At 32.8% G+C, this 53,941-nt stretch carries 35 protein-coding genes, 4 tRNA genes, 3 rRNA genes and 2 pseudogenes; 22 read left to right on the plus strand and 22 right to left on the minus strand.

Annotated features, from left to right (window positions below):
- Positions 1–108: 108 nt before the first annotated feature.
- The 8 genes from rrf to AJ887_RS02490 all read right to left on the minus strand — a co-directional run bounded on the left by rrf (position 109) and on the right by AJ887_RS02490 (position 11,134).
- Positions 109–225 (minus strand): 5S ribosomal RNA (rrf, locus tag AJ887_RS02455).
- 294 nt (positions 226–519) lie between these two features.
- Positions 520–3,577: ribosomal RNA gene (locus tag AJ887_RS02460) — 23S ribosomal RNA — on the minus strand.
- 726 nt (positions 3,578–4,303) lie between these two features.
- Positions 4,304–4,380: transfer RNA gene (locus AJ887_RS02465), tRNA-Ile, on the minus strand.
- Between the two features lie 8 nt (positions 4,381–4,388).
- Positions 4,389–4,464 (minus strand) — tRNA-Ala (locus tag AJ887_RS02470).
- A gap of 102 nt (positions 4,465–4,566) precedes the next feature.
- A 16S ribosomal RNA gene (locus AJ887_RS02475) occupies positions 4,567–6,079 on the minus strand.
- The 16S, 23S and 5S rRNA genes sit together here with 2 tRNA genes alongside, the layout of an rRNA operon.
- A gap of 733 nt (positions 6,080–6,812) precedes the next feature.
- Complete coding sequence (locus AJ887_RS02480) at positions 6,813–7,859, minus strand: type II asparaginase (protein ID WP_079860885.1); 1,047 nt, start codon at positions 7,857–7,859, stop codon at positions 6,813–6,815.
- Between the two features lie 85 nt (positions 7,860–7,944).
- Positions 7,945–9,516, minus strand: a complete 1,572-nt coding sequence (gene recJ, locus AJ887_RS02485; RefSeq protein ID WP_044778554.1) for a single-stranded-DNA-specific exonuclease RecJ — start codon at positions 9,514–9,516, stop codon at positions 7,945–7,947.
- Positions 9,503–11,134 carry a CTP synthase gene (locus tag AJ887_RS02490; RefSeq protein WP_044778556.1) on the minus strand — a complete coding sequence of 544 codons (1,632 nt, stop codon included), beginning with the start codon at positions 11,132–11,134 and terminating at the stop codon, positions 9,503–9,505. Before AJ887_RS02490 ends, recJ begins: the two co-directional genes overlap by 14 nt.
- A 119-nt stretch (positions 11,135–11,253) precedes the next feature.
- Between AJ887_RS02490 and thyX the strand changes: the two genes are divergently transcribed.
- Together thyX and AJ887_RS02500 are read left to right on the plus strand one after the other, a co-directional pair.
- Positions 11,254–11,877 carry an FAD-dependent thymidylate synthase gene (gene thyX, locus AJ887_RS02495; protein ID WP_044778558.1) on the plus strand — a complete coding sequence of 208 codons (624 nt, stop codon included), beginning with the start codon at positions 11,254–11,256 and terminating at the stop codon, positions 11,875–11,877.
- Positions 11,878–11,996: 119 nt separating this feature from the next.
- Complete coding sequence (locus AJ887_RS02500; protein ID WP_044778560.1) at positions 11,997–13,382, plus strand: cation:dicarboxylate symporter family transporter; 1,386 nt, start codon at positions 11,997–11,999, stop codon at positions 13,380–13,382.
- 38 nt (positions 13,383–13,420) lie between these two features.
- Here AJ887_RS02500 and AJ887_RS02505 read toward each other — a convergent pair whose 3' ends face one another.
- Complete coding sequence (locus AJ887_RS02505) at positions 13,421–15,790, minus strand: ribonucleoside-diphosphate reductase subunit alpha (RefSeq protein WP_002860869.1); 2,370 nt, start codon at positions 15,788–15,790, stop codon at positions 13,421–13,423.
- Between the two features lie 15 nt (positions 15,791–15,805).
- Positions 15,806–17,134 carry an adenylosuccinate lyase gene (gene purB, locus AJ887_RS02510; RefSeq protein ID WP_044778562.1) on the minus strand — a complete coding sequence of 443 codons (1,329 nt, stop codon included), beginning with the start codon at positions 17,132–17,134 and terminating at the stop codon, positions 15,806–15,808.
- A gap of 77 nt (positions 17,135–17,211) precedes the next feature.
- Between purB and AJ887_RS02515 the strand changes: the two genes are divergently transcribed.
- The 6 genes from AJ887_RS02515 to dsbI all read left to right on the plus strand — a co-directional run bounded on the left by AJ887_RS02515 (position 17,212) and on the right by dsbI (position 23,680).
- Positions 17,212–18,114, plus strand: coding sequence for an RluA family pseudouridine synthase (locus AJ887_RS02515; RefSeq protein WP_044778563.1), 903 nt, complete (start codon positions 17,212–17,214; stop codon positions 18,112–18,114).
- Positions 18,115–18,225: 111 nt separating this feature from the next.
- Positions 18,226–19,098: a fumarylacetoacetate hydrolase family protein gene (locus tag AJ887_RS02520; RefSeq protein ID WP_002860866.1), complete on the plus strand. Its 873-nt coding sequence runs from the start codon at positions 18,226–18,228 to the stop codon at positions 19,096–19,098.
- 87 nt (positions 19,099–19,185) lie between these two features.
- Positions 19,186–20,100 carry a cytochrome-c peroxidase gene (locus AJ887_RS02525; RefSeq protein ID WP_044778565.1) on the plus strand — a complete coding sequence of 305 codons (915 nt, stop codon included), beginning with the start codon at positions 19,186–19,188 and terminating at the stop codon, positions 20,098–20,100.
- On the plus strand, positions 20,090–21,868 hold the full coding sequence (locus tag AJ887_RS02530; RefSeq protein ID WP_002860864.1) for a methyl-accepting chemotaxis protein: 1,779 nt from the start codon (positions 20,090–20,092) through the stop codon (positions 21,866–21,868). Before AJ887_RS02525 ends, AJ887_RS02530 begins: the two co-directional genes overlap by 11 nt.
- Positions 21,869–21,974: 106 nt before the next feature.
- On the plus strand, positions 21,975–22,142 hold the full coding sequence (gene dba / locus AJ887_RS02535; RefSeq protein ID WP_002779270.1) for a disulfide bond formation protein Dba: 168 nt from the start codon (positions 21,975–21,977) through the stop codon (positions 22,140–22,142).
- Positions 22,143–22,153: 11 nt separating this feature from the next.
- Complete coding sequence (gene dsbI, locus AJ887_RS02540; protein WP_002860863.1) at positions 22,154–23,680, plus strand: disulfide bond formation protein DsbI; 1,527 nt, start codon at positions 22,154–22,156, stop codon at positions 23,678–23,680.
- Between the two features lie 20 nt (positions 23,681–23,700).
- On the opposite strand, the gene queC is transcribed toward dsbI, so the two are convergent.
- Positions 23,701–24,375: a 7-cyano-7-deazaguanine synthase QueC gene (gene queC, locus AJ887_RS02545; protein WP_070240277.1), complete on the minus strand. Its 675-nt coding sequence runs from the start codon at positions 24,373–24,375 to the stop codon at positions 23,701–23,703.
- Between the two features lie 76 nt (positions 24,376–24,451).
- Here queC and AJ887_RS02550 point away from each other — a divergent pair, with 76 nt between their 5' ends.
- On the plus strand, positions 24,452–25,678 hold the full coding sequence (locus tag AJ887_RS02550) for an HD domain-containing protein (protein ID WP_044779735.1): 1,227 nt from the start codon (positions 24,452–24,454) through the stop codon (positions 25,676–25,678).
- Between the two features lie 91 nt (positions 25,679–25,769).
- The gene (locus AJ887_RS02555) at positions 25,770–26,294 is read left to right on the plus strand and encodes a YagU family protein (RefSeq protein ID WP_002860860.1); all 525 of its coding nucleotides are present in this window, start codon (positions 25,770–25,772) and stop codon (positions 26,292–26,294) included.
- A gap of 11 nt (positions 26,295–26,305) precedes the next feature.
- On the opposite strand, the gene ilvD is transcribed toward AJ887_RS02555, so the two are convergent.
- Entirely contained in the window at positions 26,306–27,982 is a 1,677-nt protein-coding gene (gene ilvD, locus AJ887_RS02560; RefSeq protein WP_052949447.1) for a dihydroxy-acid dehydratase, read from the minus strand.
- Between the two features lie 158 nt (positions 27,983–28,140).
- On the opposite strand from ilvD, the gene AJ887_RS02565 reads away from it, so the two are divergent.
- From AJ887_RS02565 to AJ887_RS02575, 3 genes are all read left to right on the plus strand, one after another.
- A complete protein-coding gene (locus tag AJ887_RS02565; RefSeq protein ID WP_002855562.1) occupies positions 28,141–28,788 on the plus strand; it encodes a ferritin family protein in 648 nt (215 codons plus the stop codon).
- A gap of 64 nt (positions 28,789–28,852) precedes the next feature.
- Positions 28,853–29,092, plus strand: coding sequence for a ComEA family DNA-binding protein (locus tag AJ887_RS02570; protein WP_044778569.1), 240 nt, complete (start codon positions 28,853–28,855; stop codon positions 29,090–29,092).
- Positions 29,093–29,124: 32 nt separating this feature from the next.
- Positions 29,125–29,700, plus strand: coding sequence for a ribonuclease HII (locus tag AJ887_RS02575; protein WP_044778570.1), 576 nt, complete (start codon positions 29,125–29,127; stop codon positions 29,698–29,700).
- On the opposite strand, the gene AJ887_RS02580 is transcribed toward AJ887_RS02575, so the two are convergent.
- The 3 genes from AJ887_RS02580 to AJ887_RS02590 form a co-directional block, all read right to left on the minus strand.
- A complete protein-coding gene (locus AJ887_RS02580) occupies positions 29,701–31,146 on the minus strand; it encodes a glutamate synthase subunit beta (RefSeq protein WP_044778572.1) in 1,446 nt (481 codons plus the stop codon).
- A 9-nt stretch (positions 31,147–31,155) separates the two neighbouring features.
- On the minus strand, positions 31,156–35,646 hold the full coding sequence (gltB, locus tag AJ887_RS02585; RefSeq protein ID WP_044778574.1) for a glutamate synthase large subunit: 4,491 nt from the start codon (positions 35,644–35,646) through the stop codon (positions 31,156–31,158).
- Between the two features lie 134 nt (positions 35,647–35,780).
- Positions 35,781–37,088: a Na+/H+ antiporter family protein gene (locus tag AJ887_RS02590; RefSeq protein WP_044778575.1), complete on the minus strand. Its 1,308-nt coding sequence runs from the start codon at positions 37,086–37,088 to the stop codon at positions 35,781–35,783.
- Positions 37,089–37,292: 204 nt separating this feature from the next.
- Here AJ887_RS02590 and AJ887_RS02595 point away from each other — a divergent pair, with 204 nt between their 5' ends.
- Positions 37,293–38,531, plus strand: coding sequence for a sulfite oxidase (locus AJ887_RS02595; RefSeq protein ID WP_044778576.1), 1,239 nt, complete (start codon positions 37,293–37,295; stop codon positions 38,529–38,531).
- 5 nt (positions 38,532–38,536) lie between these two features.
- The gene (locus AJ887_RS02600; protein ID WP_002857673.1) at positions 38,537–38,878 is read left to right on the plus strand and encodes a monoheme cytochrome C; all 342 of its coding nucleotides are present in this window, start codon (positions 38,537–38,539) and stop codon (positions 38,876–38,878) included.
- A 25-nt stretch (positions 38,879–38,903) separates the two neighbouring features.
- Here AJ887_RS02600 and gyrB read toward each other — a convergent pair whose 3' ends face one another.
- The 3 genes from gyrB to dnaA form a co-directional block, all read right to left on the minus strand.
- Entirely contained in the window at positions 38,904–41,213 is a 2,310-nt protein-coding gene (gyrB, locus tag AJ887_RS02605) for a DNA topoisomerase (ATP-hydrolyzing) subunit B (RefSeq protein WP_070284772.1), read from the minus strand.
- Between the two features lie 29 nt (positions 41,214–41,242).
- Positions 41,243–42,310 (minus strand): DNA polymerase III subunit beta, encoded by a 1,068-nt coding sequence (gene dnaN / locus AJ887_RS02610; protein WP_070240265.1) that lies wholly within the window; start codon positions 42,308–42,310, stop codon positions 41,243–41,245.
- Between the two features lie 158 nt (positions 42,311–42,468).
- Complete coding sequence (gene dnaA, locus AJ887_RS02615) at positions 42,469–43,791, minus strand: chromosomal replication initiator protein DnaA (protein WP_070284774.1); 1,323 nt, start codon at positions 43,789–43,791, stop codon at positions 42,469–42,471.
- A 94-nt stretch (positions 43,792–43,885) separates the two neighbouring features.
- Between dnaA and ruvC the strand changes: the two genes are divergently transcribed.
- The 4 genes from ruvC to AJ887_RS02640 all read left to right on the plus strand — a co-directional run bounded on the left by ruvC (position 43,886) and on the right by AJ887_RS02640 (position 48,518).
- Positions 43,886–44,368 (plus strand): crossover junction endodeoxyribonuclease RuvC, encoded by a 483-nt coding sequence (gene ruvC / locus AJ887_RS02620; RefSeq protein ID WP_072223911.1) that lies wholly within the window; start codon positions 43,886–43,888, stop codon positions 44,366–44,368.
- A gap of 203 nt (positions 44,369–44,571) precedes the next feature.
- Positions 44,572–47,106 carry a flagellar hook protein FlgE gene (flgE, locus tag AJ887_RS02625; protein WP_070284776.1) on the plus strand — a complete coding sequence of 845 codons (2,535 nt, stop codon included), beginning with the start codon at positions 44,572–44,574 and terminating at the stop codon, positions 47,104–47,106.
- 245 nt (positions 47,107–47,351) lie between these two features.
- Positions 47,352–47,735, plus strand: a complete 384-nt coding sequence (gene queF / locus AJ887_RS02635) for a preQ(1) synthase (RefSeq protein ID WP_070284777.1) — start codon at positions 47,352–47,354, stop codon at positions 47,733–47,735.
- 138 nt (positions 47,736–47,873) lie between these two features.
- Positions 47,874–48,518 carry an outer membrane beta-barrel protein gene (locus AJ887_RS02640; RefSeq protein WP_002860844.1) on the plus strand — a complete coding sequence of 215 codons (645 nt, stop codon included), beginning with the start codon at positions 47,874–47,876 and terminating at the stop codon, positions 48,516–48,518.
- Between the two features lie 35 nt (positions 48,519–48,553).
- On the opposite strand, the gene AJ887_RS02645 is transcribed toward AJ887_RS02640, so the two are convergent.
- On the minus strand, positions 48,554–49,183 hold the full coding sequence (locus AJ887_RS02645) for a hypothetical protein (protein ID WP_070240260.1): 630 nt from the start codon (positions 49,181–49,183) through the stop codon (positions 48,554–48,556).
- Between the two features lie 463 nt (positions 49,184–49,646).
- Between AJ887_RS02645 and leuD the strand changes: the two are divergent.
- A pseudogene (gene leuD / locus AJ887_RS02650) lies at positions 49,647–50,033 on the plus strand (3-isopropylmalate dehydratase small subunit); the annotation flags it as partial.
- Here the strand turns inward: leuD and AJ887_RS02655 are convergent.
- The 3 genes from AJ887_RS02655 to AJ887_RS02665 all read right to left on the minus strand — a co-directional run bounded on the left by AJ887_RS02655 (position 50,013) and on the right by AJ887_RS02665 (position 50,725).
- A complete protein-coding gene (locus AJ887_RS02655) occupies positions 50,013–50,543 on the minus strand; it encodes a GNAT family N-acetyltransferase (RefSeq protein WP_070240258.1) in 531 nt (176 codons plus the stop codon). The pseudogene leuD and the gene AJ887_RS02655 sit on opposite strands and share 21 nt — an antisense overlap.
- A gap of 27 nt (positions 50,544–50,570) precedes the next feature.
- Positions 50,571–50,646, minus strand: a tRNA-Val gene (locus AJ887_RS02660).
- 3 nt (positions 50,647–50,649) lie between these two features.
- Positions 50,650–50,725 (minus strand) — tRNA-Ala (locus tag AJ887_RS02665).
- Positions 50,726–50,840: 115 nt separating this feature from the next.
- Here AJ887_RS02665 and AJ887_RS02670 point away from each other — a divergent pair.
- Together AJ887_RS02670 and AJ887_RS02675 are read left to right on the plus strand one after the other, a co-directional pair.
- A pseudogene (locus tag AJ887_RS02670) lies at positions 50,841–51,581 on the plus strand (DNA topoisomerase); the annotation flags it as partial.
- Complete coding sequence (locus AJ887_RS02675; RefSeq protein ID WP_070273933.1) at positions 51,578–53,929, plus strand: hypothetical protein; 2,352 nt, start codon at positions 51,578–51,580, stop codon at positions 53,927–53,929. The pseudogene AJ887_RS02670 and the gene AJ887_RS02675, both read left to right, overlap by 4 nt.
- Positions 53,930–53,941: the final 12 nt, after the last annotated feature.

A 53,941-nucleotide genomic window follows, 5' to 3' on the forward strand; every position in this document is an offset into this window, starting at 1 on the left:
TAACCAGCAACAAACTCTTTTTTAAACACAATTCTAAGCATCATCTAAAACAACAATAAAAATAAACATAGGATTTATATATAAAGTAAGTAATGAAGATATTTAACAAGTCCGCAATGAGCTACTTTCCCCCTGCCAGTAAGGCGTAGTATCATCACCCACGATGTGCTTAGCTTCTTGGTTCGGGATGGAGCAAGGCGTTTCCACATCTGTATAATCACGGACATTGTTATTTAAATATTCTTTGAAAGATTGAATTTAAAAAATAAAGCTTAATCTTTCATTTCTTTACTTTTTTCTTTATTCTCTTTCTTCTTTTGTTTTTCTTTCTTCTTTACTTATCTTTTATCTTTGATAAGTTTTTATATAGAATACTTAAAAAACAATGTTAAGAGCAAGTTCTAATACAAACTCTACTTGAAAGATTTTATTAGCTTAAAAACATAATGTTTATATAAATATTTCATATAAAACATTCAAAGCTTTATAAAAACCTTAACAAGGAAGTGATGCTTTATTAAAGATAAGCCAAACGCTCTATTAGTACTGGTCAGCTAAAGGACTTTCATCCATTACACACCCAGCCTATCAAACTAGTAGTCTTCTAGAGAGCTTAGAGAAGATTCATCTTAGAGTTGGCTTCACGCTTAGATGCTTTCAGCGTTTATCCTTTCCAAACTTAGCTACGCTGCGATGCTCTTGGCAGAACAACAGCTACACCAGTGGTTTGTTCAACCCGGTCCTCTCGTACTAGGGTCAAATCTCTTCAATCTTCTTACGCCCACGGCAGATAGGGACCGAACTGTCTCACGACGTTCTGAACCCAGCTCGCGTACCGCTTTAAATGGCGAACAGCCATACCCTTGGGACCTGCTCCAGCCCCAGGATGCGATGAGCCGACATCGAGGTGCCAAACCTCCCCGTCGATGTGAGCTCTTGGGGGAGATCAGCCTGTTATCCCCGGGGTACCTTTTATCCTTTGAGCGATGGCCCTTCCACACAGAACCACCGGATCACTAAGACCGACTTTCGTCTCTGCTTGACTTGTATGTCTTGCAGTTAAGCTGGCTTATACCTTTATACTCTACGAACGATTTCCAACCGTTCTGAGCCAACCTTTGTAAGCCTCCGTTATTATTTGGGAGGCGACCGCCCCAGTCAAACTACCCACCAGACATTGTCCCACTTGAGGATAACTCAAGCTGGTTAGCTACCCAAATAAGAAAGAGTGGTATCTCAACAATGGCTCATATACAACTGGCGTCATATACTCAAAGCCTCCCACCTATCCTGCACATTCTTATCCAAGTAGCAGTGTCAAGCTGTAGTAAAGGTCCACGGGGTCTTTCCGTCTTGCCGCGGGTAGGAGGAATTTTCACCTCCACTACAATTTCACTGGATCCCTCTTTGAGACAGCTCCCATCTCGTTACGCCATTCATGCAGGTCGGTATTTAACCGACAAGGAATTTCGCTACCTTAGGACCGTTATAGTTACGGCCGCCGTTTACTCGGGCTTCGATCAAGAGCTTCGCTAATGCTAACCCCATCAATTAACCTTCGAGCACCGGGCAGGCGTCACACCCTATACATCCTCTTACGAGTTAGCAGAGTGCTGTGTTTTTGGTAAACAGTCGGGAGGGACTCTTTGTTGTAAGTTTCCTTGCTTTCGGAGTAAATCCTAATACAAAGCTAACCACACCTTATACCGAAGATACGGTGCTATTTTGCAGAGTTCCTTAAAGAGAGTTCTTCCACGCGCCTTAGAATACTCATCCCACCCACCTGTGTCGGTTTACGGTACGGGCAACATTAGCTAAACTTAGAAACTTTTCTTGGCTCGACGGCATCAGGGGTTCTTCTATCCATCCGAAGACTTCAAAAAGCCTTTCAGTTCTCGGAGTGTTCTTATACGGATTTGCCTGTATAAGCTCCTACAACCTTAGACTAGCACTTCCATCCGCTAGCCCCCTTAGCCCTAAGCGTCCTTCCATCGCACACTAATGTTGGTATTGGAATATTAACCAATTTGCCATCGTCTACCCCTTTCGGACTCGACTTAGGACCCGACTAACCCTACGATGACGAGCATCGCGTAGGAAACCTTGGGTTTACGGCGTTAATGATTCTCACATTAATTATCGCTACTCATGCCTGCATGCTCACTTCTATTCGCTCCAGCACTCCTTACCGGTATACCTTCGACGCAAATAGAACGCTCTCCTACCACTTGCACACAACTTAAACTACTTAACTTTAGCCTAAGAATATTTTTATTGATTTTACTAAGTTTTATTTCTATCTTTACTCTATAAAAATCAGTAAAAATATAACTTAAAACATATAACTTAGTTTTTTATATTCTCAACTTAAATAATCTAAGTTGTGTGCAAGTCTACAGCTTCGGTACTTACTTTAGCCCCGTTATATTTTCCGCGCAAAATCACTAGACCAGTGAGCTATTACGCTTTCTTTAAAGGATGGCTGCTTCTAAGCCAACCTCCTGGTTGTTTAAGTAACTTCACATCGTTTTCCACTTAAGTAAGATTTAGGGACCTTAGCTGGTAGTCTGGGTTGTTTCCCTCTTGACGACGGATTTTATCACTCGCCGCCTGACTGCTGTGATTACATATAAGGTATTCGGAGTTTGATAGGGTTTGGTACATTGGTGTATGCCCTAGCCCATTCAGTGCTCTACCCCCTTATATTACGACACAACGCTATACCTAAATATATTTCGGAGAGAACCAGCTATCACGAAGTTTGATTGGCCTTTCACCCCTATCCACAAGTCATCCCGGGGCTTTTCAACGCCTATGGGTTCAGTCCTCCACTAGTTCTTACACTAGCTTCAACTTGCTCATGGATAGATCACTTCGTTTCGGGTCTGCAGCATCTGACTAAGCGCCCTATTCAGACTCGCTTTCGCTACGGCTTCGCGTTTGCTTAACCTTGCCAGACACCACAACTCGCAGGCTCATTATGCAAAAGGCAGTCCATCACACTGTATTGCTACATAGTGCTCTGAATGATTGTAAGCAAATGGTTTCAGGTTCTATTTCACTCTGATCACCTCAGTTCTTTTCACCTTTCCCTCACGGTACTTGTGCACTATCGATCTGGTATTAGTATTTAGGGTTGGATCGTGGTCGACCCAGATTCAGACAGGATTCCTCGTGTCCCGCCCTACTCAGGATACTGCTAGCTAAGCTTTGTTTTTCGCATACGGGACTATCACCCTCTATGGCTATACTTTCCAGAATGTTCTGCTAAACTCAGCTCTTGCACATTGCAGTCCTACAACCCCCAGTGCAAGCACTGGGTTTGCCCTCTTGCGCTTTCGCTCGCCGCTACTGACGCAATCTCTATTGATTTCTTTTCCTGAGGGTACTAAGATGTTTCAATTCCCCTCGTTCGCTCCTATATAGGTAATGTATATCTCTATACATTGGGTTGCCCCATTCGGAAATCTACGGATCAAAGCTTCTTGACAGCTCCCCGTAGCTTATCGCAGTCTAGTACGTCCTTCATCGCCTTTACCAGTCAAGGCATCCACCATTCGCTCTTAGTAGCTTACCTTTTGATGTTCTTTTAGCAGATGAGCAAAGCTCATCTTAAAGAACCAAAGCTAAAGGCCTACCCCGCCAACCTAAAAGATATTAGGCTTAAAACGAAATAAACTAAACATTCATTAAAAAATTAATGTAGATAAAGCTTCAATTCTTAATCACTAAAAAAACAATTTGCATAAAAGTTAGATATAACCTAACTTCTACCTTTTTTATTGATTCTAAAACGCATCACTTCCTTGTTAAAGTTTTTATGATAAGACTTCTTTATCTTAAGACGGAAAGCATTCAAACCTTAATATAGAAACTAAATGATTTAGTCTTAACTAAGCTGTGAGTTTGAAACTTGTCTTTAATTTATAAATCTTAAATCTAATATTCTCTTTATTTTAAAGATAAAGATAATTAAAAGATATAAGTTAAACCAAAGAAAAGATAAATAGGTTTTATCCTTTAACAAGTCCTGTAAAATTGTTTTTATTAAAACTTGCTTGTGACTCTTAACAATGATAATTAAAAAGAACATTTAGGTTTAAAACCTAAAGGAAGTATATATATTAATATAATCATTATAAATATAAATACATAATGTATATGCTATTTATATCTATTAAAGTATATTCTTTTATAGTTAAAGATAAAAAAATAAATCTAAGTATAGAGTTTATATTTTATATTTAATCTACTTTATATACTTGCTTTAGATTTTAAAGCTTTTTTATTCAAATCTTTTTTATGGTGGGCCTAACAAGACTTGAACTTGTGACCTCACCCTTATCAGGGGTGCACTCTAACCAGCTGAGCTATAGGCCCTTAATAAATGGTGGAGAATAGCGGGATCGAACCGCTGACCTCCTGCGTGCAAAGCAGGCGCTCTCCCAGCTGAGCTAATTCCCCATAAACAATTAGCTTTATCATCAATCTTTGAAATCTAAACAAGAATCAATTGAGTTTATATATTGAAGTAATAGTGGTGAGACTTATTACTTTGTACTCTAGAAAGGAGGTGATCCAACCGCAGGTTCTCCTACGGTTACCTTGTTACGACTTCACCCCAGTCGCTGATTCCACTGTGGACGGTAACTAGTTTAGTATTCCGGCTTCGAGTGAAATCAACTCCCATGGTGTGACGGGCGGTGAGTACAAGACCCGGGAACGTATTCACCGTAGCATGGCTGATCTACGATTACTAGCGATTCCGGCTTCATGCTCTCGAGTTGCAGAGAACAATCCGAACTGGGACATATTTTATAGATTTGCTCCACCTCGCGGTATTGCGTCTCATTGTATATGCCATTGTAGCACGTGTGTCGCCCTGGGCATAAGGGCCATGATGACTTGACGTCGTCCACACCTTCCTCCTCCTTACGAAGGCAGTCTATTTAGAGTGCTCGGCCGAACCGTTAGCAACTAAATACGTGGGTTGCGCTCGTTGCGGGACTTAACCCAACATCTCACGACACGAGCTGACGACAGCCGTGCAGCACCTGTCTCTAAGTTCTAGCAAGCTAGCACCCTCATATCTCTATAAGGTTCTTAGGATATCAAGCCCAGGTAAGGTTCTTCGCGTATCTTCGAATTAAACCACATGCTCCACCGCTTGTGCGGGTCCCCGTCTATTCCTTTGAGTTTTAATCTTGCGACCGTACTCCCCAGGCGGTACACTTAATGCGTTAGCTGCATTACTGAGATGACTAGCATCCCAACAACTAGTGTACATCGTTTAGGGCGTGGACTACCAGGGTATCTAATCCTGTTTGCTCCCCACGCTTTCGCGCCTTAGCGTCAGTTGAGTTCCAGCAGATCGCCTTCGCAATGGGTATTCTTGGTGATATCTACGGATTTTACCCCTACACCACCAATTCCATCTGCCTCTCCCTCACTCTAGACTATCAGTTTCCCAAGCAGTTTAATGGTTAAGCCATTAGATTTCACAAGAGACTTGATAATCCGCCTACGCGCCCTTTACGCCCAGTGATTCCGAGTAACGCTTGCACCCTCCGTATTACCGCGGCTGCTGGCACGGAGTTAGCCGGTGCTTATTCCTTAGGTACCGTCAGAATTCTTCCCTAAGAAAAGGAGTTTACGCTCCGAAAAGTGTCATCCTCCACGCGGCGTTGCTGCGTCAGGGTTTCCCCCATTGCGCAATATTCCCTACTGCTGCCTCCCGTAGGAGTCTGGACCGTGTCTCAGTTCCAGTGTGACTGATCATCCTCTCAGACCAGTTAAGCGTCATAGCCTTGGTAAGCCATTACCTTACCAACTAGCTGATACTATATAGTCTCATCCTACACCGAAAAACTTTCCCTACTCAACTTGTGTTAAGCAGGAGTATAGAGTATTAGCAGTCGTTTCCAACTGTTGTCCTCTTGTGTAGGGCAGATTAACTATACCTTACTCACCCGTGCGCCACTAATCCACTTCTAGCAAGCTAAAAGCTTCATCGTTCGACTTGCATGTATTAGGCACGCCGCCAGCGTTCACTCTGAGCCAGGATCAAACTCTCCATAATAAACCTTCTTTAGCATCAAGGCAAAGCCTTGACTAAGAAGCAAGCTAAAGGCCTACCCCGCCAACCTAATATAGATAAACTACTTAGATTACATTAAAGAGATAAACCTTATTACTTTTATAGATAGTTTAATCTTTTTCTTCAAAGAAAAAGCTATAAAAGATTAAAAGAAAAGCTTTTAATCTTTTTAAATTAGATTGAATAGATTTTACATAATTACTTATGCCTAAATCTTTCTGGCTCAATCGATCACTTATTTAGATTTCAAAGATTGACTAATAAGATTTGAATAACAATACTAAGTTAAAAGAACAAAACAAAAAATCATTTTTAAATGAAAAGTTTTTAAATTAAAAAACAAGATTTATAAAAAAGCTTTTAGTTTTAAATTAAAAAATTAAGAAAGTTAAAAACTTAAATAATTTAAAAACTTAAAAAATCTAAAATAAAGTTAATTTATAAAATCTACTCAGTTAGTGAAACTTTATAATTTAAAAGATTTTAAGTCCTTTTTTCAAAAAAAGGAAATGAAAGTATAACCAATTAAACTTAAAAGGGGATTAAATAATATAAATATTTGTGTAAGTATTTATATAAGTATTTGGTGGGTTAAAAAATGGGGGCTATATTTTAATGATAATAAAAAATGCAAGATATAATATACTATTATTAGGATTAAAAGGCTTGACTTAGGGAAGATAAATTCCCTAAGTTTAGAAATATTTAAAAAATTTTAATATTTTAAAAAATACTCTTGAATTTTTTTAGGATCACTTGTTTTTGTAAGCGCTAACATAAGCAAAACTCTTGCTTTTTGAGGATTCAAATCTTCAGCACTAATAAAACCTAATTTTTCATCTGAATCACTCACAGCAACACGACCTGCTACAACCCTTGAACTTACAACAACATCAAGTCCTTTTTTTATAAGCTCTTTTAAAACATTTTTTTGATCTTCATGTATACTTCCTGCACCACTTCCTGCAACAACTATGCCCTTAGTTCCATGTTCAAATAGAGCTTTTGCAGCGACACCGCTACCATCATTTGAATAGCTATAAAGAATATCTACTTTTGGCAAACTTGTGAGTTTGCTTACATCAAAAGGAGCGTTTTTTGCATGAGCTTTAGTAACATTATTATAGAAAAAGACTTTACCATCTACTATATAACCCAAATCCCCAAAATCAGGAGAAGAGAAAGCATCAACATTTAAACTATGGGTTTTTACTACACCTCTGGCACTTAAAATTTTATCATTCATAGCTACCATAACACCCTTGCCCTTAGACTCTTTATCAGCAGCTAATGCTACAGCATTGTAAAGATTTTTTGGCCCATCTGCACTTATAGCAGTTGATGGACGCATAGCGCCAACTAAAACTACAGGCTTATCACTTTTAATGGTTAAATTTAGAAAATAAGCAGTTTCTTCCATGGTATCAGTACCATGAGTTATAACCACACCATCCACCCCTTCAGCAAAAAGCTTATTGATTTCTTTAGCAAGCTTTAGCCAAATTTCATCACGCATATTTGAACTATCAATATTTGCTATTTGTTCCCCACTAATATTAGCTAAATCTTGAATTTGTGGAACCGCTTTGATTAAAACATCTATACCAACAACCCCAGCTGTATAACCTGTTGTAGCAACAGCACTATCAATAGAACCTGCTATAGTTCCACCTGTTGCTAAAATAGCAATCTTTGGTTTAGCTTCTGCCATACATGCTCCTATAGATAAAAATACTAATACACATAATAGTAACTTTTTCACATTTCTCCCCTTATTTTGTTAAAATTCGTTTCATTAATGAAACTTATATAATATTAATAAATAATAAATAAAAATTTTATAAAATTTATAAAATTTCTTTAATAACAAACTGTGGAGTTACCATTCCCCTAAATTCATTCTTAGAAATACTTCCAAGCAAAGAAATATTTTGATTCAATTCTGGCTCTTTATCAAAATTAAAAAATAAAGCTTCTATGGTTTTATTTTCCTTGGTTAAAATAAGCTTTAAGTGTTTTTCATCTTTACCTAGAAGTTTTTTATTTTTTACACAAAGATTTTCTAAAACAAAAAAAGGTCGTGGATTTTTATGTCCAAAAGGTTCAAAAGATTCTAAAATTTCAAGCATTTCAAAATCAATTTCGCTAGGTTCTAAGATTCCTAAAATTTCATCCGTATCCAAAAATTCACTTTCAGAAATTTGCGAACATTCTTTTTTGATTTTATTTTTAAATTGTTCAAAATTTTCAGAGTTTAAACTGATTCCAGCAGCACCTTTATGACCACCATAATTGCTTAATATAGAATTTGTCTTAGAAATTAAAGCCAAAATATCAATCTTGCCAACACTTCTTGCACTACCTTTTAAGTGTTCTTCACTTTGAGAAAATACAAAAGCAGGTTTATTAAAATGTTTAGCTAAACGACTTGCCACAATCCCTAAAACACCTTCATGCCAATTTAAACCCGATACCACAATACAAGAATCGTTTTCATCGATTTGATTTAAACTATCTTCAAAAAGCTGTTTTTCCTCATCTTTACGACTTTCATTAAAACTAACAATTTGCTCTAGATATTCTAAAGCTTTATTAAAATCTTTAGTGTGTAAAAATTCATAAGAAATACTTGCATCATCCATTCTTCCAGCACTATTTATAAGCGGAGCAATTAAAAATCCTATATTATCAAGAGCAAATTTATCCTTTTGATAATAATGCTTAATAGCCCTAAAAGCAGCCCTTTTAGATTTGTTAATATGATCTATGCCACGCCTTACTAAAGCACGATTTAAATCTCTAAGTTCCATCATATCTGCAACAATTGCAATCGCCAAAAGTTCTAAAAATTTACACATGTCATATTTAAGCTTGCACACCTCTTTTAAAGCCGCTATCAAATACCATGCGACTTGAGCTCCACAAATTTCAATTTCTGGAAAATCACAATCTTTTTGCTTTGGATTGATAATGGCAAAAGCATCAGGTAAAACATCTTGAGGCATATGATGATCAGTGATAATCAAATCTATATTTTTTTCTTTACAGAGTTTGGCTGCTTCAAGAGCAGCTATTCCATTATCTACTGTTATTATTAAATTTACATCAAGTTCGTTGATGATCTCAGCATTTAATCCATATCCATCTTTAAAACGATTTGGAATTCTTACTATATAATCAAAACCTATATCATCGAAAAATTCTGCCATAATAACACAAGAAATGATTCCATCAACATCATAATCTCCTACTATGGCGACTTTCTCATTTTTTTCTACAGCTTCTTTGATGCGATTAGCTGCTTTATATGCATCCTTTAAACAGCATGGCAAAGGCAGATCACAAAGTTTGGTATGCAAATCTTTTTCAAAGCGTGAAGCCAAAATTTTTTTAATTTCATTTTTATTAATTATCTTCATAGTTTATAGCTGCCTTGATAAAACTGCAAATCACAGGATTAACATGCTCAAGTCTTGATGTAAATTCTGGATGAAACTGCACAGCCAAGAAAAAAGGATGACAGTTAAGCTCAACTGCTTCAATCAATCCTTTGCTTTCACCACTTACAATCAAACCGTGTTTTTCAAAATCTGCTCTATATTTTGGATTTGCTTCATAGCGATGACGATGGCGTTCTTTTACACTCTTTACTTCATTATAAACCTTAGCCAAAAGGGATTTTTCCTTGATATCACATTTATAAGCCCCTAAACGCATAGTTCCACCTAAAGGAGTTTTTGCAGTACGAATTTGTTTTTCTCCATTTGTATCCATAAATTCATCAATCAAATAAACCACAGGATTTTGGCATTTTTCATTAAATTCACTTGAATTTGCATCTTTAAGTTTTAATACATTTCTAGCAACTTCCACCAAAGCAAGCTGCATACCTAAACAAATTCCTAAAAAAGGAATTTTATTTTCTCTTGCGTATTGAATGGCTTTTATCTTACCTTCTACACCACGATATCCAAATCCCCCAGCAACCAAAATTCCACTCACATCTTTAAATACTTCAGAACTTTCCATATTTTCAAGTTTTTCACTATCTACCCATTTTAACTCCACTTTAGTATCTAGGGCTGCACCTGCGTGTATAATAGCTTCAGTAAGGCTTTTATAACTTTCTTTTAAATCCACATATTTGCCTACAAAAGCGATTTTAACTTCATTGCTTGGAGCTATAACTCTTTTTACCAAAGAGTCCCAATTTTCCATGTTAGGTTTTAAATTTTTCAAATCCAAAATTTCAGCAATAGGGCTTAAAATATCTTGCTTTAAAAAATTAAGTGGAATTTGATAAATACTAGCCGCATCAACACTTTCTATCACGCAATTTTTTTCCACCCCACAAGAAATAGCAATTTTATCTTTTAAATCTCTATCAAGAGCTTTTTCACTACGACAAATAATCATATCAGGACTAATGCCTATGCGTCTTAACTCGCCTACACTATGTTGAGTTGGCTTTGTTTTTAATTCTCCTGTAGCCTTGATAAACGGTACTAGAGTAAGATGAATATTCATAGCATTATTTTTACCCACTTCCAAACGCAAAGCACGAATAGCTTCTAAAAAAGGCAAGCCTTCTATATCCCCAACAGTTCCGCCTATTTCAACGATGAGTATATCTTTGCCTTCTCCTGCTTTTTTAATGCGATCTTTGATTTCTCCTACTATATGAGGGATAACTTGAATGGTTTTGCCAAGATATTCTCCACGCCTTTCTTTTTCAATCACACTTTGATAAACGCGTCCTGTAGTAAAGTTATTATCTTGAGATAAACTCTCATCCAAAAAACGCTCATAATGTCCCAAATCAAGATCCGTTTCTGCTCCATCATCAGTTACAAAAACTTCCCCATGCTCAAAAGGACTCATGGTGCCTGGATCGACATTGATATAAGGATCAGCTTTTAAAATACTCACTTTAAGCCCTGAATTTTTTAAAAGTGTTGCGATAGAAGCAGCAGCTATCCCTTTACCCAAAGAACTTAAAACTCCGCCTGTTACAAAAATATATTTTGTTTGTTTCATTGATAATAAGCCTTATTTTTTTATCTAATTATAGCTTGATAAAACTTTTTATTTCATTAGAATTTTAAGTAAAAAATGCAAGAATTATAAAAAATATTTTTATCAAAAAAGGAATAAGCATGCAAATCACTTTACTTTTTCACACTCCATTATCTATTTGTTCTCATGCAACAAGAACTTGTTGGCAAAGCTTTGAAAAAGGCGATTGCGGTGGCGAAAAAGATAAAGAACTTATCGATCGCGTGGGTAATAAATTCAAACACGCTTCAACCTTAGAACATCTAAACTATACTTTTTATATACAAGGAATTTCAAGAGCTTGTTTGCAAGAAGTTGCAAGACACCGTCACACTAGTCCTAGTGTAAAAAGCACGCGTTATACCTTAAAAGAACTTCGCAATGAAGCTGAATTTAAAACAGGAGATTTTGAAAATGCAAGCCGTTATCTTGTGCTTTGTGGCAATGAAGAGGTTGATAACGCAAGTATTAAAGCCTTAGAAAATTTACGCACTATTTTACAAAAAAGCATTAGTCTAGATATAGCCAAATACTGCTTACCAGAAAGTTATAAAACCGAACTTACACTAACGATTAATGCAAGAAGTTTGCAAAATTTCATATCTTTGCGTAGTTCAAAATCAGCTCTTTGGGAGATTAGAAATTTAGCAAATGCTTTATTTGAAGCCTTACCACAAGAACACAAATTTATATTTGAACATTGCCTACATAAAGATATAGAATAAATCATACTAATTTTATCTTATTTAAAATATTTTTATGCTACCATTTATAAAATCAAGCTTTATGCAAGTATATTTTCATATACCTTGTGCTTGATTATAGTTTCTTATAAGGACTTTTTATGGATAAACAATTTTTTCAAGATTTTCTAATGATTTCACAAGCTCATACTATAACTACTCTTGCTATGCTTTGCGTTGTTTTTTACGCATTAAAAAAAATGCGGGATATAAAAATCAATTTTTCTCTTCGCATGCTATTTGCGCTTTTAATGGGTTTGGGGTTTGGTTTTGCTTTGCAATATTTGGCAAATTTTCCAGATGCTAAAGAAGCAAGTAATATTCTTTGGTATAGTGAAACAAAACATTGGTTTGCATTTGTAAGTTCTGTTTTTGTAGCTTTTATAAAAATGCTAGTTGTTCCTCTTGTAAGCATTTGCATTATAAAAGTAATTATAGAAATTGATAAAAATATCAAAATATCCTCCTTGCTTGGAATAAGTCTTTTTTGGATACTCTTTAGCACAGCCATAGCTGCAACCTTGGGTATATTTTTAGGTTATAGTTTTGATTTAGGAAGTAATTTTGCTATACATGAAGGAGATAAACAAATTCGCGAAATTCAAACTTTTTCAAATATTATACTAGGGCTAATACCTAGCAACATCATTACAGCTATTAATAAAGAAAATATTATAGCTATTGTCATTTTTTCTTTTTTTATAGGAATTAGTGCTAAAAAAATTTCTAAAAAAGAAGAGTATGAACAAGCCTTTAAAAGTTTTCATAATTTTATCCTAACCTTTTATAATATTATGATAAACATGACTGCTACAGTTATTAGATTTATGCCTTATGCTGTAGTTTGTATGATGGCTAATGTGCTTTTAAGCAATGGTTTTGAAGCTATCAAAACAGCTGGACTTTTTATAATACTTATTTATATAGCTATGTTTATAATGTTCGGCGTGCATTTTTTACTTCTTGCTTCACAAGGGCTAAACCCTATAAAATATGCAAAAAAAGCCTTTCCTGTATGGTTATTTGCATTTAGCTCAAGATCCTCTTTAGGCGCTTTGCCTATGACCACTTCAACTTTGCAAAATAAATTTGGAGTTAATTCAGCTATAGCTAATTTTGTAGCATCTATAGGTACAACAACAGGACTTAATGGTTGTGCAGGATATTTTCCAGCTTTAGCGGCAGTTTTTGTAGCTTTTGCTACACATACACATATTGATTTTACATTTGCTTTAATGATAGTTTTGGTAGCTGTTATTGGATCCTTGGGTATAGCTGGGGTGCCTGGAAGCGCAACTATGGCAGCTTCTATTATGCTAGCAGGGATTGGATTTGGTAATAATTTTGTCATGCTAAGTTTGATTTTAGCCATAGATCCTATTATAGATATGGCAAGAACAGCAAGCAATGTCTCAGGAGCTATGACTTCGGCACTTTGTACTGCAAAAAATCTAAAAGCTCTAGATAAAGAAATTTACAATTCTTAATCTTTTAAAACCCAATGCTTTTCATTGGGTTTTAGTATTTATTGGCAACCTTCACATTCTATGCTACGATCTGCAACATTGACTTTTTCACTATCAGGGCTTTCACTTCTTAAATAATAAGTAGATTTTACTCCAAGCTCCCAAGCGAGTTGATAAATTTCATTTAAATATCCCCCACTTGCTTTATCGAGCGACAAAAAGATATTTAAACTCTGCCCTTGATCGATCCACTTACCACGCACAGCAGCAGCCTTTACAAGAATTTTTTGATCAAGTTCGTAGGCTGGAGTATAGTATTGCCAAGTATCAAGACTTAAATTTGGCACAACAACAGGTATCATACCACTTAAATTTTGTTCAAACCACTTTCTTTTATAAACAGGTTCTATAGTCTGCGTAGTGCCTACCAAGATAGAAATAGAAGAAGTAGGTGCAATGGCCATCAAATAACCATTTCTCATACCATCTTTTTTAACTTTTTCTCTAAGTTTAACCCAATCGCATTCACTTTGATCAAATAAACCTTCTCTTAAAGTTAAAGCTTTAGCCTTAGGACTTGCTACATCAATAGGAAAAATCCCCTTGCTCCAGTTTGATCCTTCAAAATCTTCATAAGAACCTTTTTCAAGAGCTAAATTTGAACTCGCATTAATAGCCTCAAAGCTAATTTGCTCCATAATTTCATCGATTTTATTTAAATGTTCATCACTTCCCCAATGAATCTTAGCCTCAGCAAGCATTTGTGCCTCACCCATGACTCCAAGGCCTATGGCGCGAGATTTTAAATTTGTATCTTTTACTTTTCTATGAGGATAAAAATTTAAATCAATTACATTATCAAGCATACGAATAGCCGTTGGCACAACACGCTCTATATCTTCTTTGGTATATACTTTGCTAAGATTTATACTTGCTAGATTACAAACGGCTGTTTTTCCATCATTTTTATATTTTTCTACTATATAAACTTTATTACCATCAATACTATCTAAAGTTGAGATTTTTTTAGCTGGTTTTTCATATCCCCCATCGATTACGACCTTTTGTTCTTCATCAAAATGAAGCTCATCTCCATTTTCAAAAACTACTTTAATTTGATAATAATTTGGCTCGGTATTTTGAAAAATTTCAGTACATAAATTTGAACTTCTAATAATTCCTACATGAGCATTTGGATTTGCTCTATTAGCACTATCTTTAAAACATAAAAATGGCAAGCCTGTTTCAAAATAATTTAGCAAAATTTTCTTCCAAAGCTCTTTAGCTTCTACGATTTCTTTGGTAATGCTTTCATCTTTTTCATATTCTTCATAGCGTTTTTCAAAAGCCTCGCCATATAAATCACACAAATCCGCTGTATCTGCAGGATCAAAAAGAGTCCATTTATCATTAGCTCTTACTCTCTTCATAAAAAGATCATTGATCCATAAAGCAGGGAAAAGTTCATGAGCACGGCGTCTTTCTTCACCTGAATTTTTACGCAAATCAATAAAATCACTTATATCCATGTGCCAAGGTTCTATATAAACGGCTATAGCTCCTTTTCTGGTTCCTAGTTGATCTACTGCCACGGCAATATCATTAGTAATTTTCAAGAAAGGTATAATCCCTCCTGCAGCGTTTTTATGTCCATCTATGCTTCCACCCATAGCACGCACTTTAGACCAATCCCAACCTATACCGCCACCAAATTTGGAAAGCAAAGCCATTTCTTGGTAAGAATCAAAAATACCTTCAATATTATCAGGAGTTGAACCTATATAACAAGAACTAAGCTGATGGCGCGTTGTTCTTGCATTAGATAAAGTCGGAGTTGCAAGCATGAGTTCAAATTTAGAAATTAAATCATAAAATTTCTTCGCCCATTCTTGAGGATTAAATTCATTCTGCGCTAAAAACATCGCAATGGCCATAAACATTTGTTGAGGAAGTTCTATAGGCATACCTTTACTATCTTTAATCAAATATCTATCATATAAAGTTTTAATACCAAGATAAGTAAATTGCATATCGCGTTCAGGTTTAATATAAGCATTTAAATCATCTAAATCGTATTTTTCTTTAAGACCAAGTAAAATTCTTCCTTCTTTTTCGCCCTTTTCAAAATACTCACGCAAATGATTATAGCGATTCATACCATTAACTTTTTTATATAAATCAAATAAAAAAAGTCTAGCTGCAACAAAGGTCCAATTTGGACAATCAATATCTATTTTATCTACTGCAGTTTTAATTAAAGTTTTTTGAATTTCTTCAGTTGAAATTCCATCACGAAATTGAATCTTTGCATCGAGTTCAAGTTCGCTTAAATTCACACCTTCTAAATCTTTTACAGCATCAGAGGTGCATTTTTTGATCTTAGAAATATCCAATTCTTCTGTGCGACCATTTCTTTTAATAACTTTCATTGCCTTCCTTGCTTTTTATTTAAATGTTCTTTTAAAAATTGCATCAACATTTTTTGTATAGTAGTTATAATCGAAACATTTTCTTACATCCTCTTCGCTCAAACTTTTTCTTAAATCCTCATCCTCTAAAAGTGCCAACAAAAACAAACTTTCATTTTTTTCATTGATAGCAGCCTTGCCATTTTGCAAATCCGCCCAAACTTTCATAGCATTTCTTTGAACTATTTTATAAGCTTCTTCACGACTAATGCCTTTAAATGGAAGCTCTAAAAGCACCCTCCCTGAAAATACAAGCCCGCCTGTAAGATTTAAATTTTTCATCATATTTTCAGGATAAACCAAAAGCTTATCAATCATATTTGTAAGACGCATAAGCATAAAATCAGCCGTGATAAAAGCATCAGGCAAAATAAATCTTTCGACACTAGAATGAGATATATCTCTTTCATGCCAAAGTGCAACATTTTCTAAAGCTGGAGTTACAAAAGATCTAAGCACACGACAAAGCCCTGTGATATTTTCACTTAAAACGGGATTTCTTTTATGTGGCATAGCTGAACTTCCCTTTTGTCCTACACTAAAATACTCTTCAGCCTCATAAACTTCAGTTCTTTGAAAATGTCTTATGGCTACAGCGATTTGCTCACAACTTGAAGCTAAAATCGCAATAGCAGAAATAACTTGAGCGTAACGATCTCTTTGAATCACCTGATTTGAAACAGGAGCAGCTTTAAGACCTAAATTTTTACAAACTTCTTCTTCAAATTCCAGAGGTGCATGAGCAAAATTTCCCATTGCACCGCTGATTTTTCCATAGCTTATCACTTCTTTTGCATGTTCTAAAAGCTCTTTTGCATGCAAAATTTCATCATACCAAATAGCTAACACCAAACCAAAAGTGATAGGCTCTCCATGAATTCCATGACTTCTTCCTACCATTAAGGTGTTTTTATGCTCCAAAGCACGCTTTTTGATCACTTCTAAAAGCAAAGAAACATCTTCTAAAATAAGCTCCAAACTCTCTTTTATCTGTAAAGCAACAGCTGTATCTATACAATCAGAACTTGTCATTGCATAATGCACAAAACGACTCTCTTCTCCCAAACTTTCACTTACACTTGTAAGAAAAGCGATAACATCGTGTTTTGTGGTTTTTTCTATTTCGTCTATTCTTGCAATATCAAATTTTGCATTTTTAAGAATTTTTTCGCAGTCTGTGTCATTAATGAGACCGAGTTTATTCCAAGCTTTTACAGCAGCTAATTCTACTTTTAACCACGCATCATATTTTGCTTGCATGTCCCATTTTTTAGCCATGATTTCTCTGCTATATCTTTCAACCATCTTTGAAACCTTTTTAGCTATAATTTTATATTTTAAAAAACGGAAATTATATCAAATTATCCTAAGAAAGTTATTAAATGGCCTACATAAAAATAAAACTCTCAAACAATGGAAAAAAGGCGTTTCAAGTCCTTATGGAAAATTTAAAAATTAGCATAAATGAAGCACAAAAACTCATAGACAAAAAAAGACTTTTTTGTGATGGAATTTTAGTAGAAGAAAAGAATAAAATTTTAAATGGTTTAGTAGAGCTTATAGTCTATGAAAACAACCCCAAAGGAGTAGAAATTGTCTTTGAAAATGAAGACTTTGCCATACTTGAAAAAGAAAGTGGGATCTTAAGCCATCCAAATGGTAGACATTGCAAATACAGTCTTAGTGATGAAATTTGGCATCTTTGGGGAAAAGAAGCTTGCGTAGCACACAGGCTCGATAAAGAAACGAGCGGACTTATACTTATAGCTAAAAATAAAAAAGCACAAATTGATCTTAAAAGCTTGTTTGAAAAAAAACTAGTTCAAAAAGAATACCTTGCTCTAGCTCATGGAAAAATAGAAGAAAATTTTATAGTTGATAAAGCTATAAATTTAACTAAAAACTACGATGATATAAAAACAAGAATGCAAATTTGCAAAGAAGGAAAACAAGCTATCACTGAATTTGAAATTTTAGAATACTTTCCTAAAATCAACGCTACTCTTTTACTTTGCAAACCCTTAACAGGCAGGCAACACCAAATAAGAGTGCATTTGCACTATAAAAACCATACCATTTTAGGAGATCCGCTTTATGGGCTTAGCAAAGAACAAATCGAAAGCATTTTAGATGAAAAATTAAATCCTAAAGAACGCTTAAAACTTACAGGTGCCTTGCGTTTGTGTTTGCATTCTTATCGTTTGAAATTTCAATATAAAAATCAAAATTTTGATATCAACTCAAAAATAAACATAAAAGAAATTTTCAACAATTCCATAAAATAAAATGATGTTTCACTACGCTACAATCAATCACTTTTTTACCAAATTTTAAAACAAAAAAATAATTCTTGCTAAAACTTTAAGTATAATTAAATAAAAAAGCGAGATTTTTTAATGAAATTTGTTAATTTTATACAGGATCAAAAACCCAATCTAGGAGTACTAAATTCTAGTGGAAAAATTGTAAGTTTTGCTGATCTTGGCATTGAAACTAACGATATGAATGAATTTATTATCTATTTTGATAAATTTAAACACAAGCTTACAGACTTGGATTCTAAAATAGCCTATGAAATTCCAAAAGAAGATTATCTAGCCCCTATTATAGAACCTCGTCAAGATATTATATGTCTTGGGATTAATTTTTTAGATCATGCCAAAGAATCTGCCAAATTTAAGGGTGAAAAATTTGAAGAAAGAGAATATCCTGTATATTTTGGAAAACGCTGCAATCAAGCTACGCCACCTTTTGGTGATATACCTTTACATGCAGATGTAACTTCTCAGCTTGATTATGAATGTGAGCTTGCATTTATTTTAAGTAAAGATGCTTATAAAATCAAAGCTAAAGATGCAAAAAATTATATCTTTGGCTATACTATTATCAATGAAATTTCAGCTCGCGAACTTCAAAAACGCCACAAACAATTCTACCGAGCAAAAAGTCTTGAAGGTAGCACTATAATGGGACCTTATATCACAAGCGTAGATGAAATTTCTTATCCTCCTAAACTCCAACTTCAAAGCTATGTCAATGATGAACTACGCCAAAACTCTAACACCCAATTGTTTATTTTTGATATTGCTTATGTCTTAGAAGAACTTAGCGCGGGCATGCTTTTAAAAGCTGGAAGTATTATATCTATGGGAACTCCTAGTGGAGTGGGCATGGGGTTAAATCCACCTACTTTTTTAAAATCAGGAGATAAAGTACGTTGTGTCATAGAAAATTTAGGAGAACTTTGCAATAAAATAAAAAAACTTTAAATAAAAAATATCAATATATTAAACAATTTACCAAAATTAAAGTATAATGACATTCTGAGAAATTTAAACTTAAGGTAGAAATTTATTATGAAAAAAATAATAATAATTTTATGTTTATCTTATGCAAATATAGTCTTTGCAGTAGATATGATAACCCCTATTCCAAATTCCATCCCTTATGATAAAGAAAAAGCTAAGCTTGGAAAAAGTCTTTATATGGATAAAAGCTTATCCAAAGATGGAAAAGTTTCATGTAATACCTGCCATAGGCTTGATCAACACGGCGTTGATGGACTTGAATTTTCAATAGGAGTTGATAATCAACTTGATAAACCTTTTAACACTCCTACAACCTTTAATTCTGTGTTTAATTTTGTGCAATTTTGGAATGGCAGAGCCAAAGATTTAGCAGAACAAGCAAAAGTGCCTTTTTTTAATCCAAAAGAAATGGGACTAAGTCCTGAACTTCTTTTACAAAAAGTTAATTCTAATGAAGATTATGTAAAAACTTTTAAAAAACTTTATGGAGAAGTTACGGTAGAAAACATAGCTCTTGCAGTTGCAGAATTTGAAAAAACCTTAATCACTCCAAATTCTCCTTTTGATCGCTATCTTAGCGGAGATCAAAATGCTATTTCAGCTCAAGCTAAAAAAGGTTATGAAGATTTTAAAGCTAATGGCTGCATTTCTTGTCATCAAGGTCAAAATATAGGTGGAAATATGTTTCAAAAAATCGGTATTTTTGAAGAATACCCAAATCAAGAAGATTTAGGACGCTATGAAATCACAAAAAGAGAAGCTGATAAAATGATATTTAAGGTTCCTAGTTTAAGAAATATAGCCAAAACCGCGCCTTATTTTCATGATGGTTCTATACCTACTTTAGATGCTTGTGTTCAGTTTATGGCTTACTATCAACTAGGAAAATTTTTAGATCAAAAAACAGTTGATAATATAGTTGCATTCCTAGAAAGCTTGACAGGAGAATATCATGACAAATAAAAAAAGTTCATTTTTGATAAAATTTATTATTTTATCTACGCTAGTTTTAGCTTTTATTCTTGTTTTGCTAGGTATTATTTTTAACAACTACTCCTCATCTAAAGATAATAAAGACTTAATAAACATAGTTCAACAGCTACAAATTTCAGATGAAAAAATCAATTCCGTTTTTCAAAATAGTTTTAATTTTATTAACTATGATCCAAGTGTTCAAGCAATAAAAAAAATGCAAGAAAACTTTAAAAAACTTAAAACTTTTGGGATTGATATAAGCAAAGCGGAAGAAATTTTTAATGCCAAACTAATCCAGCTTAATTATTTCAAATCCGCAAATTCCATAGCGGTAAATTCAAAACTTTATTTGTTTGAATTAGCTAAAAATTATTTTGAAGAATTAGAACAAAACCATGAAACAAATAAAAACAACTATAGAACAATGAGTTCTATGTTAAGCGTTCTTTCAACTGAAAGTATTTTGCAAAAAACAACACTCAATCAACTCAACAGCCTTATGAAAGAAATCAAAAACGATACAAAAAGTGAAAATTTACAACTTTTTCTAAAACACTATAAAATGATTGTAAAACAGATTTCTATTATGCAAGATAATTCTTCTATTTATGAGAATAATTCTCTTATGAAAGAGTTAAAACAACTTAACGCTTTCACTCAAAATGCTGTAGAACAATCTAATTTATTTAAATTTTATATCGCTTTAACAGTATTTGGAATCACTCTTGTATTATTTGTATTTTTTATTTTATTAACACTAAAAAAAGTCATCATGCCAATTCATACTTTAGAAAAACTAAGCGCTAATTTAGCTAGTAAAGAAGCCAATCTACACTCTCGTTTAAATATAGATCCAAAAAGTGAACTTGGACAAAGTGCTCAATATATTAATTCATTTATATCCACCGTTCAAAACTCAATCATAGAAGCCATAGAAAATGCTAAATCAAGTCATCAAAATTCACAAAAGCTCAAAAACAACTCTATGATGCTTGAAAACAGTTCTAATTCACAACATGAACAAATTCAAGGCGTTAAAGAAATCACCTATGTCTTAGATGATCATATCAATCTTGCGGGAAATTTAGCACAAGAAAGCATAGAAAATATGCAAGATATGCACATACTGATGGATAAGGTAGAACTTACTCTATCTGAACTTGTAAATTTAATAAATGAAAATAATGAAAAAGAGCAAAATATAGTAGCCAATATGGATAATCTAACTCAAAGTGCAGATAATATTATAGAAATTACGAGTTCTATTAGAGATATAGCCGATCAAACCAATCTACTTGCCTTGAATGCAGCTATTGAAGCTGCAAGAGCGGGCGAACATGGACGGGGTTTTGCAGTTGTTGCTGATGAAGTAGGTCAACTTGCCGATAAAACAAGTAAATCTCTTTTAAATATAAATGCTACTGTTAATGCTATAGTCCAACAAATCAATGACAACAAAGCCTTGATGGATCTTATCCATGATTCTATGAAAGAAACCTCTTTAAAAACCAATGATTTACAACAAGAACTTGTAAATTCTATGCATAAACTAGAAAGCTCTATAGAATCAACCCAAACCATGAAAGATAAAAGCATGGAAGTAAAAGATAAAATGCTTATCCTAGGAACAAGCATAGACAAGGTTAATGAACTTGCAAATTCTGTTAAAGATTTATCATCCGAAATCAATAATATCTCTCAAAATGTTCTAAATGGTGCGTCTAAACTCTCTGAAAAATTAAGTAGCTTTCAGTAACTTTTTTCGTGTTAATTTAAATTAACACGAAATTTTAATAAAAAATTTATCTTTAATTTATGTTTTTAAAGTAAAATTAACGGTTTTTATTTCATAAGGAGATACTATGGAGTTTCTTGAACTTTTATTAGTTTTAATCGCCTTGATACTGATTATCAAAAAACCAGAAAAAGAAAATTTGGCTTTTGGTTTAGTAATGGTAGCTTGGCTTTTAATGGTTTTTTTCTATGTTGGCCACAAAACAGGCGCACTATTAACAATAATGAATCTGTAAGGGAGGGCTAAATGAACGAAATCAATAAAACAAAAAATTTCTACACACTAATGTGTTTAGCAGGCTTTTTGATCATACTCTTACCTGTAGGTATTGCAAATTTTGTATTTGGTTATATGTTGGGTGATAGTCCCTGCACACTTTGCTGGGGACAAAGAGAAGCAATGATCTTTATCGGCGTGATGGCGCTTTTCATTGTTCGTTATGGTATGAAAGGTAAATACCTTGCTGCTCTTTTAATCATGACAGCAGTAGGCCTTTATCAATCTTTTGCTCACTATGGCAATCACGCTCATAGAGATTTAGATCAAGGTTTTGGTTTAGCAGTTTTTGGTATCCATACTTATTTTTGGGCTGAAGTGGTATTTTGGGCTGTTGTATTGCTTTTAGGTGTGATTTTTGCTTTTGCTCCTAAATTTAATGCTTTTGAAGCAGAATTAAATGGAGAAAAATTTAGAAAATATACGAAATTTTCTCTCGCAGCTGTAGTTATCAGTGCGATTGTAGTAGCTTCAAATGTTTTCCAAGCTTTTGTAAGCACAGGAATTCCTCCTTATGTGGGACAAGGCGATCCTGTAAGATTTAGCTTAAATCCAAAATACATCATTTGGAGTAAAGAAGGTTGGAATGGTTTATGGCAAAATATTTCTTTCTTAGGAAAGCGCGATGTTAAAGCTCCTGATTATGCTTTTGCACCTGCAAGTGAAAAACTTGGCATAAAATTTGATAATGATATCAACAATGCTCCATTTGCAAAAATCAATGATGAGCTTAAAATCACAAATGAACAAACTATAAATTTTGACAAAGCCATCAATACTCTTGATTATATCAACAATGAATTTGTAGCAAGCTCTAAATGGGATGTGGCTTTCTTAGATAATAATTTTAGCGTTAAAGAAGGTTTTGAGCTTGATCCTTATTTTTCAGCTACTATCGATCCAATTATTGGCATCATACCTTATATGAACGATAAATTCATTCTTATGGGCTCAAACAAATCTTTCTTAAGATTTGCAAAAAATCCTAATGCAAGTGAAGAAGATATCGCTAAACAATACGCTGATTTTGTAAAAGGTAATGATAAATTTAAAGGCCAAGGCGAAGGTTTAGGTCGTGGAAGACTTGATACTGTAAGAGCAAAATTTAACCATGTAGCAAGCATGACTACAGATGGAAATTATCTTTATCTTGCAACTGTTCCAAACAACAAAGACGCTAAAACTTTTGTAATCTCTAAAATTTCTTTAAAAGATCGTGTTCTTTCAGGAGAATTTACTCCAAAAGCAAATCTTAAAGAAGGTAAAACTTTGGGCGATCTTTATGTAACTTCTATGACTTTTAAAGATGGAGAAATTTATGCACTAAGCAAAAATCACAATGTGATTGCCGTAATTGATCCAGTTAAGGAAGAAGTAGTAAAAACTATCGCTTTCCCAAGCTCTATCACTAATGCTAGAAGCATTTTCTTTAAAGATGGAAAAATCAACATTCTTTCTTATCAAGATGGAGCAAACAAGCTTTATACTCTAAACTAAGCTTTAAGTCCTAGTGAAAACTAGGACTTATATTTGATCTTATCTTTAAACCCTGCTTTTTCAAAACCTCTTAAACGAAGCAAACAACTATCGCACTCCCCACATGCTTCATCTTCACTCTCATAACAAGACCAAGTAAGTTCTAAAGGTACATTTTCTTTTAAGGCTAGTTCTACAATTTTAGCTTTGTTCAGTCTAACAAGCGGAGTTTTTATACAAACTTTGAAATTCTTACTCGTACCTTCATTGATAAATTCTTGTGCCTTTTGTATAAACTCATCAGTACAGTCAGGATAACCACTGCCATCTTCTTCTACCACCCCTATAAAAATACTCTCACAATTTTCCTTTTCAGCCAAAGATCCTGCTATGCTTAAGAAAATTCCATTGCGAAAAGGCACATAGGTGATAGGTGGGGTATCGCTTATGCAAAGCTCATTTTTAGGAATGTCTATACTTTTATCGGTTAAGGCATTACCCCCTATATCTTTGATAAAACTCACATCTAAAATATAAGATTTTTCTACTTTTAAAGCCTTGCAAATTTGCTTAAAACATTCTCTTTCTTTCTCTTGAGTGCATTGTTCATAATCAAAATGCAAAGCGATGATTTCATAACCTTCTTTTTTGGCTAGATAAGCACACAAAGTACTATCCATACCGCCACTTATGATACAAAGTGCTTTTTTACTCATTTTTATCCTTAAATTTGCTATAATTTCGCAATTTTAACGAAAATTTTTAAATTTAAATTGCAAAAAAGGCAAAAGCATGATAAACATAAAACTCATAGAACACATTTTTAAAGCCGCTTCTATCAGTCGTTGGAATGATTATCCAAGAATGGCAAATTTGGTTGAGCTTGACAAACAAGCTCATAAATTCATCATCGCATATTTTATCGCTAAAATGGAAAAAGATGTGGATATGAGAGTGATTATAGAAGGGGGAATTTTTGAGTTTTTAAGTCGTGTGGTAGTAACCGATATACGCCCTGATGTGTATCATGAAATCGTGCGTCAAAAAAAAGCTGAAGTTAATGCTTGGGTTTTAAGCAAAATCGAACCTATGATAGAAGATATAGAAGAAGGAGAGTTTTTAAAGCGTTTTGAAGCGTATTTAAACGGCAATGCTTACGCTAAAGAAAGGCTTATCTTAAAAGCAGCTTCGTATTTTGCTACAAGATGGGAATTTAACATAGTTTATCAAACCTCAGCTTTTTTAAATGATATTGATGAGATAAAAAATAAAGTTGAAGAAGAATTAGAAGATTACTATGAGCTTATAGGAGCTAGAAAAATCGCTTTAAATCAAAAAATTGCAAAAATTATTGATCTTAGCGGAAGACTTCGCTTTCAAAAGCGTTGGGCTCAAACTCCACGCATACCAGAAACTGCGGTTTTAGGACATATGCTTGTGGTGGCGATTTTAGGATATTTTTACTCACTAAAAATCAAATCTTGTGATAAAAGACTTGAGAATAATTTTTATTGTGCTTTGTTTCATGATTTGCCAGAGTCTTTAACGCGTGATATTATAAGCCCTGTAAAATATGGCATTGATGGGCTTCATGATATTATAAATGATTATGAAATGAAACTTATTAATGAAAGAATTTTACCCTTCGTTCCTGAGGGTTTAAGGGCTGAGTTTTCTTATATTTTAGGCATTAGAGAAGGTAGAAATGATGAGTCAAATTTTGTAAAAAATGAGTTTGAAAATCGCACTTATAAAAATGCTAAAATAGAACTTTGTAGCGGAAGTTTAAGCTCTTTTAATGAAAATGAATTTGGTGCTATAGATGGTAAGGCGCTTAAATACTGTGATAAAATCGCTGCTTTTATAGAAGCAGGACTTAGTATAAGCTATGGTGTAAAGTCTAAAGAACTTGAAAGTGGTTTTTTAGGAATGCATGAGTTTTTTAAAGAAAATCCTACTATAGATGGGGTAAATTTTTTTGAAATTTGTGAAAGTTTAAGAGAGTATTTTAAAATTTAAATAAGATTTTTATGCTCCTATTTTCAATATATTTTAAACAAAAATATTATAAATTCAAATTTTATTTTGTATAAAATATAAAGGAGTTATTATGAAAAAATACTTTCAAAAGCGCTATACTTTAGCCTTTTTTATAGGTATATTAGCGGGTATTTTCGGAGCTATTGTTAAATGGGGTTGGGAAGTACCTTTTCCTCCAAGAAATCCCAATGTTTTTTGGCCAGCAGATGCTTTAGAACGTGTTACTCCACCTAAAATTTTTCTAGAACAACTAGGCTTACCTACTGATTGGACTTATATGTTTTCAGGTATGCAAATGCCTTTATCAATTTTTATAGTGCATGTTGGTTTTTCTATTGTTTTTGGAGTGGCTTATTGTATGATAGCGGAAAAATGGCACCGTATTACTATGTGGCAAGGTGCAGTTTTTGGATTTTTTGTTTATCTTTTTGCCCATGTTATTGTAATGCCTTTAATTGCAGAAGTTCCACCACTTTCTGAAATTCCTTTTGATGAACACCTGTCTGAAATTTTTGGACATATTGTTTGGCTGTGGGGCATGGAAATAGTTCGTAGAGATATAAGAAATCGTATAACTAAAGAAATAGAAGAATGAAAGGTTTCCTTTCATTCCATATCCAAAACCGCACCTTTACTAGCATTGCTAACAAGTTTTTGATACATTCTAAGCCATCTTGAAGGCACTTCTTTTTGAGGTAATACAAATTCTTTTTTGCGTTTAGCGATTTCTTCTTCGCTTAAATTTGCATGGATGGTATAAGCATCTACATCAATTTCTATTTCATCTCCATCTTTTAAAAGTCCTATAAGACCACCTTCAGCTGCTTCAGGGGAAATATGACCCACGCTTAAACCCCTTGTAGCCCCGCTAAAACGACCATCGGTGATTAAAGCTACATCAGCGCCCAAACCCATACCCATTAAAAGTGAAGTAGGACTTAACATTTCTTGCATACCAGGGCCACCTTTTGGACCTTCATAGCGTATCACACAAACATTTCCTTTTTGCACCTTGCCTTTGATAATGCCTTTTATAGCTTCATCTTGAGAGTTAAAACAAACAGCTTTGCCTTTAAATTTTCTTTTTCCAACTATTCCTGCGGTTTTTATAACACAACCTTGCTCAGCTAAATTTCCAAACAAAATAGCAAGTCCACCTACTTTTGAGTAAGCATTATCTACTCTACGAATGATATTTTCATCTTTGATTTTGGCATTTTTTAAGCGTTCTTTGAGACTTTCTCCTGTGATAGTCAGTGCATCAAGTTCTAAAATATGTCCTTGTCTGCTTGAAATTTCAGCCATAACTGCACTCACACCTCCTGCTTTGTGGATATCATCCATATAAACACTATTTAGCGATGGGGCTATTTTTGCTATGTGTGCAACTTTGCTTGAGATGAAATTTAAATCTTTAATATCTAGTGCTACCCCTGCTTCACGTGAAATGGCAAGCATGTGTAAAACAGTATTGCTACTTCCACCCATTGCCATATCTACTACCATAGCATTACGCACGGCTTTTTGAGTGATGATATTGCGAATTTTAAAACGCTCATCTAAGGCGATTTCACAAATACGACGCGCTGCTTTTCTTAAAAGCTCTTCTCTTTCTTTGCTTAAAGCTAAAATGGTTCCATTACCTTCTAGTGCTATACCCATAGCTTCGCATAAGGTATTCATGGAATTTGCCGTAAACATTCCCGAGCAAGATCCACCACTTGGACAGGCTGAACATTCTATGTCTTTAAATTCTTCTTCGCTAATTTTTTTGGCTTCATAAGCCCCTACAGCTTCAAAAACAGAGCTAAGACTGATCTTTTCTCCTTTTTTGGTTACTCCTGAAGCCATAGGCCCACCACTTACAAAAATGGTTGGAACATTAACCCTTAAAGCTCCCATTAACATACCAGGAGTGATTTTATCGCAGTTTGGGATACAGATTAAAGCATCAAGTTGATGAGCATTCATCACTGTTTCAATGGAATTTGCGATAATTTCACGACTTGGTAAAGAATAAAGCATACCTTCATGCCCCATAGCTATACCATCATCTACACCTATGGTATTAAACTCAAAAGGCACACAACCATTTTTGCGTATCTCATCTTTAATGATTTTAGCATAATCATTTAAAAAATAATGCCCTGGGATTATGTCTATATAGCTATTTGCTACACCTATAAAAGGTTTGTCAAAATCTTCATCTTTCAAACCACAAGCACGAAGTAAAGAACGATTAGGTGCTTTTAAATGTCCTTTTTTTATCGCATCGCTTCTCATTGTAACTCCTGATAATAATTTTTTAAAATTATATTTAGCAAAGCTTAATTTTTGTGAAATTTATTTTGATATACATTTTCATAAATGATAAAAATTATTAATTGACAAAAATATTTTTTTATAATACAATGCTTTTTGATAATCAAAAAGGAGTCAAAATGAGACAATATGAAACCTATAAATGCCAAAAATGTGGCAATGAAGTAGAAGTTCAAAATGTAGGCGGTGGTAAACTTAGTTGTTGTGGTGAAGAAATGAAATGTATCACTACAGATTTAACTGCAGTAAATTTGATGAAAGCTTTTGCAGGCGAATCTATGGCAAGAAACAAATACGATTTGTTTGCTGATGTAGCTGAAGAAGAAGGTTGGCACGCGGTTGCTAGACATTTTAGAGAAGCAGCTGAAAATGAAAAATGGCATGCAAGAGCAGAATTTAAAGCTTATCATGAAATCGTTGATGGCAAACCTTTAGAGGTAACTACAAAAAATCTAGTAAGTGCTGCAGAAGGTGAAAACTATGAGCACACAACTATGTATCCAAATTTTGCAAAAATTGCTGAAGATGAAGGCAAAAAGGCTATAGCGAGATTATTTACAGCTATTGGCAAAGTAGAAATCGAACACGAAAGAGAATATCTAGCGCTTAAAAAAATGCTTGAAGAAGAAGAATTTTTTAATAGCGAAGTAGAAGAATTATGGGTTTGTGAAGTATGCGGACATATACATCGTGGTAAAAAAGCTCCAGCAGCCTGTCCTTTATGTAAAGCACCAAAAGAGTATTTTAAACGCGAATTTTTGGGTTAAGTTAAGAAATTCTTATCCTTTTTAAGATAATATTACAATTATTTTTTAATAAAAGGATAATAAAATGAAAAAATTACTATTTTTATTTTTTGCTTTAACGGCTTTTCTCTTTGGTGCTGTAAATATCAACACTGCAACGCTAAAAGAATTAAAAAGTTTAAATGGTATTGGCGAAGCTAAGGCTAAAGCAATTTTAGAATACCGCAAAGAAGCAAATTTTACAAGTATTGATGATCTTAAAAAAGTTAAAGGCATAGGTGATAAGCTTTTTGAAAAAATCAAAAATGATATCATAGTAGAATAAAAGGGCATTTTTGCCCTTCTTTTTAGAAAAATTTGAAAACTTTATTTGACACAAAAGAACTTTTAAACGAATTTGACATAAATTTAATTGGTATTGATGAAGCAGGACGCGGTGCTTTGGCAGGTCCTATGATGATGGCAGCTTGCAAACTGAACAAAAAACTTCATGGGTTGTGTGATTCTAAAAAACTAAGCGAAAAAAAACGCGAAGAACTTTATGAAATCATCATCAAAAATTCAAACTATCTCATACTTGCTTTTTCTTCAGAGCAAATCGACGCACTAGGCTTAAGCACTTGTTTAAAAACAGGCTTAAAGCTTATAAAAAAGCATTTTAAAACAGAAAATAACTTCTTATATGATGGAAAGACCAACCTAGGTATAAATGGGATAAAAACACAAATCAAAGCCGATACTAGCATTTTGCAAGTAAGTGCAGCTAGCATACTTGCAAAAGTTAGTAAAGATAGGGTGATGAATTTCTTAGCTAAAGACTTTCCTTGTTATGAATTTGAAAAAAACAAAGCCTATGGCACAAAAGCTCATAAAGAACTTATAGCTAAATTTGGAATTTGCAAACTCCACCGAAAAAGTTTTAAACTTTTATGATTATTTTGCTAAATTTTGATGCAAACTCAAAGCACATTCTATACCATCTTTTATAGCCCAAACAACTAAAGATTGTCCTTTTCTAGCATCTCCACAAGCAAAGATTTTTTTATGAGTGGTTTGGAAATTTTCTGTGCTTATGTTGTTTTTCTCATCTAATTTCACTCCAAAATTTTTAGAGATAGCTTCTTCGCACCCGCTAAAACCCATAGCTAAAAGCACTAAATCCGCTTTATAAGTTTTTTTAGAATTTGAAAATTCGACATTTATAGCTTTGCCTTCTTTAAACTCGCGTTTTAAATCATTTGCTTCAACGCCTTCTACATGAGTTTTTCCTAAAAATTTCTTTGTCATTTTTTGATATTCCCTAGGATCTTTGCCATATACAGCAATGGCTTCTTCTAAACCATAATCAGTAGTAAAAATGTCAGCTTTTAAAGGCCAAGGATTGTTTTGGCTTCTTTGCAAAGGTCTTTTTGGACTTCTTTCAAAACGCACTATAGATTTAGCCCCTTGTCTTGTCGCTACAGCGATACAATCCACACTTGTATCCCCACTTCCTATAACCAAGACATTTTTACCTTTGGCCGTATCTGCACCCTTGCCTGTTTTTAACAAAGTTTTGGTATTTTGCGTTAAAAAATCAAGGGCAAATTCAACCCCTTTTAGCTTTCTACCTTCTATATCAAGATCTATAGGCTTACTTGCTCCTGTACAAAGCACCAAAGCATCAAATTCTTTTAGAAGTTTTGAAACCTTATCTTTGCTGTCTATATTTTCATTCACTTTAAATTCAATCCCGCTTTTTTTAAGCAAATCCACCCGTCTTTGAACTATACTTTTATCAAGCTTCATATCAGGGATGCCATACATCAAAAGTCCGCCTATTTTATCGCTTCTTTCAAAAACACTTACTTTATAACCTAGTGAATTTAAAGTATTAGCACAAGCAAGTCCAGCGGGTCCACTTCCTATGATAGCGATTTTTTTGCCATTGTATTGCTTAGGTTTATTTACTCTTACTAAATTTTCTTTAAAAGCATTTTCTATAATGGATAATTCATTATTTTTGATACTCACACTTGTACCATTTATCGCACACACACAAGAATCCTCACAAGGAGCAGGGCAAACACGACCGGTAAATTCAGGAAAAGGATTAGTAAGTTCAAGTCTTTCATAAGCTTCTTTCCATAAAGAATGATAAATAAGATCGTTCCATTCAGGAATGAGATTGTTTAAAGGACAGCCTATATCTTTTCCTTCGCTCATCACGCCCGTATGACAAAAGGCCACACCACAATCCATACATCGTCCGCCTTGAATTTCTTGTTCTTTCTTGTCTAAAAGCGTTGTAAATTCTTTGTAATTTAAAACCCTTTCCTTAGGGGCAATTTTTTTAAAATCCATTCTTTTAAAGTCTAAAAAACCTCTTGCATTTCCCATTTTTACTCCTTATTTTTGCGTGATTTTCAAAAATGCTGCTAAATTTGGATCTTTTTCATTTTTACAAAGATCAAGCATTTTTAACATCTTTTCATAATCTCTTGGCATGACTTTAAAAAAGTCTTTTTTATCGAATTTTTCTAAAATATCTTTAGCCTTTTTAGAATCTGTATAAGCGATATGTTTTTCTATCACAGCTTTTAATTCTTTTTCATCCTTAGCATTAAGATCTTTAATATCCACAAGCTCGGTATTTACATGAGCTTCATTGTGTCTTCCAAAAATATAAACAACGCCCCCACTCATACCAGCAGCGAAATTCGCACCCACATCTCCAAGAACTACAACTTGCCCACCTGTCATATATTCACAACCATGCACGCCTGTTCCTAAAACCACAGCCAAAGCTCCTGAATTTCTTACACAAAATCTTTCCCCTGCTATACCATCTAAATACACTTCACCCTCAGTTGCTCCATATAAACAAGCATTTCCTGCAATGATATTTTCTTCAGGCGAAAAAGTAGCTTCATTTGAAATTTTTGCTATGATTTTGCCACCACTTAAACCCTTGCCTAAATAATCATTGCTATCGCCTATAATCTCAAGTTTAATGCCCTTTAACAAAAACGCTCCAAAGCTATTACCTGCATTGCCTATAGCTTTGATATGGATACTATCTTCATCTAAAGCATCTTTTCCATAAGTTTTTAAAATTTCACTTGAAAGCATAGTTGCAAAAGTACGACTTTGATTTCCTACTTCTAAAGAAAGTTTGATAGGCTCTTTTTTCTCCACAGCATTTTTACAAAGTGGTAATAAAATTCTATAATCAATCGTTTTTTCAAGTTTATTGTCTTTATAATCTTTAAAATGCACAGCAGTTCTATTATAAGTAGGCAAGGATTTTAAAATTTTATCTAAATTTAGCTTTCCTGCTTTACCTTGCACACTTTTTTGGCGGAGTTTATCCACACGACCTATCATATCATCTAGGCGTTCAAAACCAAGCCTTGCCATGTATTCTCTAAGTTCCTCGGCTATAAAATACATGAAATTAATCACATCATCCACTTTGCCTTTGAAACGATCTCTAAGTTCTATATCTTGAGTAGCTATACCAAAAGGACAGGTATTTAGATGACAAACTCTCATCATCGTACAACCTAAAACAATCAAAGGCGCGGTTGCAAAACCAAATTCTTCAGCTCCTAAAAGTGCCGCTATGGCTAAATCACGCCCATTCATAAGCTTTCCATCAGTTTCTAATCTTACCCTATCTCTAAGCTTATTTAAAATCAAAGTTTGATGTGTTTCAGCCAAACCTAACTCCCAAGGAATTCCTGCATGCGGTATAGAAGTTCTAGGACTTGCACCTGTACCTCCATCATAACCTGAAACAAGGATTAAATTCGCTCCTGCCTTAGCCACACCTGCAGCAACCGTTCCTATGCCATTTTCGCTTACAAGTTTTACTGAAATTTTAGCGTCTTTGTTAGCATTTTTTAGGTCATAAATAAGTTGAGCTAAATCTTCTATAGAATAAATATCATGATGAGGAGGTGGGGAAATAAGCGTCACACCTGCAGTAGAATGTCTAGCCTTAGCTATCCAAGGATAGACTTTAAAGCCCATTAATTGTCCGCCTTCACCTGGTTTTGCGCCTTGAGCGACTTTGATTTGAATTTCTTTTGCATGACTTAAGTAGTTTAAATCCACGCCAAAACGCCCACTTGCTACTTGCTTAATGGCTGAGTTTTTATCCACACCCTCTTTGATTTCATAGCGTTCTTCATCCTCGCCACCTTCACCTGAATTTGATTTAGCACCTATTTTATTCATAGCCTGTGCTAAACACTCGTGTGCTTCTTTAGAAATAGAACCATAACTCATCGCTCCTGTTCTAAAGCGTTTAACTATACTTTCTACGCTTTCAACCTTATCTATACTGATAGCTTCACTAAAATCAAATTCCATCAAAGAACGCAAATTAACTTGTTTTTCATCTACTAAAGCCGAGTATTTTTTAAAGCTTTTATAGTCTTTGTTGCGACAGGCTTGCTGAAGATTAAAAATCACAAGCGGATCGATTAAATGTTCTTCTTTAGCACTTCTAAAACCATGAATTCCTTTAGAATCTAAAGCCTTATGTGTATCGTTAAAAGCATATTTGTGTAAAGCAATGAGCTCTTTTTCAAAATCTTCTAAATCCATACCTTCAATGCGTGAAGTTGTAGAAGTGAAGTATTTATCAATCACCTTAGAGCTTAAGCCCAGACATTCAAAAAGTGCAGAGCCATTATAACTTTGCAAGGTAGAAACTCCCATTTTAGAAGCAATTTTGACTATGCCACTTGAACTTGCCTTGATGAAATTTTCTACCGCCTTTTCATAACTTAAATTTAAATCTTTATTGGCAATGAGTTTTTGTATGCTCTCATAAACCAAATAAGGATTAATAACAGTCGCACCATAGCCTAAAAGACATGCAAAATGATGAATTTCTCTAGGTTCACCACTTTCGATGATAAGACTTGTGTGTGTTCTTAAATTTTTTCTTACTAGATGATTATGCACTCCAGAAACAGCAAGCAAAGCGGGGATATAAGCGTTTTTTTCATCCACTCCTTTATCGCTTAAAATGATAATAGAAACACCTTTTTTAACCTCATCTTCTATCTTAACACAAAGTTCATCTAAAGCCTTTTCTAAAGTTTTTTTAGAATAATCATAAAGTATAGAAAATTCTTTAACTTGAAATTTATTTAAAGCCTTAACTTCAAAAAGTTCTTCATTACTTATCACAGGCAAGGCTATTTTTACGCGTTTTGCATTGTTTTCATCGGGTTTTAATAAATTGCCTTCGCTTCCTAGATAAATCCTTGTAGAAGTAACGATCTCTTCTCTTATGGCATCAAGGGGAGGATTAGTTACTTGTGCAAAAAGTTGTTTAAAATAATTATACAAAGGTTGATAAGTTTTAGAAAGTATAGCCAAAGGAGTATCTACACCCATAGCTGCTATAGCTTCTTTACCATTTTGAGCCATAGCAGCCACACTCATTTTAAGCTCATCATAACTCCAACCAAAAGCTTTTTGGAGTTTTAAAACCTCATCTTCTTTTAAAAACTGATGTTTATAAACTCCGCTTTTTTGTTTTTCAAGTTCAACTAAATTTTTAAGCCATTTTTTATAAGGCTTAGCATTAGCATAATGCTCTTTGATTTCATTATCAGCTATAACCCTACCTCTTGCTGTATCAACGAGTAAAAGTTTTCCAGGTTCTAAGCGTTTTTTAGCTTTGATATTTTTTTCATCAAGTTTTAAAGCCCCTGTTTCACTTGAAAGTATGAGCATATCATCTTTTGTAAGATAATACCTTGAAGGACGAAAACCATTTCTATCCAAACTCGCCCCCATAATCACTCCATCAGTAAAAACTATAGCAGCAGGTCCATCCCAAGGCTCCATCAATAAAGAATGATACTCATAAAAAGCACGCTTTTTGCTTTCCATATTTTCATTTTTATGCCAAGGTTCTGGCACCATCATCATAAAAGCTTCTTCTAAAGTGCGACCATTTAGAGCTAAAAATTCTAAAGTATTATCAAACATTGCAGAATCACTGCTAGGCTTAGCTATGATGGGAAAAATTTCATCTAAATTTTCAAAATACTCACTTTGCATCAAACCTTCTCTAGCTCTTATACTATCAACATTTCCGCGTATGGTATTAATCTCTCCATTATGCACCATATAGCGGTTTGGATGTGCTCTTTCCCAACTTGGAAAGGTATTAGTCGAAAAGCGAGAATGCACCAAAGCGATGGCTGATTTCATATTGACATCTTTAAAATCAAGATAAAAATCGCTCAATTGAGTTGAAAGAAGCATTCCTTTATAAACTATGGTACGTGAAGAAAAACTTGAAAAATAAAATTTTGGCACATTAATAGCTCTTTTTTCTATAAGGCGACGCGTACTATAAAGCACTCTTTCAAACTCAAGTCCTGCACTTATTTTACTTGGTTTTTTCACAAAGGCTTGTAAAAAATAAGGCATAGCTTTTAAAGCACTTGCACCTATATCACTAGGATTAAAAGGCACTTCTCTAAAACCTAAAAATTCAAGTTTTTTATCCTTTAAACCTTGTAAAAATATTTCTTTTGCTTCTTCTTTTGCATCAGTATTGGGTGATAAAAACATCTGTGCTACGGCATAATCACCCTTTTTAGGAAGTTCAAAACCCAATTCTTGAGTTTTAAAAAAATCATGTGGAATTTGGATCAAAATCCCCGCCCCATCACCTGAATTTTCTTCAGCTCCTGCACCACCTCGGTGCTCAAGATTCATCAAAATTTCTAAAGCATCACAAATAACCTTATAAGAGGCAATACCGCGTATATTAGCAATTGCAGCGATACCACAGGCATCATGTTCGTTCTTTGGGTGATATAAACCTATGCTTTGATTATTTTCTAGGATATTTTCTAAATCCATTTTGCTCTCCTTATAAGACTGATTTAAATTTTGTTAGCTTTATAAAGGATTATAGCATACATTTTTTTAAAATCGATATAATTTTTATCTTAAAAATAAATAAATTAAAAAATATTTTGATAGATTTGTAAAAATTATAAAAACATGGCGATAATACTACCTAAAATCAATAATGGGCCATTATAAAAAATAAAAGTTGGTATACAAGTATCTTTAATGTGATCGTGTTGTTTATCAGCATTTAATCCTACAGTGGTTCCCATGGTTGTTTCACTGGCTGGACTTCCTGCATCTCCTAAAGCTCCTGCTACTCCTAAGATAAATATAATAAGTGCTGTACTAAAACCAAGTTCCAAACAAATAGGACAAAAAAGCGTAGCTATGATAGGTATAGTTCCAAAAGAAGTACCTATACCCATAGTGATGATAAGTCCTATTAAAAGCATAAAAAATACTGCTAAAAATTTACTTTGTTCCATCCAAGGAACGACTGAATTTACAAGCTCTACTACTGATCCACTTTCTTTTAAAACTTCTCCATATCCTGCAGCAACAAGGATAACAAAAGCTATAAAACCCATCATTTTAAGCCCATCATCAAAAACTTCATTGACTTTTGAAAATTCAACTCCACCCAAAATAACCATTAAAACAAAACCCAAAAGCCCTGATAAAGGTAAATTCATAGTCAAAATTTGCAAAATTAAAGTTAAAACAAGCCCAGCTAAAACGCCCCATTCCTTACGAGTCATTTCAAGATTTTCTAAATTCACTTTAGCAATTTCTACTTCTTGATACTCTCTTGGCTTACGATAAAACACAAAAAGCGCTAGAAAAAGTCCTGTTATCATACAAATAGCAGCAAAATACATAGTATTTGTAACATCATTTAAAGATACACTTACATTATTTGCATTTAAATTATCTTTTAAAAGATCTTGAAAAGTAAGTCCAAAGCCTACTGGCAAAACCATATAAGGCGTAGTAAGTCCAAAAGTTAAAGCACAAGCAACCGCTCTACGATCGATTTTAAGTTTATTAAAAAGACTTAAAAGAGGTGGAATTAACAAAGGTATAAAAGCTACATGAATAGGAATTAAATTTTGAGAAAAACAAGAAATCAAAGCTATAGACAAAAGCAATAAATATTTTTTATGAGATATAAAATGGCTTACTATCTTAATTAAATATGCAGTTAAATTTGTCTTTGAAATCGCTGCGGCAATGGCCCCTAAGAGTATATAGCTAAGAGCTGTTTTTAAATTTTCTTTCATTCCGCTTATAAGTATATTCATAGTATCTACGAGTTCAAGATGAGAAAATACACCTGCAACAAGAGCCGAGATCAAAAGACTCAAAAGTACATTAAAACGAAACAAACAAAGTAAAGTCATCAAAACAACACTGATAATGATAGGATTAGTAAGTAAAGTCAAAATCATTCCTTAAATAATTTTAAAAAATTAATTGTAGAAAAAACTTAGTTAAAATGTAATAAAACTCGAACATATGATGATTTTATTTTAATATGCAAAATTAAAAAAATAATTAATTTTTTTAATTTAAATAATTAATATAATTAATTATTTAAATTTTTAAAATTTATAATAAAATAAAAGATTATATAAATATTTAAGGATATTTCAATGAAACAGAACGATCAAAAAGAAAATCGTAGAGACTTTCTAAAAAATATAGGACTTGGTTTATTTGGCATTAGTGTATTGTCAAATTTTTCTTTTGAGAATTTTTTAGGAAGTAAGGCTTTGGCAAAAGAATTACCTGATTTTAAAATAGAAGGTAAAAAAGATCTTATCTATCATGGTGAAAAACCATTAACAGCAGAAACTGAAATTTATGCTCTTGATTCTGATTTTACAAAACCTGAAAATTTCTTTGTTAGAAATAATGGCTTACCACCAAGCCTAGAAACGATAAAAGAAAGACTTCATAAAGGTTGGACTTTAGAAATCGATGGAGAAAGCATTATCAATAAAAAATCTTACACCATAGAAGATTTAAAAAAGAAATTTAAAACCTATACTTATGCCTTAACAGTTGAATGCGGTGGAAATGGTAGATCCGAAGTTATACCTAGCACAAAAGGAACTCAATGGGGTTATGGTGCAGTAGCTTGTGGTAGATGGACAGGAGTGCGTTTAAAAGATATTTTAAAAGATTGTGGCATCAAAAATGATGCGGTGTATATTGGATATTATGGTATAGATACAAAATTAAACGGTGAAGAAACTTCACCTATTAGTAGAGGAGTTCCTATTTCTAAAGCTTTACAAGATGAAACTCTAATAGCTTGGGCTTATGAAGGCAAAGATATTCCTTTAGTTAATGGCTATCCACTTAGACTTGTTTGTGGTGGTTACCCTGCAAGTACAAGCGGTAAATGGCTTTATAAAATTTCAGTAAGAAATAAAATTCATGATGGTGAAAAAATGGAAGGTTCTTATAAAGTTCCTGTAAATCCAGTAAAACCAGGAGATTTTAACTATAAAGGCGAGATGAAAATCATAGAATCAATGCCTGTAAGATCTGTAATCACTAATATCAAAAATGGTTCTGAAATAAAAGCAAATAAAAAATTTGAAGTTAGAGGTAAAGCTTGGGCTGGCGAACTTGAAGTTAGTGAAGTTTATGTAAGCAATGATTATGGCGTAACATGGACCAAAGCAAAAGTAGAAAAACCATTAAATAGATTAGCATGGCAAAAATGGAGTGCTCAAATATCAATACCGACAAAAGGATATTATGAAATTTGGGCAAGAGCTATCGATAGTCAAGGTAACAGTCAACCTATGGTTTTAGCACAGTGGAATCCAGGAGGATATATCAATAATGCATGCCATAGAGTTAATGTTTATGGAGTTTAAGAATGGTGAAAAAAATTATATTGATCTTAGCATTGTTTTTAAGTGCAAGTTGGGCTCAAAATCTTGAAATTAACCCTGATACAGGATTGATTATCGATCCTGATTCACCTTTAGTGGAAGCAAATTGTTTAGCTTGTCATGGATCCAATCTCATTACCAATATGCACGCAAGTAGAAAAGCTTGGTTAGCAGCTATAAGATGGATGCAAGATAGTGAAGGACTTTGGGAAATAGAACCTGAAGATGAAGAAAAAATTTTAAATTATCTTGAAAAATATTATGGAGAAAAATACGATACAAGAAGAAGAATTCCTCTAGCTATATTCTTACAAAACAAAACTCATTGAAGAAATGATTTCTTCAATGATAAATTTACACATCCAAATGTTTTACATCTTTAGCGTGTGCTTGGATATAATCGCGTCTTGGTTCAACCTCATCACCCATAAAGAGATTAAAGGTATCATTTGCACTTTGTGCATCTTTAATAGTGATTTTTAAAAGTCTTCTTACGCTTGGATCCATTGTAGTTTCCCAAAGTTGCTCAGGATTCATTTCCCCTAAACCTTTATAGCGTTGTATAGTAGCACCTTTTTTAGCATTGGTTTCAACATCTTCAAGAACTTCTAAAATATCTTTATCAAATTCCAAGCCTCTATCTTTAATCTTATCAAAAATATAACTTGCTTCTTCATATAGTGGATGAGTGAAAAGTTCTTCATTGATCACAAGTTCTTCTAGGCCATTTTGAGTTTGAACAAAAGCTCGAATTTCATTTTCGTTGATATAATGATTTAAGATATTGTGTCCTTGTGTTTCTAAAAATTGTTTGATTACACTAAATAATTCTTCATTATTTGCTTTAACTAAATTTGAATTTTCTATCATATAACGTATCACAGAAATCACATTAAAACGCTTTTCAAGATCTTTTAAAATCGCACGATAAGCTGCAACGATTTTTAAATAATCTTTTAAATCATTCATTCCTATACCTTCATAATTTAAACCTTCTATTCCCGTTTCTATCAGGTATTCGCTCAAAGCTTTTTCATCTTTTAAATAAATTTGCTTTTTAGCTTTTTTATAAAGATATAAAGGCGGTTGTGCTAAATAAATATGTCCATTTGTTACAAGTTCATTCATAAAACGGAAGAAGAAAGTTAAAAGCAAGGTTTGTATATGTGATCCATCAACATCCGCATCTGTCATGATGATGATTTTATGATATCTTAGTTTTGAAAGATCAAAATCTTCACCTATACCACAGCCAAAAGCGATAATCATATTTTGAATTTGCTCAGATTTTAAAATTTTATCCAGTCTTGCTTTTTCAACATTTAAAATTTTACCACGCAAAGGCAATATAGCTTGGAAAGATCTTTCTCTACCTTGTTTTGCAGAACCTCCTGCAGAATCCCCTTCCACAAGATAAATTTCACTTTCACTTGGATCTTTACTTTGACAATCAGCTAATTTCCCTGGTAAAGTTCCTACGCTTAAACTTTCTTTTTTACGCGTTAATTCTCTGGCTTTTTTCGCTGCTTCTCTACCACGAGCAGCCATTAAAGCTTTGTTCATTATAGCTTTAGCTTCGATAGGATTTTCTTCAAAATATTTAGTCAAATACTCAAAACTTGCTTTTGAAACTATAGGACGCACATAAGTTGAACCAAGTTTTCCTTTGGTTTGTCCTTCAAATTGTGGTTCAGGCACCTTTACACTCACAACAGCGATTAAACCTTCACGCACATCTTCACCCGTGATTTTATTATCTTTTTCTCTAGCACTTGCATTTGCTTCTATATAGTTACTTATCACACGAGTTAAGCCCATTCTAAAACCAGCTTCGTGTGTTCCACCATCTGGAGTTTTGATATTATTTACAAAAGAGAGTAAATTTTCGCTATAAGTATCATTGTAAAGCAAAGCTACTTCAACATTCACATCTTCTTCATCTACGCTAAAGAAAATTGCTTTAGTTAAAGCTTCTTTTTTATTTAAGTCTGTAACAAACTGAGAAATTCCACCTTCAAAGTGAAAACTTTCATGTTTGCCTACGCGGTTATCTTTAAAATTTATAGTGATTTTTGGATTTAAGTATGCAAGTTCACGAAATCTTTTAGCCAAAATTTCATAATCAAATTCAGTCACTTCAAAAATTTGATCATCAGGCCAAAATTCTATAGTTGTTCCTGTCTTTTTACTTTTTCCTATCACACCAAATTCACTGATAACTTTACCTTCTGAAAATTCTTGACGATAAATTTCTCCATTTCTTTCAACTGTAGCTACAAGTTTTTTAGAGAGTGCATTTACAACCGAAACCCCAACACCGTGCAAACCGCCTGAAACTTTATAAGTATCTTTATCGAATTTCCCCCCTGCATGAAGGACAGTTAAAACAACAGTTAAAGTTGGCATATTTTCAGTTGGGTGCATATCAACAGGAATACCACGACCATTATCACTAACTATACAGCTTCCTTCAGTAGTGATTTCTACATCTATAGTATCACAATGTCCTGCCATAGCTTCATCGATAGAATTATCCACAACTTCATAAATCATATGATGAAGTCCGCCTATGTTTGTATCTCCTATATACATACCTGGGCGTTTTCTAACAGCTTCTAGGCCTTTTAGGACTTTAATATTACTCGCACCGTAATTTTCTTGCATATTTTTCCTTTATCTTTTACTTGTTCTTATTATAAAACCATAGGCATGATAATCATTGATAGTCCTTGGGATTTGACTATAAATGCTGAATTAGGTTCATTTACACTTAAAGTGAATTTTTCTTCTTCTATAGAAGTTAAGAAATCAAGTAAATATTTGATTTTTATAGTAAGATTAAATTCTTCACTCACTCCTGTTTGAATTTCAAGCTCTGTTTTTGCTTCCATATTGTCTAAACTTATACCTTCAAAGATGATTTTATCTTTGTTAAAATGAAGTTTCATTTTTTCAGTTACAACGCTGATTTTTTTAAGACTATCTATAAAATCTTCAGTTGAAAAGCTAAGTTCTTGTTTGAAAGTTTTTGGTATAACTTTTTCATAGTCTGGAAATTTATCGTTAATAAGTTTTGTAAAGAATTCAAAGTTTTCATTTTTAGCGATAAGCATATTTTGATCATAAAAAATTCCTATTTTTTCATAGAAAAGTTTTTGCATTTCCATGATAGCTTTTTTAGGGATACTAAAACTAAATTCTTGATTATTTGCTTTTTCTAAAGTATAGATTGCAAGGCGTTTTGTGTCAGTTCCTACGAAGTTAATTTTATCTGTTTTTATATCTAAAAATGCACCATTTAAGGAGTATTTTGGGTTGTTTGTATCAATACTTGGTAATATCTTTTTAAGAGAACGACTTAAGTCACTTGAATCAATGTCAAATTGGTTTTTTCCTTCTGTATTTGGAAAATTTGGAAAATCTTCGTGATTAAACATAGGGAGTTTGTATTTTGTGCTTTTTTGTCTTATAAATAAGAAGTTATCAATAGTTTCTAAAACAACTTCTTCATTATTTAAGCTTTTAATAACATCTGCAATACTTTTTGCATTTGCAGTAGCAAAACCACTTGATTCTACGCGGATTTTTTTTATCTTATAGTTGATACCTATTTCATAATCACTAGCTCTAATAAGAAGTTTATCTTCATCAGCATGAAAAAAAAGATGAGAAGTAATGGTGCTTGAATCTTTTTTTTCTACATAAGCATTACATAAAATCACTGCAGATTCTAAAGTATTTTTATTGATACTTAACTTCATTTTTTCTCCTTGGTTTATTTTAATTTAAATTCGTTGTAATAATAAGCTCGTTGAAATTGTGAAATTCTTCAAAGCAAAATAATCAAATTTGTATTTTATCATACTTTGCTTAATTTCTTTTTTTCACATTCTAGAATTTATTTTTCACATCCTTTCACTTAACTTTGACTTTTAACAAGAATTTTGTTTTTAAGTTCTTCGATTTTTGCTTTTAAAGAAGCATTATTTTCTATCATTTCTGTGATTTTTTTAACATTATGTGAAATAGCCGTATGATCTTTCATTTCAAAATAATTCGCAAGTTGTGGCATAGTTAAAGCCGTAAGTGTCCTAGCTAGGTAAATCACAATGCGTCTTGCTGTGACTATATTTTGAGTTTTTTTATTGGATTTCACATCGCTTGGTTTGATGTTAAATTCTTTACATACTAAAGATAAAATGTCATCTATGGTGATATTTTCTTTCTTTTCTTTGATATGATCTTTCATCACGCTTTTGGCAAGTTCGAGTGTGATTTCTTGTCCTAGTATGGTTGCATAAGCATTTAAACTTATGATGATGCCTTCGATTTCTCTTATATTATCCCCTAAAGAAGTAGCGATATAGTTTATGATATCATTAGAAAGATTGATATCGTTAAATTCACATTTTTTTCTTATGATGGCTATTTTTGTATCTAGTTGAGGTGGAGTTATATCAGCTATGATCCCATGTGCAAAACGACTTTTTAAGCGTTCGGTTATACCTTTTAGCATGTTGGGTGGATTGTCTGAAGTCATGATGATTTGTCCATCGTTATTTTTGATTTCATTAAATATAAAGAAAAATTCTTCTTGAATTTTATCGGTTTTTCCTAAAAACTGCACATCATCTATAAGCAAAACATCGCAGTTTCTATACTTTTCATGAAATTTATCTAAAGAGCCATTTTTTAAATTTGAAGTAAAATCATTGATAAAATTTTCACTTGTAGCGTAAATGACTTTTTTTCCCATTTCTAAGCTTGCATTTCCAACTGCTTGAAGTAAATGTGTTTTTCCAAGTCCTGTAGGCCCATAAACAAAGATTGGATTATAAAGTTTTCCAAGTTTGTCTTTATGCGCTACGGCTTTACATGCTCCATAAGCGTATTTGTTAGAATCCCCCACAACAAAACTTTCAAAAGTAAAAGAAGGATTTAAAATCGTGCTTTGTGCCTTTATATGAGCTATGTCGATTTTTGTGCTTTTGTTGCTTTGTTTAGTACTTTGTGCTTGTATGTTTATGATGGCTTTATTTCCGCTTTGCACTTCATAAAAATGTGCGATTTTTTTGCCGTATTTTGTTTGTATGAATTTAGCCATGAGTTCATTTGGAGCATTAAAAACCAAAAGATCTGCTTTGCTTTGCTTTTCGTTGAATTTTAAATTTGATAGATAGTTTTCGTATTCGTTTTCGCTTAATTCTTTTTTTAAATTTTCAAGTATTTGGCTTGGATTCATAATCTCTCTTTAAATTTTGCATAATGTATAAATTTTATCTTAAATTTCATAAAAAAAGGTTAAAATCCGCTTTTGTATTTTATTTTCAAAAGGTATGAATTTGAAAATTTTAGGTATAGATCCAGGTTCAAAAAATTGCGGTTATGCTATCATAGAAGCCAGCAAAGGAAAAAATATTCTCATAGAAGCAGGACTTATAAAGATAAAGCCAAGTACTTTACAGTATCAAATCACAGAGCTTTGCGAGGGTTTGGATTTGATTTTTAAAAATCATTCTTTTGATGAGGTGGCTATAGAAGATATCTTTTTTGCTTACAATCCAAAAACCGTTTTAAAACTTGCACAATTTCGCGGAGCCCTATCTTTAAAAATTCTTCAAATTCATGGAGACTTTGCAGAATACACTCCCTTACAAGTGAAAAAAGCTGTCACAGGAAAAGCTAAAGCAACCAAAGAACAAGTTGCTTTTATGGTAAAAAGACTTTTAGGACTTAGTAAAGATGTCAAGCCTTTAGATATCACAGATGCTATAGCAGTGGCTTTAACCCATGCGGCAAATTTAAGAGTTAGGGTATAACTTTGGTAATTTTCATTACACAAAAGTCCAAAGTTCCATAAACTCCTAAAATACCTTTAAATTTTTTCTATAAATTTTTAAAAAATTCATAAAAAATTTCAAAAGTTGGAACAGAACTTGCTTGTAAAACTTCACATAAACGCAAAAGTTTTTTAAAGCCAAAGCGTTAAATTTTTAAAGCAATATTTTATAAAGGATTTAAGATGATGAGATCACTTTGGTCTGGCGTAAGCGGACTACAAGCACATCAAGTTGCGATGGATGTTGAAGGTAATAACATTTCAAATGTTAATACTACTGGTTTTAAATACTCTCGTGCAGATTTTGGAACTATGTTTAGCCAAACAGTAAAAATCGCTACTGCTCCAACTGATGGAAGAGGCGGACAAAACCCACTTCAAATCGGTCTTGGCGTTTCAGTAAGTTCTACAACTAGAATTCACTCTCAAGGTTCAGTTCAAACTACAGATAAAAACACTGACGTTGCTATTAATGGTGATGGTTTTTTCATGGTGAGTGATGATGGTGGTCTTACAAACTATCTTACAAGAAGCGGGGATTTTAAACTTGATGCTTATGGGAATTTCGTAAATAATGCCGGTTTTGTTGTGCAAGGTTGGAATATCAATTGGGATGATCAAACCATAGATAGTTCAAGAACTCCGCAAAATATCTTTATCGATCCAGGCATGCATATCCCTGCAGCAAAATCAACCGAAGTAGCTATCAAAGCAAATTTAAATAGTGGTTTAAATATAGGAACTTCAAGCAGAAATCTTTATGCACTTGATTCAGTTCATGGTTATAATAACAAAACCAATAGAGCAGAAGATGAAAATGATACAGGAACGACTCAGTTTTATACTACTTCTAAAAATGCTATAGAAGTAACAGAAAAAGGCGTGGATGCAGGATCGTTATTTAATGCAAAAGGGCAAGGCTTAAATTTAAGAGATGGACAAGGAATTTGGGTATCTTATGCGGATGCGAAATACTCTACAAATAAATTAGGTGTAAGCGCTTTTGATCCAAATTTACAAAACAATCAAACTGCAGCTTTTTGGGGAACAGCAGATCAAAAAGTAACTTTAGATATAACTTTAAATGGTGTAAGAATTACAAATAGTGATATTCAAAGCATAGATGATGCTATAGCTTATATTAATACTTTCACTGCTCCAACAGATACAAGAGATGGAACAGGAGTAAAAGCGGTTAAAAATAAAGATGGCAGTGGAATTGATTTTATCAATACAAATTCTGATGGCACTACAGATAATATGAAAAATATTAATCTTAGTGTTTTAACTACAAATACAGCAGGTGAGGTTTGGACAGCAAAATGGGATAGTAATACACAAAAACATACTTTTACACATGATAAACAAGATAATACTTCTTTATGGACAGCAACAGGTGGAAATGCAACTGCTTTAGAAGGTGATAGAAATCCAGTAAAAGTTATTACAGCTCATAAATATATTTATAGTTCAAATCCTGTGGATATAGGTCCTATGTATAATCCTGATGGTGGTCCTGGATTTAAAGGTGGAGTTAATCAAAATACACGACCAACAGATCCTGCTTCAGCAGCTTATTATGATGCAGTTCATGGCAAGCTTTTAAATACAGATGCAAGAACTTTTAGAACGACTGAAGATTTAAGAGAGCTTTTACAAAGAGATGCTAGATATGGGGTGGATTATGATGGAAGTGGAACTTTTGCAGCAGCAGATATCAATCAAGCTGTAAAAGTAGTGGTAACAGAAAACGGAAATTTTGCTATATCTAATGCAAAAGAAGATTCTACTATTCCTCCAAATGCTATAGCGGGAACAACACAAACGACTAATCCAAAAAATATGAGCTTTAATATCACAGCTTATACTAACAAAGAAGGCACAGTCAGTAAAAATGATGCTTTTACAGCTATGTTTAAAGCTTTTGATGGTCCTTTGGTTGTAGGTGGATCGATCAAAGAAAGTGAGCAATTTAAACTTTCAGCTTTTTCAGCAGGGCTTGAAATTTATGATTCTTTAGGTTCAAAACACACTTTAGAAGTGCAATTTGTAAAACAAAGCACCACTCAAGATGGGGGTAATGAATGGCAAATGATCATCCGTGTGCCAGAACCTGCGGAAATCAATACCACAGGAGAAGGTCCAAACAATATCATCGTAGGTACTGCAAGATTTAATAATGATGGATCTTTGGCAAGCTATACACCAAAAACGATCAATTTCTCACCAAATAATGGTGCTGCGCCAAATCAACAAATCAAACTTTCCTTTGGAACAAGCGGAAGCAATGACGGCCTTGTAAGCTCAAATTCTGCTTCAACTCTAACAGGACAAGCAACCGATGGTTATACTTCGGGTAACTTAAAACCTGATGCAATCCGCGTTGATGATAAAGGAAATATCTTAGGTGAATTTACCAATGGTAAAACCTTTGCAGTGGCAAAAATCGCTATGGCTTCAGTGGCAAATAACTCAGGTCTTGAGGAAATCGGCGGAAACCTTTTCAAAGTTACTGCAAATAGTGGTAATATCGTAGTAGGTGAAGCAGGAACAGGGGGTCGTGGTGAGATGAAAACCTCAGCTCTTGAAATGTCAAATGTGGATTTGAGCCGTTCTTTAACAGAACTTATCATTATCCAAAGGGGTTATCAAGCAAACTCAAAAACCATTTCAACCAGTGATCAAATGCTTCAAACCTTGATCCAGCTTAAACAATAATTTAAGCTTGGCATTCTATAAAATATTGTTTTTTGCTCCCTTAAAGGGAGCAAGCCTTGCTTTACAAGCCTATCTTGGTAGTCTTGTAATACTAGGCTTAGGCTTGAACTGCCTTCAATTTATTGCTAACTCACTCTTGCTAGGGGTGAGTTGCAATAAAATTGCATTTTCTTATCTGTATCATAATCGTTTTAAAAACTTATTTTGTTATAATTTTTGCTTGAATTTAAATTTAAGGAAAATCTATGCGTTATGGTGAAAAAGAAATCAAAGAATTTGATGTAGAAAATATGGAAATTTGGCCAAATGATGCGAAAAATGACTATATCATTAAAATCACTTTGCCTGAATTTATGTGTTGTTGTCCGCGTTCGGGCTATCCTGACTTTGCAACGATTTATCTTGAGTATATACCTGATAAATTTGTGGTTGAGCTTAAGGCGATAAAGCTTTATATCAATACTTTTATGTATAGAAATGTTTCACATGAAGCAAGTATCAATGAAATTTATAATACTTTAAAAGATAAATTAAAACCAAAATGGATTAAAGTTGTAGGGGATTTTAACCCGCGTGGAAATGTGCATACGGTGATAGAATGTCGTAGTGATATAGTTGTTCCAAAATAATATTTGAGTAAAATATTCACATATTTTTATGTAAAGATTAAATATTTTATAAAAAATTCTTATTTAATCTTTGAAGAATATATAATATAAAAAGATCTAAATTTTTTTAGATCGAATTTTATTATAAGGAGTTAGGTTATGAATAAAAAATTATTAAGCATTGTCGCAAGTGCTACTTTGTTTTCAAATTTGGCTTTAGCAGATGAGAATTCCGGTTTTTTTATAGGTGCTGATGCAGCTTGGATGCATGCTCAAGTAAAAAGTGAGTTAAAACATAAGAATACAAAGCAAAATTTTAATGGAGATATTTCAGGTAATATACCATCATTTGGTCTAAAACTTGGATATCGTTTAAATGAAAATCATAGAATTTATGCTGGTTATAATTATTCTGATGAATTTAGTGATTTTATCAAAACTCCTAGAATTCAAATCGAAGGTGATTTTACTACACATAAATTTTTAACAGGTTATGATTTTACTCCTAAGCTTTTTGAAAAAACCAGAGCTGTTTTAGGTGTGTATGGAGGATATGCAAGAACAGATCTTACCTTAAAAACAAGCTTTTTATCTTTGTCGCAAAATTTTGACGGTTATTTTTATGGAGCGAAAATAGGTGCTTTATATGATTTGACGCCACATAATGAAATAGAATTAGGCTTTAAAGCAGAGCAAATTCATTATAATTCTAGAAATTTTTATCAAAATCAAGTGGGTTCAAACTTCTACGATCCTAAACAAACAAATTATGGTGTATATTTAGGATATAATTATAAATTTTAATCTAATGCAAGTTTTTATAACTTGCATTAATGAAATCAACCTCCACCGATAAAGTATTTTTCTACATCATCAAGTAATTTTTCACAAATTTGAGAATCTGTATTTTTTTCTACTATAAGATTTATATAAGTTTTAGTATCTCTAAAGCTTCCTGCTGATTTTGAATTTTCGCGAGTGAGTTTTTGGGTGTCTCTAGTGTATTCTATATTGATGTTAAATTTAAGTGCAGCACTTGCTTCGCCTAAATTTGTTTTTATTACTACATTCATGTTAGAAGCTTTAGCGAGTGTGGCTTGGGTTTTATTTATGATTTCTTTAAAGCGTTGGCAAGATCGTATGAGTGTAGCGATAAATTTGTTATCAAGCCCCTCATAAGCTACTTTGAGTTTGTTTTTGATGTCTTTTGTACTTTCTTTTTCAGGGGCTACAAAAACCATGTAAAAACCATTTTTTATAGCTACATTGTCTGTTTTTACATCGCGTCCACTTGACATAACTTTAACATAAATGGCATTATCAAGATAAACACGATCTACCATAGGGCCATAAATTTCGTATTCTTTTTTTCGGACTATGACTTCACGAGCTAGGACATTTAATTTCACATTGGCTTCGTGGATAACAGGTTCCATTTCTTTTTTAATCTCTAAGAGTTCTTTTAACATCAACATCCTTTTTGTTACTTAAAATTACAATTATATCAATAATTTTCTTAATTTAAGAATTTTACAAATACATTTACTAAAAATATGATACATTAAAGATTAATTTTAACAAAGGAGGAAAAGATGAAACAAATTTTTGAAATTTCAAATTCAGTCCAACAAAAAAGTAAAGACAATACTTTTAATCTGCTACTACAACTCTCACTCTAAAACTCAATTTTATTTTTAATCATTTTTTACATTTTTAATTTTTTATCATTGTTGTTAAGTTTTTGAAATTTTATTCATTTAGTCTGTTTGGTTTTAAAGGATTAAATCATGAAAGATAATAAAATCATAATCTTTGATACCACTTTGCGTGATGTAGAAAATGCGATTTAGAAGAAGTGGTTATGGCGATAAAAACTTGCCTTGAAAATTTAGACTACGATGAAAATATTTATAATTTAGATGATGTTTATGTTTGGTGAGTTTTGAAAATTTTTGTAGCGGCTCTTCAAGAAAGCATGCGCCTTGGGCTTTGGTTGATTATGGTATTAGAGTTATTATCGCACCTTCTTTTGCAGATATTTTTAAAAACAATGCCTTAGGAAATGGTTTGCTTACCATAGAACTTACTAAAGATGAGGTTTTGGAAATAGTTGATGAGTTAAAAAAATCCCAAGATAAAAATATAGAAATTTCTTTGTTGGAAAAAAGAGTATTTTTTAAAGATAAGATTTTTTCTTTTGATTTAGATGATTTTCACAGAATTTGTCTTTTGGAAGGACTTGATAATATAGCTTTGACTTTAAAACATGAAGCACAAATCAAAGCCTATGAGAAAAACTCAAAAAGCTTTTTGGTTTAGAATTTTTTCATAAGCTAAAAAAGGATCTTGGTAATTGGGTATGTCAAAATTTCCACAAAAATTAAAATCGAGCTTTTTAAAAAGCGAATTCATAGGAAAATTTTTACTATGAGTATCTGCTCTTAAACTTGCCTTGTGATTTTCCAAGGCAAAATTTTCGCAAAAATTTAAAAGTTTTTGTGCTACGCCTTTGCCCTTTGCCTTTTGTTTGACGGCTAAACGGTGTAGATAAAAGGCTTTATCATCATAATTTTTGTTAAAAATAACTTGTTTATAAAATTCAGGTTCAAATTTTTCATTGATACAGATAAAGCCTAAAATTTCATCATTTTCTTTAAACACATAAAGTTCTTGTGCTTGTATATCTTCTTGAAAAACTATTTCATTGGGATAATTCTCATCCCATTGATGAAAATTCATAGCTTTCATAGCATTTAAAGCATCTTTTGTGATTTCAAGTATAGAATTTAAATCTTTATGGACGGCTTTTTGTATGATAGTGTTTTGCATGATAATCCTTTGTATAAGGAAGGGCGATGGTGGCTCCGATTGGACTTGAACCAACGGCCACTACCATGTCAAGGTAGTGCTCTACCAGCTGAGCTACGGAACCATATGGTGGAGCATAGCGGGTTCGAACCGCTGACCCCAACGCTGCCAGCGTTGTGCTCTCCCAGCTGAGCTAATGCCCCTTTATAAGTCTGAGATTTTATCGCAATATTACTTGTTTTTGGCTGAAAACTAAAATCAAATTTTTAATTTATGATGTAATATACTACTTTATTAAAAGATTTAAATCAAGTTTCTAAATATGTTAAAGATGAAAAAATTAAAAAACTTTTAATAGAAAAAGATAAAGATAAAAAAGGCGAAAATGGCGGAATAGGAACTCCAGCAACAAGAAGTAATCACATAGAAACTTTAATAAACAGAGGCTATATTGTAGTTTCAAAGGATAAAAAGCAAGTTGTTAATGCTACAGAACTTGGAATTAATTTAATCCAAAATTTAGATCCTATATTGACAAATCCAGACATGACAGCTTTATGGTTTGAATCTCAAAAAGAGATACAAGAAGGAAAACTAAAAAGAAGCGATTTTTTAAATTCAATTAATGATTTTATTTTAAAAATAATTGATAATGAAAAGAGTTTAAACAAAAAAATTGTTTCTAATGAAGAAAAAGAAAAAATAACTTGTCCTAAATGTCAAAAAGGTTTTTTAAGAGAAATAAATGGAAAATTTAGAAAATTCTTTTCTTGTTCTGAGTATTCTAATGGTTGTGATTTTAAGGCGAAATCTGTTAATGGAAAACCTGAATTAGAAAATAAAAGCACTAATTTAAATACATCTTTTAAATGTCCTCAATGTAATCAAGGAAACTTAATAAAAAGAGAAAGTAAAAATGAAAAAAACAAATTTTGGTATGGTTGTTCTGAATGGAAAAATGGTTGTAAATTTATGTGTCCTGAATTAAATGGCGAACCTAATTTAAATGCTAAAAATAATTTTCAAAACAATTATAAGCAAAAGGTTAAATACAAATGAAAAAAATAATTTTATTTTTATTGCTGTTTAATTTCTTATTTGCAGAAGGAACAAATAATGGGCAAGGAGTTGTTTCTGAAACTACTAAAGAAGAAATGCAAAAAATATTTCCTAATAGTGATGATGACATAGATTCTAAAAATGGATGTAGTTGGGAGTGTAGAAAGGTTAATAGCGGATATGGAACTCAAATCATAGGATTTGATTTTAAAAATGGGACAACTTTTTGTAGAGTTTATAAAAATGAAAATTTTGATTTAGATTTAAAATTTAATGCTTCAAAAACTAATTTATCTTGTGCTAAACAAGTGTATACAGGACTTGATACTGAATTAAAAAATTATGAAAATATAGATAGAAAAATTAATTTAGAAAGTATAATTAAATGGACGCCAAGCGATACTAAAATTAATTTTGCAAAATATTTAGTTGCTTTAGCAACTTTAAATCCAAATATTATTGATAGAGAAAAAACTTATAATTTAGGAGAATTAACCTTAAAAGATGGTATAGATAATTTTAGCATTAAAACTATACAAAAAAATCAAAGTTTTATGGATTTTTTGATAGCTCCAAATTCTGTTTTAAATCAAAATAAAGGATTTTCTACTTCAAGTATAAGTTTGCAAGAAACTTCAGCTGTAGATGGTTTTAATAAAAACAATATGGCGTATTTTTCAAATCTATTTTTAGCCAATGAAAAAATTTATCAACATTTACAAATTCTAATTCTTGTTTTAGTTGGTGGATTTTTTCTTACTTCAATTAGTGCAGAAAAAATTCAAGCTTACTTAGAAAATAGGGGCGAAAATGAAGGAAAGCAAAAATTTTTACATAAATTTTATATTCCAATGATTATGATAGGAACATTTTTTATGCCTATACCCGAAGGAAATGGTTTAGCTCACTCAACAATTATGCAAAACGTCATTAGATATTTTGCATTAAAATCAACAGATATTGCAGATATGGCTAGTGCAATTGGTGGAAAAACCTATATGGATAAAATTTATAAAAGTATAGGTGGAGTAAATATTCAAGGTATTAAAGCCTTATTAGAAAAAAAGAAAGAAAATGAGTTTCTTATAAGTCAAGGAGATGAAATTTATAAAAAAACTTGTTCTTTAAGATATAAAAACCAACTATCTGCCATTAGAGAAAGCTATATCACTTCTTTAACAGATGAAGATAAAGAAAAAATAAAACGATTTTTAGCTGAAGATAGTAATGATATGGCAGGAAAAAATGGCGATATTTCCTTGGAAGCTTGTATAGCTTTAGAAGCTGATATTTTAAAAGCAAGAAATGAAATAACTAAAATAAATTCTCAAATGGAAAAAATTGATAAATTAAGAGATAACACTCAAAAAATCAATGAAATGAAAAATCTTGATGCTTATTTTGCAGTAAGAGAAATGCAACTTGGATGGATAAATTCTTTATTTACGCCAAGTAGTGCAATTTTAGCAGAAGTAACTATGTTTAAAGAAGAGCAAGGTGATGAAGATGAACAAAAAGAAAGGATGATTAAAGCAACTAAAAAAAATATTCAAAACACTAAAGAAAATATAAATAAAGGAGATATTGAAATTAGTAAAGATGATATTACAGATAGCTCTTTAGGATGGATAGCAGGTAAATTAGTATGGATGATGTTACCAGGAGCTTCAACTATAAAAGATTTTGTAATGGAAAATACTGGAAAATTCATGGCTGTAATTCAAGCAGCAGCAGCTTCTACTGTGCCAATCATAGGAACAGTAGGTGGAGCTATCGTTGGATACATAACAGGAACAGTTGCCTCAACAATTACAGGATATGCTATAGCTATAATGTTAATAGAATGGACTTTTCAAAAAATACCATTATTGGTTTGCACTACAGCTTCTATTATAATATTTGTATCTTATTTAGTTTCTTTGATAAAATATTTTTATATTTCACCATTCGTTGTAGCTTTCTCCTTAGCAACTAAAAGAATGGATAAAATTATTGAATTCTTAATTAATGGTATGGCTATATTTTTAAAACCCGTATTAATTATTCTCTTTATATATTTATCATTATTTATAAATGTTTTAGTAGACGAATTTTTCTTATTTGTTTCTGTAGAACAATTTACAGGAATTAAAACTAGCGTATATAATTTTCACACTAACTTTATTATAGGTGCAATCACAGGCTTATTAACTATATTTGCAAAAATTGCTTCAGCGGTAATTATGTGGAATTTAATTATTAAAGGGCCTTCATGGGCTTTATCATTAGTAGGTATTGATGGAAAACAAAGTGAAATGATTTCTCAAGGTATGGAAAACACTTTAAACAAGAGAGCAAATATTGTTTAAAGAAATCTCAAC

Origin of the sequence: Campylobacter sp. BCW_6466, assembly GCF_001762835.1 — a bacterium.
Taxonomy (GTDB): Bacteria; Campylobacterota; Campylobacteria; order Campylobacterales; family Campylobacteraceae; genus Campylobacter_D; species Campylobacter_D jejuni.

Coding starts and splice junctions, on each gene's coding strand:
- AJ887_RS02500 (WP_044778560.1), top strand. CDS start 11,997: ATGGATAAACAATTTTTTCAAGATTTTCTAATGATTTCACAAGCTCAT.
- AJ887_RS02570 (WP_044778569.1), top strand. CDS start 28,853: ATGAAAAAATTACTATTTTTATTTTTTGCTTTAACGGCTTTTCTCTTT.
- ruvC (WP_072223911.1), top strand. CDS start 43,886: ATGAATTTGAAAATTTTAGGTATAGATCCAGGTTCAAAAAATTGCGGT.
- AJ887_RS02675 (WP_070273933.1), top strand. CDS start 51,578: ATGAAAAAAATAATTTTATTTTTATTGCTGTTTAATTTCTTATTTGCA.
- dba (WP_002779270.1), top strand. CDS start 21,975: ATGGAGTTTCTTGAACTTTTATTAGTTTTAATCGCCTTGATACTGATT.
- queC (WP_070240277.1), bottom strand. CDS start 24,375: ATGAGTAAAAAAGCACTTTGTATCATAAGTGGCGGTATGGATAGTACT.
- queF (WP_070284777.1), top strand. CDS start 47,352: ATGCGTTATGGTGAAAAAGAAATCAAAGAATTTGATGTAGAAAATATG.
- flgE (WP_070284776.1), top strand. CDS start 44,572: ATGATGAGATCACTTTGGTCTGGCGTAAGCGGACTACAAGCACATCAA.
- AJ887_RS02520 (WP_002860866.1), top strand. CDS start 18,226: ATGAAATTTGTTAATTTTATACAGGATCAAAAACCCAATCTAGGAGTA.
- gyrB (WP_070284772.1), bottom strand. CDS start 41,213: ATGCAAGAAAATTACGGTGCGAGTAATATTAAAGTCCTAAAAGGCCTA.
- AJ887_RS02530 (WP_002860864.1), top strand. CDS start 20,090: ATGACAAATAAAAAAAGTTCATTTTTGATAAAATTTATTATTTTATCT.
- dnaN (WP_070240265.1), bottom strand. CDS start 42,310: ATGAAGTTAAGTATCAATAAAAATACTTTAGAATCTGCAGTGATTTTA.
- AJ887_RS02580 (WP_044778572.1), bottom strand. CDS start 31,146: ATGGGAAATGCAAGAGGTTTTTTAGACTTTAAAAGAATGGATTTTAAA.
- AJ887_RS02590 (WP_044778575.1), bottom strand. CDS start 37,088: ATGATTTTGACTTTACTTACTAATCCTATCATTATCAGTGTTGTTTTG.
- AJ887_RS02645 (WP_070240260.1), bottom strand. CDS start 49,183: ATGTTAAAAGAACTCTTAGAGATTAAAAAAGAAATGGAACCTGTTATC.
- ilvD (WP_052949447.1), bottom strand. CDS start 27,982: ATGAGAAGCGATGCGATAAAAAAAGGACATTTAAAAGCACCTAATCGT.
- AJ887_RS02525 (WP_044778565.1), top strand. CDS start 19,186: ATGAAAAAAATAATAATAATTTTATGTTTATCTTATGCAAATATAGTC.
- AJ887_RS02550 (WP_044779735.1), top strand. CDS start 24,452: ATGATAAACATAAAACTCATAGAACACATTTTTAAAGCCGCTTCTATC.
- recJ (WP_044778554.1), bottom strand. CDS start 9,516: ATGAAGATAATTAATAAAAATGAAATTAAAAAAATTTTGGCTTCACGC.
- AJ887_RS02505 (WP_002860869.1), bottom strand. CDS start 15,790: ATGAAAGTTATTAAAAGAAATGGTCGCACAGAAGAATTGGATATTTCT.
- AJ887_RS02595 (WP_044778576.1), top strand. CDS start 37,293: ATGAAACAGAACGATCAAAAAGAAAATCGTAGAGACTTTCTAAAAAAT.
- dnaA (WP_070284774.1), bottom strand. CDS start 43,791: ATGAATCCAAGCCAAATACTTGAAAATTTAAAAAAAGAATTAAGCGAA.
- AJ887_RS02565 (WP_002855562.1), top strand. CDS start 28,141: ATGAGACAATATGAAACCTATAAATGCCAAAAATGTGGCAATGAAGTA.
- purB (WP_044778562.1), bottom strand. CDS start 17,134: ATGGTTGAAAGATATAGCAGAGAAATCATGGCTAAAAAATGGGACATG.
- thyX (WP_044778558.1), top strand. CDS start 11,254: ATGCAAATCACTTTACTTTTTCACACTCCATTATCTATTTGTTCTCAT.
- AJ887_RS02515 (WP_044778563.1), top strand. CDS start 17,212: ATGGCCTACATAAAAATAAAACTCTCAAACAATGGAAAAAAGGCGTTT.
- gltB (WP_044778574.1), bottom strand. CDS start 35,646: ATGGATTTAGAAAATATCCTAGAAAATAATCAAAGCATAGGTTTATAT.
- AJ887_RS02655 (WP_070240258.1), bottom strand. CDS start 50,543: ATGCAAAACACTATCATACAAAAAGCCGTCCATAAAGATTTAAATTCT.
- dsbI (WP_002860863.1), top strand. CDS start 22,154: ATGAACGAAATCAATAAAACAAAAAATTTCTACACACTAATGTGTTTA.
- AJ887_RS02555 (WP_002860860.1), top strand. CDS start 25,770: ATGAAAAAATACTTTCAAAAGCGCTATACTTTAGCCTTTTTTATAGGT.
- AJ887_RS02640 (WP_002860844.1), top strand. CDS start 47,874: ATGAATAAAAAATTATTAAGCATTGTCGCAAGTGCTACTTTGTTTTCA.
- AJ887_RS02490 (WP_044778556.1), bottom strand. CDS start 11,134: ATGAAACAAACAAAATATATTTTTGTAACAGGCGGAGTTTTAAGTTCT.